Genomic DNA, 57671 nt, shown 5'->3' on the forward strand with positions numbered 1-57671 from the left:
CAAATACTTATGCAGATATAGGGATTGTATTTAGAAAATGAAAGAAAAAGGAGATGTATATTTATACATTATCAGAATCTAACGATGAAAAAAATCCTATAAGATCAATGAAATTTTTTGCTCGTTAATGAACAATTATTACCTTTGCATATAGATAACAGAGTTATTTGAAAGCATGAAAAACTAAGTGTGTATCAACACTTATTTATTTACTTATCCGTTGCCCATTTAATGTGAAATTTTCTTATGTTGCTGAAAGTCAGTTAAATTTCCCCAGACTGCAACAATAGTAATAAAAAACAGTTATTTTTGTGATTGATATCTATATAATAATAAACAGAATGAAGATTATTTATACCGTTATATTGTTTTTCTTTGCTTATGCACTTTCGGCACAAACGCTGGATTATATGGGATGGATAGAGCGTTCAGCAAGCCATATAGAACAAAACAGGCTCGATAGTGCTGCTGTGGCGCTTCAAAAGGCAATGGCGCTTGAACCGGCAAACGAGAAGAATCCGGTCTTATTGCTCACCCTCGGAAAACTGCAACGGCAACTGGGACATTACGACGATGCATATATTTCGTTCACCGCTTGCATGGCGAATGACCCTTCTCCCGCTCTGGCACTACATAACCGGGCTTCCCTCCTATGCGATATGGAGAGATTTGATGAAGCAATGGAAGATTATAACACCCTTATCCGTGACTATCCGGAGGATGTGGAGGCTTATTACCGCAGAGGGATACTTTTCCTCGAAAGGAATGATAGAAGTAAGGCCGAGACTGATTTCAAGGCTTCAGAATTAATAGATCCGGATAATATGTACACGAAACTAAGCAAGGCTTTACTTTACAAATTGGATGATAATTGGGCGGCGGCAGAGCAGGTATATACCGGATTGATACAATCTTCTACATCGGTTGATCCCAGTTTTTATATGAACCGTGCGGAATGTTACGTGAACAGTGACCAGATGTTTAAGGCTTCGGCTGATTTGCGTGCAGTGGAAGGATCACAGAAGGAAAATCCCTATTTCTATATTCTTCGTGGGCGTGTTCGTCTTGCACAATTTGATAAAGTAGCAGCCCGCGCTGATTTCCGGAAAGCCAAAGAGTTAGGGTATGATGCCGATATTACAGATGGCTGGCTGAAAAAGACAGAGAAAAAATAAAATAATCGTATGAAATGGATTAATAGGAATGATAGCCAGGCCAATTACGAAGATCGCAGGGGGAGAGGCCGGGGGAGACGAAACGCTGCCATTGGTGGAGTAGGCGCGATCGTCATTGCACTGATCGCTTTGCTGTTAGGTCAGGATCCTTTTCAGGCTTTAAATATGGTAAACAGCATTGCTCCCGGGGAATCGACAGAGATGGTAGATCCATCCAGGGTGAATGAAAACGAAGAACTGAAGGTTTTTACACTGGGTGTTTTTAACAGTGCCAATGACGTGTGGGCGCAAATCTTCAAGACGCAATTGAATAGAGAATATATACGTCCGACTTTGGTTACATTTACAGATGCTACAGTCTCGGGATGTGGAGGTGCAACGGAAGCAGTAGGCCCTTTCTATTGTCCGGCAGATCAAAAGATGTATATCGATCTTAACTTTTTTCATCAGTTAAGGACCGATTTCAGGGCAGAGGGAGATCTGGCCATAGCTTATGTGACAGCTCATGAGGTGGGGCATCATGTACAGAAGTTGTTAGGGATAATCGATCAGATGAATCAATACCGGGGAAAGATCAGCGAGATAGAATTCAATAAGTTGAATGTGAAATTGGAGTTACAGGCCGATTTTCTGGCAGGGGTATGGGTTTATCATGCACAGCGGATGAACATGATCCGGCTTGAAGCGGGTGATCTGGAGTCAGCGATCAGCGCGACAACGGCGGTAGGCGATGATACTATCCAGAAGCGTTCGAGAGGCTATACTGTTCCCGACTCGTTTACGCACGGCACTTCCGCACAACGTACTTACTGGTTCAGGAAGGGGATGCAGACAGGAGATATCAGTCAGGGAGACACTTTTAACGATCCCAGTTTGCAATAGTTGGATTTTTTTGTTATTTTTGAGACTTACTATAAGTAATATAGTAGATGAGTATTAAACTTTTGAATTAAACCATATTTATTATGAATTATTTGAATACCAGTGAAGAGAAGCAGGGAAGCCGATTTTTTTCAAAAAAACATCCTACGGGTATAATGCTTTTGTATTTTGTATTATTTTCTCTTTTTGCTTCCTGTTCCGACAAACCGGAGATTCAATTGTCTTCTGAGGCTCAACTCCAATCGTTTTTCTTCAGCGCGACAATCAATAAAGATTTAGAAAGTGTAGTTTCGGGCAAGATTTCCGGATCAAATATTACAGCTACGATACCTTACGGTGTATCACCTGGTGGACTGATCGCTACATTTAGCTATTCAGGTGAATCGGTGAAAGTGGGAAATATAGAACAGAAAAGTGGTGAGACAAAAAATAATTTCAGTCATCCCGTAGTCTATAGTGTTTATGCAGAAGATGGGACAAAAAATAATTATACTGTCACCGTACTTATAGGTGAAGCACCTGACCCCAAATTGGAGTTATTCAGTTTCACTCCCGAGTTCAATGAAGGGCTGGAGGCTATTGTCACCGGTAAAATAACTGGATCGGATATCTCTCTTTTTGTTCCTTACAGTATATCTGCCGACGCTTTAGTCGCTACATTCAGTTACGTTGGTAATTCGGTAAAGGTGGGAAATAAGGAACAGACCAGTAATGTTACTCCAAATAATTTCAGTGAACCAGTAGTTTACTCCATTTCCTCTGAAAATGGGAAGAAAATCGATTATACAGTAACTGTTACAAAGAATCAGTTGCGCATACCGAGAGTCTATATCAATACAGACGGAAAAGCTGAAATTAAGGATAAAGTGAATTACGTGACTTCTACGGTCAGGATTGAAGATCTTGATAAATATTATACCGATGACGTGACTTTTGAGGGTAGAGCAGGTGTAAGGGGACGTGGCAACTCTACCTGGGGAATGGAGAAGAAACCATACCGTATAAAGTTAGACAGCAAAGCCTCCTTATTGGGAATGAGCAACGATAAAGATTGGGCAGTGCTTGCCAATCATACGGACAAGACATTATTGAGAAATATCACTGCTTTTGAGATATCAAAGATTGCAGAAATGAGTTGGACTCCTACGTCCTATAGTGTTGATTTTTATCTGAATGATGAATACAAAGGTGTCTATGCATTGACCGAACATGTAAAGGTGTCAAAAGAAAGACTCAATATGGATCTGGTGAAATCGTCCGATAATTCGGGCGAAGCAGTGACCGGTGGTTATTTGCTCGAGTTGGATTTTCATTACGATGAACCCTATAAGTTCAAAACAGAAATAGCAAGGCTCCCCATCATGTTTAAAGATCCGGATGAACCTACTAACGACCAGTATAATTATGTAAAAGATTATTTTGATAAGGCTGATAGGGCTTTATACGGGGATGATTTCAAAGATACTGAAAAAGGATACCGAAAATACATTGATGTAGAGTCGTTTATCAATTACTATATTGTGCAGGAACTTGCCAAGAATGTAGATGGCAATATGAGGGGTAGTTGTTATCTGGCTATTCGCCGTAACGGGAAGATCGAAGCGCCTTTAGTCTGGGATTTTGATATCGCTTTTGGAAATGCTGACCACATCACATGGGAGCAAGGTGCTTCTTCCCGGGAATGGGACGGCTGGTATATTAAAACCTGTGCACCCTGGTTCGACCGTTTCTTTGAAGATCCTTATTTTGTATCGGAATTAAAAAAACGATGGAACGAGTTGAAACCGCAATTGGACGGTGTTCCCGATTTCATAAGAGAACATGCTGCTGCTTTACAGGATTCCCAAGCCAGGAACTTCAGCCCGAAGCCTTCCGGTGCCGGATGGAGTATTACAAAACCAGAATGGAACACAACTTTTATCAGGGGTTCTTATAAAGATGAAGTCAATTATCTTGTGAATTTTGTGGAAAAACGCCTGCAGTGGCTGGATACGAACATAAACGGTCTTTAATTAGACCTCCATGTTTGAGTTTCTGTTTTTTGCCTGAACGACAAACTACAAAACAGTTAAAAACAATTTTATAAAGACAGTGATAACAGTAAAATTGAATATTCCGACTTCTCAACCGAATCAATCATTGACGGAAAGAATAACTATTGGTAATCATATTAAATCAGGAGATGATAATACAAACCACAACAAATGGTTTTCGTCTAGATATGAAGCATATATTTACTCTGCTTTTCCTTTTTACTATCACCACCCCCCTGTTTTGTCAGGACAGAGGATACGAGACTTTTTATGAATATTCTATTGATAACACAAGGTCTGGTCTACTGCAAACGTGCGGACTCAAAGAGTTGCCATTGGAATATGATATGGTGGAACAACCTTATTTTGATTCTCGAAATTATCCCAAAGTCTTTTTGGCATCAAAACAAAACTCAGTTACGATATTGGATGAAAAATTAAATGTAATGCCCATAACAGGAATTATATCATGTAGCTGGAATGGCGGTAGTATTTTTGTAACCAACGAGGAAAATAAAAAAGGAGTTGTTGATTATGAGGGAAAACAAATAATCCCTTTGAAAGAGATCAAGGATAAATTTGACCTGGATAAACTCTCAAATGAAGATACTATTTTTGACTTCATACAAAAAGGAGAACTAAAAAAGAAAATAATTTATAATAGAATCTGGCAATGAAAAAAATAGTGATATTATTTTTTATTGGGTGGGTCACTTTAGTTTACGGTCAAAAAAACAAGGAATCGACTTTTGATATTGAAGACTTCAGTAAAAAAATGGAAGTTGCAGAATGGCTATATAAATATGATATGGTTGCTTGGTGGACTACAGACAGTGTGATGACCCAAGACAAAAAAGAAATAGAACGACTCGGACGCGAATGGTTTTGCTTTGAACAAGATAATAGCTGGCATGCTGTGTATGGAAAATATGAAGATAATCAGTTTGACCTGATTTTTCATTTTAAAGTTGATGACAAAGGGTTAATAACCAGAACAAACGAAGTAGTAGATACAACTTTGCTTCACAGATATTCAAGAGCACTACAGACAGCAAATAAGCAATTAATATCATTGCAAGATACTGTCAACGTGATATTTAATCAGTACATAAAAGAAAACGACGATAAAACATTTTCTGTCTGGATTTTTCCTGCCTTTCAATTGAACAACGTGGCTGTTTATGGAGGAGAGTTTATTTATACAATTGACCAGACAGGAAATCAGATACTTAAAGATAATGGTTATTTTCAGGGACAGTTTCGAGGTTTCACAGTTGATACACCAAGAGAAATATGGTTAGGCTATGGAGAGATAGAGAAACCAACTTTGGGTGCCATATTTTTTGCTTGGTATTACAAATCTTATTTTACGAAAATTGGAATTGACAACTCAAGAAGCACAAGTATATTATTTAAATCGGACAACAACTGGAATTGGGTACACATAGAGAAAGAACCTGAAAAGAAATGACAGGGCAAATCAAAATAAGATGAAATTCATAGCTGCGAAATTGTTATTTTTATTGCAGCGATTATTGAGTTAACTTATTGCAAATATGAAAAATGATGAATAAAAAGTTTCTATTTCAAATATTACTGTCAATTATTCTGATCGCCTGTGACCAGGAGAATGAATTTGAATATGCACTGATTCAGACTGGGGATGTTACAAGTATTGATAATACCGGCGCTACATTTCATGCGAAAATTTCAGATTTTGGTAAAACTGATATTTTAGAATATGGTTTTGTCTGGAATGATTCATCTAATCCGGATATTCATAATTCTGAGAAGTATGTGATCAAAGGTTCACCCTCGAATGAAATTATCAGCCAAAGAATTCATACAACACTGAAAGAAAACATAATCTACTCTGTGAGAGCATTTGTCAGGAATAGTAAATATATTACTTATGGGAAAGAAGTTCAGTTTACCAGTCTGGGGAGTTTGTCTCCGGATATAATTGATTTTTATCCCAAGACGGCTAATATTAATGACACTTTGTATATACTTGGCAGGAATTTTAGTTATAACAATAAAAGTAATGATGTCTTTTTTGGTCAGTTTCCATCCGAAATCATTCAATCGAGCCAGGACACTTTGATTGTCAGAATACCTGAAGGGCTAAACAAAGAAGTCTCGGACCTATCTGTTTCAATTCATCATAACAAATCAACAGCCACAGACTCATTCCGGCTCGTTATTCCGGTAGTGAACAGTATCAGTCCCGGTAAAAGTCCATTTGGTTCAACTATCCAAATATCAGGAGCAAATTTTCTCTCCAATAAAGAAAGTCTTAAGGTGAGATTTAATTTGATCGTTGCCGAAATTGTATCGGTTGTGGATGATCTGATAAATGTTAAAGTTCCGTTAAAACTTGATACCGAGAAAAGCAAGATAATCGTCGAGATGAACAACCTGACCGTAGCAAGCCCTGATGATTTTTCATTAGAACTGCCAAGAATAAAAAACTCAGGACCCCAGGTAACGATGTTTGGTGCTGAATTTAAATTGACCGGAGAGCTATTTACTACGAATGCAGAAAACTTGAGAATTTTTGTTGACAAATATCAGGCTGAAATTACAACATTGACAGAGAACGAGATTTCTTTTATCGTACCGGATAGTATTGATCAGAGAACCAATGATGTATCGATTAATATAAACGGTATGGAGATTTTATCGGAGAATTTGCTCACCATAGGCGATTTAAAAATAGATGACTTTTCGCCTAAAAAAATGATTACTGGAAATACATTTGTCATTACAGGTAATGGTTTTAGTCCTGTCAAGAATTACAATAAAGTGATGATTGGAAATGCTCAAGGTGAGGTAATTGACGCTACCATTCATTCCCTTACGATTAAATTACCTCTTCAGGATCAGGTAATATATAGAGATAGAGATTTAACGCTTTCGGTGGAGGTATTGGAAGATACCCGGAATTTCAATGATTCCATTATAATAAACGATCAGTGGTTTAGGCGTAAAGATTTCCCCGGAAATGAAACAATTCGAGCTAATTGCTTTGTCGATGACAATAATGCTTACGTAGGCCTGAATGACACGGAGGAATTATGGAGGTTTAATCCGGAAATGAATGAATGGACAAAAATGAGAGATTTCCCCGGTCCGATAAGATCAGATGGAGCCGGTTTCTATCTCGATGGAAATATCTATTTTGGTACGGGACTTAAAATTTGGGATAATTTTGATGATTTCTGGCAATATAATATTGCATCCGATTCATGGACCCGGAAAAATCATTTTTCCGGCCCGAAAATGACGGCTGCTACAGGATTCAGTATTAATAACAAGGGATATATAACATCAGGCTATTATTATCAACCGGGAATTTATAATCATCCTTACGAAGATTGTTGGGAATATACTCCGGAATCTGATTCCTGGCGGAAAATTGAAAGCTACGGAGATCTGGAATGGGGTGGTGTGGATGGCGTCGGCAACGGTGCAGTTGTTGTAATTGACGGATCTGCATATTACGGTATTGGCTGGAGTTTTATTTCTACCCCGGAAGGTTATCAGGAAAAAGTCTTCAAGTTTACTCCTGACTCAGAAACTAAATGGAAAAGAATAGCTAGTTTTCCGGAGAAGCGAAATTACCATAAGGCGATAGCTTTTGCATTGAATGGAAAGCCTTACTTTAAAACAGTGGATTCTGATTTTTATCAATATAACGAAGCTACAGATAGCTGGAGCAAAGTCGAGACAAAAATCCTGTCAGATGTAACGGAAGGTATTGGTTTTGCTATTTTGGGTAAAGCCTATGTTGGTTTAGGTAATTCGAAAACAATCTGGGAATACGATCCTGTCAGATAATATTGATTATGAGAAAAATAACGATTGTGATAATTGGCTTCTTACTGAGTCCGGTAGTACATGCTCAACTAATAGATAATAAACTAAATATCTATTCAAGTTATTCATTTGGGAACTTTATGGGTTCCAAAACTATCAATGAAGACAATTATATTGCTCCGTCGCTATATCCAAACTTCAATAGCGTTTCAGGCTTTTCGCTTAAGGTGGTCATGAATTCAAAAGATTATTTGAGCTTTGGAATGAATTATGATTATCAGTTTGCGGATCAATGGAATTTATCCGACTATTCTGATTTTAAAGACGCTGAAATTCATTTACATTCAGTCACCCCTTTGGTTAGAATTCATAATAAGTTTAACGACAAAGGGATTCTGAACAGACTGCAGTTTTTTCTTGAATGCGGGCCAACAATTGGAATTTCGAGTTTAAATTTTTCGCAACCCTTATTTGAAATCCAACCTAATGAAAATAATATATCACCTCCGATGTCAGATCATAATTTTTTTGGTGGTTTAAAAGGAACGATAGGGATGGACTGTTCATTTACACAACGCTTGGGGCTCTTTTTTAGCTATTCTTATGACATGGATTGGGTATCATCAAAGTTACACAGCGACAATTTGATGAAGTGTTCTACGGTGAATGTGGGTTTGGTTCTCAAATTTAACAAGAATAAATATTTCTACTATTAATGTATTGAATATGAGAAAAATATCATTTCTGGTCGGATTACTATCCTTCCTCGTTTTACATACTAATGCTCAACAAAGTAAACTTTTCTCTAATTTTTCAACGGATGAAAATATTATCTATGATATTTGTTTCACTCACAATGGTGGAGCAATTGGAATTGCAGATGGTAAATCTGTTAAGGTCTATTCAATGGAGACAATAAAATTGATCAGGAATTTTAAAAATGAGCATAGAAAACAAATTCTTTCAATCGACATTTCTGCTGATAGTACTCTATTGGTAAGCGGAGGCAAAGATAGTACAATCGTGATCTGGGATTTTAAAGAAGGGCGGTTATTAAAATCAATGAAGGCTGAGGGTATTGTAACTTCGGTTTCGGTTTCTCCCGACAGTCGTTACCTGGCTTATGGTGGATCTGATCATAAAGTCTCTCTCTTTGATATAACAAATGAAAAATTAGTGGCCGTATTCGCAGAACATTCCGATGACATCACTTCTATTGCATTTTCTCCCGGAGGTGACTACATCGCTGCTTCGAGTGGGGATAATTTGATTACTGTTTATGGGAATGGGGCTTTGGTTTCAGAATTATCCGGTCATAAAGATTTTGTAAGGGATATTTCATTCGATTCCGATGGTACAAAGCTTATCTCTTGCGGTGATGACGGTAATGTTATTATCTGGGATATTTCTGATATTGAAAATCCAAAAGTATTGGAAGAATCGAAACGAGGATCTGACTGGTTATTGAGTGTTGATTTTCATCCGGATAATGAGACTTATGCGTTTGCAGGTTTTAGTGGAAATATTGAAATTATTAGTCAAAATGTACATTATAAAACAAGTATGAAAGTTCCGGTAAATAAGGTACTGTTTACACTCGATGAACGTCATTTTTTAACAATAGTGGCCGCCACAAGAGGTAAAGGTGTTTTGTTGATGAGTACCAACAGGATGTTGCAGAGTAAAAAAGACCCCAAAGTAAATTAAATGTATTATCCTCAAATAGTGGGATCTTTTGACTGAAAAATAGCTATTTGTGGTGATTGTGGATGTCGATGAAATTTTGTTACTTTGTAAAAGTGTGAAAAGCGGCTGATTCGTAACAGCTCTTCTTGTATCACATATCAATATTCACAGCGTAAAATAGAAGGATACTTCTGCAAAAATTAATTCATTATGGAAGAGAAAGTAATCAATACAACTTTTGAAAGTTTGGACCGGAATAAGCTCCAACGGATGCTTCAGATCAAACAACAGTATGAAAGAGGCGACTTGTCGGTTGATGAAGCAAAGAATCGCATGAAAAGTGAAGTGGGGAGAATTTCACCCGAAGAGTTTGCCGCCGCCGAACAGTTGCTCAAAGACGAAGATCCCGACGAATGCCGGAATGAAAATGTCCGTACCATGTTGGAAATATTCGAAGGGTTGATCCAGCCTGACGATCCGGGCTTGCCGTATGGTCACCCCATTGATGCTTATCTGCGGGAAAATAAAAAAATGAAGGAGTTGTTGTCGAGAGGAGATGAACTTTCCCTGAAGCCTTTTATTTTGAATCCATGGTTGGAGTTGATGGAACAGATCATTCAATATAAGGTGCATTTCAGCCGCAAGCAGAACCAGCTCTATTCGGCATTGGAGAGACAGGGATTCGACCGTCCTTCCACCACGATGTGGGTGTATGACGATGAGATACGCGACGAGATGAATACAGCACTGGAGATTTTACGGAACGGCGATGTGAATGCAGAGTTCTTTTTCGATGCTTACAAGCAGATGACCGTCGATTTGAGAGACCTGATGGAGAAGGAAGAGATGATCCTTTATCCCACTTCATTGAAATTGATCCCGGAAGGTGAATTTGAAGAGATGAAATCCGGCGATAGGGAGATCGGATTCTTCCTGATCGATATGCCTGATTACGATCGTTACGCTACATCCGCGAAAGAAGGAGAACCTGCGGTGACAGGACAACAAACCGGTTTGATGGACGATCTGGCCGCCTTGCTTGCGAAGTATGGAACGAATGTGGAGACAGGTTCAAAAGATAAAGTACTCGATGTGGCAGAAGGCAAACTTACATTGGATCAGATCAATCTCCTTTTCCGCCATATGCCTGTAGACCTCTCTTATGTGGACGAAAATGATCTGGTGAAGTTTTATACTGATACAGAGCATCGTATTTTTCCACGTAGTAAAGGGGTGATCGGGAGAGAGGTACGCAATTGCCATCCGCCTAAAAGCCTGTATGCCGTGGAAGAGATCATTCGTAAATTCCGTAGTGGTGAGCAAAGTAAGGCTGAGTTTTGGATCAATAAACCGGGACTTTTTATCTATATCGTTTATATAGCTGTAAGGGATAAAGATGGTATCTTCAGGGGTGTGCTGGAAATGATGCAGGATTGTACCCATATCCGCCAACTCGAAGGGGAACGGAGGCTGCTCACCTGGGAAGAGGAGCAGCATCAGCAGGATGGGGGAGAAGAGGTCGACCAAAACACTCGAAACACCCAATATACTCAAAATCCCGAAAACGAAAATGAAGAGGTAAGTGATAATGATCTAAACGATGGTGATGCTCTAATTGTCATTACAGCGGAGACTAAATTAAAGGTATTGATCCAGCGTTATCCTCAGTTAAAGGACGATTTACCAACAATAAATTCCAGATTCTCCATGTTGAAGAGTCCAATGGCAAGGGTTATATTACCTATCGCCACCATTAAGATGATGAGCGAGCAATCAGGCATGCCTTTGCAGGACTTGATTGATAAACTGAAAGTACTTATTGCGACTTATTAAATCTGGTGCTCTATCATTAAAAAGAGTGGAAATCGGAAACAACGTAGTATGTGAATTTTTACTTTATTTCCTCTTTCAGAGAAATATCAGACAGCTCAAGCGAGAGCGAAAGCTGAGTATAAGTTTCGTAGGATATATTCAATGACTCAGTATTGTATTCCGGATTGTCAAGCGAAAGATTGAATTTGCCACAATTGAAAAAGGGAGAGGAACTTGCACTTATATCTTGCCAAAAGACAGAACCTTCAATGTGTTGGTTCGTTTTTTCTTTGATTGTGATTTGAAAATAGTTGCAACTGTAATATTCGCACTTTTCTAATTTCTCGAATGGAAAGGTTTTTGAGATGGTACTGTCTGCTCCGTCTCCCGAAGGGAAGGATAGGGTAGTAGTTGCATTTAGAGCGATAATATGACGGTTGTTTCGTTTTTTCAGGAGTTTTTGCACCGTATCCATCCTGGCGCCGTAGAGAAGCAATAGCTGTCCTGCTTCAAACCAATCAAAATCATACGACAGCAACAGAGGATTCAAGGTATATCTATCGCCAAGTACATTGGGATTAGCATCTCTTTTGAGCAGGTCCCAGATCAGATCGATATCCCTATGGTCACAAGTGGCTATTGCAAGCATCAATGGCGGAAAATCATTCAACCCTTTATTGGGATCCGCTCCATATTCGAGTAATAGTTTTGCTTTTAGAATAGATTCTCTGGAAGGAGGATTGGACTCTTCTTCGTTTTCACCTTCACTGAATAAGAGGCAAAGGGAGAGGGGATGCCATAACATGCCCCGTTCTACTCCTTGCTTATTGGGATCGGCGCCAAGCTCAAGTAGCCATTGCAACAATTCTATCGGTTTGTCGTCGTAACACGCATTCAAGAGTGGAATACTTTCATCTCCGGCAAACATATTTGGATCGGCTTTGTATTTCACTAAGAATGACAACAATTTTTTTGCATCTCTCAGATTTTCAAAAACCTTGGTGATGGTGACATAATATATAGGTGTCGGCTGCCAGTTACGGAATGCTCCGACAGAAGTCAGTACGTTGAATGAATTGCCCTCGGCAATATAACGTTCCATCAAATCATATTCTTCGAAAGCGGCAAGCGCGGCAGGGATATTCTCCATCTCCTCAATGCCGACTATCTCCTTGATGGTTTTATCGGGATTTTCTTTTATTCTTTTGATCAGAAAAAAGTAAGGTACCAGCGTTTCATCGAATTGCTCTTCATTATCTCCCGTGAATTGCGGGAAAATTTCGCAAGCTCGCATTGCCTCCAAAGCAATTTCTTTCTGGTTCTCAATCAATTCCTTTACCCTTCCTCTTGATGCGAGGACTGCATTATGCGCTTCTAAAACGGCACTTTCGTAATTTTTCATTTTTATTTGATTTTATAGCTTATACCCATGCATCATATCTTCCGTCGTCATCAGGACGTATCTCCTCCTGATAGAGGAGCTCTGCTTTTGGATGACCCTGCTCTGCTGCTTTGGCAAGCCAGTCGAGCCCGGTATCGTAGTCCTGTTCCACAACACCGTAATCATACATCAGTAACATGGCCAGTTGATACTGTGCTTCCGCGTTTCCGGCATCAGCCATCAACGTGTAGTATTCCAGTATATCTTTCGTGAAAACAGGATCCTCTTTCATTCTACTATACACCAATGAAGAAATTATTTCATCTTCTTCTGCCTGCAAGTATTTTACTGAAATCTCTTTTTCAAGGAATTCGTTGAAATTGTTGTATTCATTCCATACTTCAAAACTGGTAATATCTCTCGTTTCATATCTCCCGGTGCCGGGATTAAAGGTGAAGATATCATCATCTACACGGCCAAAATAGAGCAGTTGATCGTTGAAATGCTCCCGTTTATCTTCCGAAAATGATATGATGTCGATCAACTGAAAATCAGTCTCGGTGTCGGTCACAATATCTGTCCCGTAGAGTTCCACACCATTGAAGGCGAATCCGTTGCAATGTTTTAAAAAATTGGCATAGTCGTCTGGAATGGGGGGGAGGTCGAGTTTTTCCAATTCTTTGTTTGTCCACTCGATATCTTCAGGGGTGACGGGCCGGACGATCATTGCATCATCCAACAACATGATTTTACTATAAAAAGTGTTCATCATTTTTATTCTAAAAATATTACTCTTACACAGGACATTCCTGCTTTTAATTCTGTTTCCGATTGAAATTCAAAAGTTCCATCTTGCTGCAATTCTATGGTGGACTGATAAATTTCGGTCCCGTAGATAATGATGGCATCGATGAGGTAACTGTTCCTCATTTGCGAAAATAGTGAGTGGAACGAAATACACGTGTGTCAATACAACAAAAAACATGTCAATTTAGCAAAAATAATAATTCGAGGAAAAAAATGATTGTTTTTTGGGGAAGAATGATACAATATCAATGACTGTTTCTATAATCAGAAGGATTGCATTTTTTTATTTTATAGAACGAACGGTTGAAAGTAGAAAGTGAGTTGAAACCACACTCTTCGGCTATTTGCTCGAGCGTTTGTTTCTTTTTGATCATAAGTAATTTGCATGCCATCTCCACACGAAAAGTGTTTACATAATCATAAAAGGTGGTATCCAGATGTTTATTCAGATAATCGGACAAATATGTCCTGTTTGTGCTGATGGCTGATGCTACGTCGGTTATATGTAATTTCGGATTCAGATAGAGCCTCTCTCTTTCCATCACTTCTTTCAGAGATTCTGCAAAAGGGTAGGGACAACCGTCTTCTTCAATCGCTGTGCTTTCACTCTCTTTTTTACGAAAACGGTAGAGTATATCAGGAATTTCTATCACGGCGTGTTGTAGAGTATAGAAGTAGATGAAACTCCATATTGAAATGGTTATCAGATAATAAAACGCATCTCCCCACCAACTTTCCTGTCTCTGGATAAAAATCCACAGGATAAGGTAGACAAATAAAATAACGATAATGGTGCGTACCCATGAAATGCTTAATCCTTCGGTATAGGAGAAGTTTTTCTTTACATAATTGTTATATTGGGCGGAAACCATAAATACGACAAACAGGGCAATAGCCCCGAGTAAGAGGCTATAAGCCACTATACCGTAAAATAGAATGTCTGAATGGATGAATATCAATAAAACAGTCAAAATTAAAGATGGAATGATTAAAGTAGCCCCACGGCGTACCGTTACCCATCCGGGTGACATTAATTCGAACAAAAACAGCATGGTAAAAGGTATAATCCACATATCAATACTCAGAAATATATATGTGAGATAACGGGTGTACCATACCCCTTCGATAAGATATGCTATATCCTTCAACTCTATGAATGCATAGAAGATCGCTTCATAAAACAAAAACCAAAGGAGTCGACTCTTGTTTTGCTGCCAATATAAATGGGCAGCGACAAAAATAAAGAACATGAATACCATCCCATGGGTAAAATGGGCTATGTTTTCAGAAAAAGTTTCCACGATAAACTTTTTTTTACAAAGATATTAAATTTTACTTATCTTGTCGTTTTTAGCATTATTTGTTGATTAAGGATCTTTTCAAATCCTGACAATACGCGGTTTGGCGGGAAGAGTATAGCGGCTTTTTTACATGCACTAAAAATGAATTCCTTTCCAGAATATTTTTTTATCATTACCTCGAAAAAAAAGATATAAACTGTTGTATATCTGTATCCTTCGCACTATCTTTACGTCGGATTGAAAAGATTATTTTGCGTAATCGGATAGACTCATTCCACTTCCTGATGGCAATCACTTTATACCTTCATATTGCAACCAATTATGAAAAAAGAGAACTCTGCATACTCTCTTCTATTTTCATCATTAGTAATGGTGTTCTTTTGTGCGTCCTTTCAATTCTCTTATGCCCAGAAACGATATTTGTTCCATACCTATAACGTGAAGGACGGTTTGATAAACAACACCGTCTATGCGATAAACCAGGACAACAAAGGGTATTTATGGATCGCTACCAATGGAGGTATTTCCCGTTTCGACGGGTCCCAATTCGACAATACGGTTATTTCCGAAGTAAACTCGGAGAAGAAAGCCTCTTATTATGTTGACAGAAGCCCTTCAGGCAAGCTGGCTTTTGCTACCATCATGCTGGGTGTGATGGCGGAGCAGGACGACGGAACGTATAAGCAATACCTGCTACGCGAAAAACAGTTGGGGAAAAACGTAGTGTCAAATCTGAAATGGCTTTCAGATGGCAAGATTATTACTTCCGAGAGCCGTAGTATAAACATTATAGAGGGGGATTCCGTCCGGCAGTTTTATGACCACGGAAAAAACGGAGCGGTTTTCAGTACTCTTGAATATGACCTGTCCGGTAATATCTGGTTTGGCGGCATTGAAGGCGTAGGCCTCTTTTTTGCAGGCGACACTTCAAAAACGCCTTGTTTCCTGCCCGAATTAAAAGATATCCATGTAATCAAGATCTTATTTTCGGATGAAAATAAATTGCTGGTCGGTACATTCTCCGACGGTTATTACGAGGTTGACATACAATCGGCAAAAAAAGGAGCATTGGATTATACTGTCAACCAGCCGTTTCCCGAACTGAAAGTAAACCAAATCAACCATATTTACCGTGACAGGCAAAATAGTATCTGGGTCTCTTGTGTGGTAGACGGCGTATATCAAATCTCTAACGGCAGAATCATCAGGCATATCACAAAGGAAAGTGGCTTGTCCACCTCGGGTGCCATGTGCGTGTTTCAGGACAATGAAAACAACTACTGGTTCGGTACTTCGGACGGGATATGCCGGTTGTATTCCTTCTCCGATTTTTCTTATACCCATAACGGCGTGCAGCTTACCGGCATTGGTTTGTTTAAGCAAGATCCTTTCAAGAGGCTCTGGCTGGAGGATGGTTCCATACTCTATTTTATTGAAAAAGATTCGGTCAGCAGCATCCCTGTCAGCCGGACGCCTTTTGGCCAAAACGATATCAACGCTATAACTTTTAATGGTGGAAGAGCTTATTTTTTTACTTATGGAGGACTGTTTTCGATGCCTGTACAAGAAAAAATAGGATGGAAAGAGTTGAAAATGGAAATTGATTTTATCAAAAACAAGATAGAACAAGTAAGATGTTATCAGTTTGAAGATGACGGCAGTTTATTGCTGGCATGCAACAGGGGATTATTTGCATACCGTTCGGACCGGTTCCGGCAAACTGAAATTATATCGGATACAACGCTGAATTTGCGCACTGAAAATATGGTCAAAGACAAATACGGTTACTGGTGGCTGGGAGACCGCAGATTCGGTTTGCATCGCTTCAAACCGGAAACAGATCAAGACGGAAATATGGCGCTCCGCCATATACAATCGTATGAATCGCTGAAACCCGATTCGGCTTTTGCCACTGCATGGATATGGGATGTGATGCTCGATCATAAACACAATTTGTGGATATCTTCCTTATACACCGGCGTATATAAATTGCAGATCGATGAAACGGGCGTAAAAAACGCCACGCTTTATTCCACGGCAAACGGTTTGTCGGGCAACGATGTCTATTCAATCGTAGAGGGAAAAGACCATAGTATTTGGTTTGCCACCCAAAACGGAGCCGACCGGCTTGTAATCGATGAAAACGGAAAGGAGAAAATTGTCCATTATAACGACAGGAACGGATTCGGCCGCTTCGTATACAAGATCCTTCCCGATGACAGCGTGACCTATATCAGTTATGAGGAAGGTTTCTTTGCAGTTGATAACCGTTTGGACAAGTATTACACCGATAAACCGCTTTCGGTGATTATATCCGCTGTTTCAGTCATGGGAAAACCTGACCTGGCGGCGATGGCGGCTGGTGGCAAAACTTACCGTTTGCCCAATAACCAGAATTTTATCGCTTTCGAGTTCGCTTCCGTAAAACTAAAGGATAATGAAGGGATTGATTATCAGTATAAATTGGAAGGAATAGACCGGGAATGGTCGCAATACCTGCCGCGCCGTTATGCAAGCTATAATTCGCTACCCCCCGGTAACTATACGTTTAAGGTACGGGCGAAAATGGCGCATGACGACAGGGACGGGGATATTACCGAATTCCGGTTTCGGGTAGTTCAGCCTTTTTACCGTGCATGGTGGTTTATAGCCTTGCTTGTTGCCATCGTCGCGCTTATCATCTATTCTATTTATATCGACAGGATAAAAAACATCATCAAACTGCATAAGATGCGGGTAAAGATAGCGTCGGATTTGCACGACGATATCGGTTCCACGCTCAGCAGCATTTCCATTATGAGCGATTTGCTGCAATTGCAGTTGGACAACAGTCAGCATGCCGGGAACCTGCTCAAAAAGATAGGTGCAAATGCGCATAATATGTTGGAGTCGATGGATGATATTGTCTGGTCGGTAAATCCGGCGAACGATAAGTTCCAGGACCTTGATCTACGCGTCCGTGAATATACCATCCCTTTGTTCGAATCAAAAAATATCCGGTTTCAAATCATTACTCCTCCCGACCTGAAAACCCTCCCGCTTTCGATGGACGTACGGCGGAATATTTTCCTGATAGCCAAAGAAGCGGTCAATAATCTCGTGAAATATTCCGGGTGCGGCATGGCAACCATCGGATTTTCTTTCAGCCACTTGGTTCTTACAATGAAAATCGAAGATGATGGGAAAGGTTTTGATGTGGAACAATGTGAAAGCAACAACCGGAACGGCTTGAAGAATATGAAACTCCGTGCCGGACAAATAGGTGCGAAACTGTCCGTAAATTCCGAAATAGATAAAGGAACATGTATTGCGTTGTCTGTAAAAATCATATAAATATATGATTGACAAAGCAATATGGATGCATTATTATTGTGAACTGTAAAAGGACTCCTCTGAATAATAAAGTTTCATCAAGAACATATGTATGGACATCAGGGTTGCTGTATATGAAGATAATGAAGCGTTCCGCGAAAGCCTTATGCATCTGATAAGGGGTTCGGGATTATTAACCTTTGCCGGGGCATATCCCGACTGTAAAAATATACTTGAAAACTGTGCGGCCGATAAGCCTGATATCATTCTGATGGATATTGACCTGCCCGGGATTTCCGGTATTGACGCCACCCGGTTGGTGAAAGACCAATATCCGGAAATAAATGTAATGATGCTGACCATTTTCAATGACCGCGATAAGGTGTTCGACGCGTTGTGCGCAGGAGCAACCGGCTATTTACTCAAAAAATCCACTGCCATACAAATCATCGAAGCCATTATCGAACTGGCAAACGGCGGTTCGCCCATGTCGGGTGAAATAGCCCGCAAAGTGCTGGAATTTTTCACGCATCCCGCGATGGACAAAAACAATGCTTATACCCTCTCGGTACGGGAAGTGGATATTTTGAAACGATTGGTGGCCGGCGACAGTTATAAAATGATTGCCGATACCTGTTGCATATCCATTGGAACCGTCCGGTGCCATATCAACAGCATTTACCGCAAACTTGCCGTTAATTCCAAGTCGGAAGCGGTGATAAAAGCCATCAAAGAACGTTTGGTATAAAAATCACACTTTCTTCCCGGTTCTCCTGTCCTTTTCGTCTTCCTTTCAATCCCCGTCCTCCTGTTTTCCCGTCCCTACATTCTCTCACCTTCCCACTTTCCCACTTTCCACCTTCCACCCGCCCGTTTTTTCGAGTATTTCTTTTCTACTTTCCATTTCTTTTCCCTTTCTCCCTAGTCCCCATTCCCTCTTAAAAATCATATATTTATATGATTGACAAGCGTTTTTGGTAACCCTATATTTGTCCTGAAAATCTCTACCCAATCATATAAATATTTGACACGATGAGAACAAAACAAACTTTTCTGTTTATACTGGCAGCGACCTTGTTGTTTCTTTTCGCTTGCGGACCTGACGATGACGGCATTACCGTTACACAAATCAAGACTTTTGTTTCCGTTGGCGCAAACGACGGTATCATCGTCAATTCGCCGACGCGCGTAGTGAAAGATTATTTCGCCGGTTCCCAGGGATATTCCATTACCATGGGTTGGGACACCAACGGCTCTGCCATGCGTGGATTCCTTAGCTTCGACGTTTCTTCTATTGTGCCCTCTTCCGATAAGACACTTGTCATCGATGAAGCCCGGTTGAGAACCTATGAATCCAACACCAATCTGAATCCGTTTAATGCGAAGGGTATTCGTGTGGTAAACTGTTATCTGGTAGATTACGGTACGCTGGATAAAAACGACTATGATTTAGCACCCATAGCAGATTGTGGTGTAATGGCGCAGGCCGGGAATAACGTACTGGAAGAACATGCCCTGAATGTTACCCAGCCACTCAATGCCTTTGTCAATGATAACCCTGTCGGGAAGCGCTTCCAGTTCCGTTTACAGTTTATTCCGGATGAAAATGTGGCACCTCTTTCAACGCTCAGCAGCGCCATGTGGAATATCTTTTCGGGCGATGAGACAAGTAAAGTTGATTACCGCCCGACACTTGAGATAAAATATCATTATAAGGAGAAATAGTTATGGCTACCGGGAAAAAAATCCTGTATATCGTCCTTCTGGTAATCGCCGTGTCGGCATTGCCTGCGCAGGACCTGGAAAGTTTAAAGAGCGCCAGGCCGGTTTCAATAACGGGAAATATCGGGCTGAATACCTCTTTTTACCATATGTCGGAACCGACGATTCCGGTGAGGCAGACGCCATTCGCTTACGGCGTGAATGCCAACGCCACGCTTTCGGTATATGGTATCAGCATGCCCTTCTCGTTTACTTGGTACAGCAATGAGAAGGCGGGTTTTCGCCAACCGTTCAACCAGTTCGGTATCAGCCCGACATACAAATGGCTGACGGTGCACCTGGGATACCGCAACCTCTCCTTTTCGGAATTTACCCTCAATGGACATACTTTCCTGGGAGCGGGTGTAGAGGCGAGGCCTGGTAAGTTCCGCCTGGGCGCCATGTACGGCAAGTTTAATCAGTATTCCGATTACAATCTCGCCGTGGCCGACTCCATTCCCCGGATGACCCGCAGTGGCTGGGCGTGGAAGGCGGGTTACGGTACCGACAGCCGTTTTGTGGATATCTCCATGCTCCGTATCGGCGATAATCCGAAAAATTTTGTCGATAGCCTCGCCAAGTTGAACTATCCGACACCGGCACAGAATGTTGTCTTCGGATTGACTTCAAAATTCAGCATCACCCCCGAATTATTGTTTCATTTCGATGGCTCCGTAAGTGTTTTTACCGCTAACCGGAAGATAGAAACTCCTGACTCCACGGCTCAGGGGATGTTGCGTTTTGCCGATAACTTTATTACCGTGAACCATACGAGCGGCGCTTATAAGGCCATCAAGACGGGGTTGAGTTACCGGTTCGCCCCAAATATTGCCTCCGGTATCGAGTACCGCCGTATCGATCCCCATTTTCAGTCGATGGGCAGTTACTTCTTCAATAACGACATGGAACTGGTTACTCTCAACCAGACCGTCGCTTTGCTGGAAAATAAAATCAATTTGCGGGGCTCGCTGGGTTTACAACATGACAATCTGGACGGGGCCAAGAAAAACACCTCCCATCGGGTGGTGGGTTCACTCAACGGGGGATATACCCCCAACCAGAGCTGGGCGTTCGACGCATCGTACAGCAACTTCTCCACCAACCAGCGGGCATTCAAGACAGCAGGAAGCGACAGCCTCAAGATATACCAGGTGAACCATAACCTGTCGTTCACGCCCCGTTTTATGAAAATGACAGAAGCATATTCCCACATGGTCATGTTGAACCTCAACCTGATGAAACTGGACGACAAAAATAAGCTTACCGAAGAGCAGACCGACACCGATACGAGAATCGCCATGCTGATGTATAATTTGGGATTGCAGAGACTCAGGTTGAATATTACCACCGGGCTGAACTACACTGAGATGACGAATAAGAATTTCAGGAACAGGCTTACAGGAGTTACAATGAATGTGGCCAAATCGTTTCTCGACGATAAGCTGTCGCTCAATTGGAACAGCGCTATTTTGGCAAACAACATGAACGATACAAAGGGAACGATATTGAATACGGCGTTAAACGCCAATTATCACTTTTTGTCCAGGCATGCCTTGCAAGTGAATATCAATGTGATTAACAACTCGTACGGTGAATCATCCACCATCCCGTCATTTAACGAAATAAGAGGAGATATAGGATATGTTTTCAGCTTCTAAAAACTATAATTACAAACGGTTACTGGTCGTCCTGTGTGCGCTGGCAATCATGGTGAATGCCCATGCACAACAAGTCTCGCAAACCGTTACGGTGCTGCCGCCCTATTCCAATAAATTGTCGGACTATATCGCTTCACCCGGCAAAATCAACAGTATTATTACCGTCCAGTCGGCGGACAATCCAAAATTTGAAATCTATCTGCGGGGAACAATTACAAGCGCTGACGAGTCCATTATTGTCAAAACCCGTACTGATTATAAGCCCTCTGCCCCGATTGTCATAAACGCTATCCAGACACCCTCCGGCGCACTCATTTTCCAGCCTTACGCACTCACATACAGCGATATCCTCCGGATATTTGATGAGCAGCGTCTGGAATACAAGGGTATCTCACGCGCACAGGTGATGCAGGAAGGTCTGCCGGAAGGCATCTACAATATCTGTTTTAATCTGATCGACTATCGTTCGGATGAGTATCTTCTCTCTTCGTGTAGCAATCCTTTCACCGTTATGTCGGTGGAAGCGCCCCTGATCATTCAGCCGCAGAACAATATTGTTTTGCGGGGATATGAAACCCAGAATGTGGTCTTCTCGTGGACACGTCCACCCAATGCCCCGCTAACCACGCAGTATAAATTAAAGATCATCGAGTTGGGTAGCCCGAACGAGAATTATCAGGACAAAATCCGTTCGGAGGGCTATCCTTTCTTCTTCGAGACATCGGTCAATTCCAATGTCTATCTCTATTCGGCCGCCAACCCGCAACTGAGGCCGGGAAAGAGTTATGCCTTCGTGGTACAGGCTGTCGATCCCACAGGTAAGACCCCTTTCAAGAACAAGGGCTACAGTGAGGTGAATCTCTTTAGCTGCATTACGGATGAACAGAAACCGATGAGTGGTAGCCTGCCGCCCGGCAAAGAACCCCAGGCACCCGGGTTCCCGAACCTGTCGAAGATTACGCCTCCCTCTTTCATGCCATCCAAGCTGAAAGGCACACTGAAATATAGTTATCACGACGATGATAAAAAAATAACTTACCCGATGAGCAATGCCAAAATTCGTCTGGTGACAAAATACATTGTAAAATATGCCGATGGGACAATCAATGAAATAATGAGCCGCCAAAAAGAATTCGGTCAATATATTGACGGGAAAGAGATAGCTGTGGCTACCACCGATGACAAAGGCAATTTTTCTTTTGCTTTCCTGAGTGGCAGCAACGGGGAAGCGTTGAAAGACACCGATTGTTCCGAAAAAATAGCCCAATACAATGGGACCGGAAGCGAAGACAAAATTTTACTGGCCGATTGGCCGTTTGATTCTCCAAGGGGAGGCCCCAATCCGGGAAACAGTGCCATAAGCAGCGTTTCGGAAAGCCACGGCAATAACACATGCAAACTCTATCTCGCTTATGCCATTGAGATCCAGGGTGAACATGCACGGTATTATTTGAATCCCGACCAGGATTGGACATACTTTTTCGAAGTGAAAGCCGGTGAAACCAAGGACGTGGGCGAAATCACCTCATGGGTCAAGTCTGTAAACCTGAAAGTCACGGTTAAAAGTTTATCCAATGATGCTTCGACCATAAATAGCGACCTCACCTTGCCCGATATGGATGTATATGTATACCGGAAAATCAATTTCGATTATCCGCCTGTTTTCCCCGAATACGATGTTACCCCTGAAAAAACGGATAACTTCCCGGCTCCCAAAGTACAGGGAATGCATGATATGTTTTGCGTAGGCAAGGGTTTGACCAATAAAGACGGCATAGCCGAGATAAAGTCGTTGGTGCTCAGCGATCACCCCGCGTACCAATATTATATCTACATCAGGAATGATAAGGGAAATTATAATTACGAATCCGATGCAGCCCGGCTTGTCGATTTGAAGGCATTGATTGACAATATGCCAGGTGATTTGGTTAACTCCCATCCGTATGGGGAATTATTAAAGGTGAAATCGGCATCTTCATTTTTCTTAGGTGAAGCCCCGGGTTCCAATCACAGGCCAGTCAAAATGATTGTCTCCATGCCGGCTAAATTTCCCACGCTGCGCATTATCCTGACGGAAGAAGCCGGCAACAAGAAAATCGACAACCCACAGACACAAGTGACACTGAAAGAGGAATACAAGGCGGGGAACTATATATTTAAACCCGACCAGACGGGTGTTTTTGATGTAGGTCAATTACTTATCACTGATGAAACAAGATACACAACTTTTTGTTTCAAAGATGCGGGAATCTACGAATTGAAATACCTGCCCGTAGAAATGAAATGGAAACAAGGAGAAGAGAGGGAAATCGTGGGGCCTAAACGCACTGTAACCGTCAAGTCGCTCGGCTTTGCCGACACCACTTTTACGGTAAAAGGGAAGCCGCTGTACTACGGTGAAAAGTACGAGATGGCCGTTTTGATGCGGTATGGTGCGCGCTTTGAAGGTGCTGTATATGAAGGCGGAACGAATAAACCGCTGTCAGGCGCATCTATAAACGTTTTAGGTGAAACGGCAAAATCCACCACTACCGGCAACGACGGGAAATTCCGGATGGAACTGCGGAAATTAAATACCCCACGTAAAATCGTAATTTCAAAGGATGGGTATATGCCGGATACCGTTACCACGACTATCGATAAAGAGGAAAATATCCGTAACTTCGAACTGTTCAAAAAGGCCCGCCGCCTACGGGTGGAAGTGTGGTCGAATGGCCATCGGAAAGAGGGCATAGTCGTAACCCTGCCCGATGTGTTGGTAGGTTCGAAAGTGCAGCCGAAGTTGATACAATCACCGCAACCCGGATCGAAGCAGGTTCCCATTACATCCGGGGTGTTGGTACATAAAATGGCGGCTGTTTCTGCCCGGTCAACTCCTTTCGAGTGGAAAAAATACAAAACCGGTCTTATCAATTCAATCATCATCGATGCGACGAAAAATAAGGAGCCTTATAGCCTTGTTACCACCGACGATGGATATGTTGATTTTGAGTTTGTCAGTGGAAGTGAAGAGCACAACGATTTCAAGGTGGTGATTTCCAACCATCCCGAATCGCAGGAAAACTATCCCGCGACAATAAGGACCGTGACAATCCCTTATTCGGGTGAGTTGATGGGGACATTGTTGCAGGTAGACCTTCCCGAAGGAGGGTGCCTGTCGGGAAAGGTGTATCTGGGTGAGACCAACAATGAACCATTGGAAGGCATTGATGTTACCGCGACCATACAGGAAGGAGATTATACCATAAAGGCGAAAACCGATGCCTACGGCAACTATACGCTTCGGAACCTCCCTGTTGACAAGCCGTTTAAATTACAGTTTAGCACTAATAAGACCGGCACCAATTATGTAGGTCATCATGACAATCACTATCTGCTTACAAAAAAAGGCGCTGATTGCCATATCGAGGATTTTCACATGAAAACCGTGGAAGGGGTGGATGTAAGCACATTGATGGGGTTTCCGCTTGCTGTTTCAGGATGGAAAGAACAACCCGATGGCAGTTACCTGCTGACGGGTACTATTACGCTTCCGTCAAATACGCATTTCAAAGAACAAACCATTGATATTGCAGCTGTCAGTGTCAGGAAGAGTACGGTGCAGAATAACGCCGGTAATTTCCTACTCATACCGTCAACCCTGCCTTTTGTGACGGATAAGAACAATATAACCGTTGAGATGGATGATTATAAGGTTATCCTTGCCGATGGCGCTTCCGGGTTGAAGTTCGACCTTCGCGACAATCATCCGGCACAGGGAGAAATGCAAGCTACCGTGCAGATATACGGTAATGATACTGGTTTGAGTGCTAATTTTGGCGGTTACGGTTATTCGTTGCCCGATTTGTATCTCACGCGGGACCCCGGCAGTACAAATATGCGGATGACTGTTTTCAAAAGCGAGGGAACTATCAGCGCGCCTAATGGCAACAACTTCTATCTCTCCGACGGCGTCAACCAAAGCCTGACATACAGTATCGACGGATTTCCCAACAAAGCGGTAGCGCAACCGGATAAATCGTTCTTCAACAAATCCGGCGGTTTAACGCTTCAGACACGGTTGAAAGCCGCGATTGCCACCCTGAATCCTTCCAACTTTGAGATAGACGCCGGGGCCATCCGCGTATCAAAGAATGGTATAACGACTTCTAATCCTCAACCGTTTGATGTGAAAATGGGACAGTGGACACTCCGATGCCAACAGTGGGCGATTACCAACGAGGGCGTGAAAGTCTCCGACGCCACCCTTTCAACCGGTGTGGATGTGCGGATTGAAAACCTCAGATTTACTTCCTCGTCGCTCGAAACCAGCGAGGCGACCGTCCATCTCGATAAGCTGAAACTCCTCGGCATAAAAGATGTCAATATCGCTACCAATAACAAGGGGTTGACCTATAAATACCTGCACGGCGGCGTTTCGGGCTGGTCGCTCTATGCTACGCCCACGGCAGGGCAAACCACGGTGGCTACTTTGCAGGGATTGCCGGGTGTACATCCCGCCGATAGGGTGGAGTTTATTTCGGTGGATCTCAACAGCGAAGGCGAAAGTTATTTCGTGTTGAACAGCCGCAAATTCCGCCTGTTCGATATCGTTGACTTTACCCCTTTTCCGTCCACTTACATGTACGTAACCACGTCGTCGTTAAAACTGATGGGCACGTACGACTTCGGTATTCCCGAATATGAAAGGCCGGGTGGTGCGATGGGGTTTTATAAGGAAGGCAACAACCTTGCGTTTAAAATGATGGATATGGAGGCATTCGCTTTTACCCGCCATAATGTGCGGTACGACCTCACGCGCGATTATATCCTCTCTGACAAGTTGTTCATAGCCAAAGGAACGGTACATGAGCCGGGCAATCTGCCGTCGCTGAATGTGACCATGCGCCATACACCCCAGTCGACAAGGATAGACCTCGATCCGGGCCAGAAATTGCCGATGGGAGAGGGGGGAAAAGAACTGGCGAATCTCGTGGGTGGTATTCAGGTCGTCAATAAAGCATGGGACACCTTCCGCTTCGAGGGCGATATGAAGGGAATGGGCAGTATGACCACGGGACAAAAAATGAACTTCGAGGTAAAAGGGGCGGTGCAGGCAACCGGACAGGAAATCCGGGTAAACGGCATCCCCTCTTTCCCCGGCCTTTCCATTACGTACGATATGTCCAATGCCCGGTTTATCGGAAGCGCCGATTTGAGTATGAATTTGTCGGGATTGCTATTGCAGGGAAATGTGACCACGCTGATGGATAGCCGGGGCTGGTTGTTCAATGCGAGTGGCATAATAGAGATTCCGGGTATTGGTGGCGCCAATTTATACGGCCTCTTTGGGAATTATATGGATATGCCACCGGAAGTATCCTCAAAAATAGGCGATGCCATCTGTCTGCCGGCCGGTTTCAAAACCAACCTGAACGGATTCTTCCTGTCGGCAGGACTGACCAAACAGATTTTACCGAAAATCAGCTATAATCTGGGAATTGTATCCGTATATGCCGGTGTGGATGTGAGTGTCAATGCCCGTGCCTATATGTTGTTTGGGCAAGGTACGACGTTCGGCATGGGTGTCTTGGCGGAAGGACATGCCTATTTGGGTGGTTCGTCTGCCGTCACATGCACCTCGGTAAATGCTGATGCGAAACTGCAGTGCGGCATAAGCGGCGATTACAACACCCAAACGCGCCAATTCAATATAGACGGATGCGCCAGTGTGGGCTTGGTATTAAGCGCAAGCCAGTGTGTACCGCTATTGGTCGGCTGCGGGTCTTGTGTATCCGTTTCGCTTCCTACTTTCACGATAGGAACTGCCTTGCATCTGGACAATCATAGCGGATTTTCGATGGAATTGATTACCCATAGCTGCGATGAACAATGTGAGTAATGTGCCAATATGCCAATGTGCTAATCCCGATAAATCGTGACAAGTAGTGCTAATGAGACACAATTCATTTTCATTTTCAATTCTCCATTTTCAATTTTCAATTTAATTATATGAGAATTTTAATAGAATCGACTGGTCGCATTCCATTTATATGGATAACAGTCTTTATTATCAGTCTATTTCTTTCGCCCTTTTCATCTCTTTCCGGGCAGAATGAAATTGAGATAGCTGTACCCGCTCCGAAAGGGATCATTATTTTCGCGGGAATGGATCTTGCCGGTGGTGAAAAGGTCGCTTCATACAGTGTGGAACGCTCCTTGGATAAGAAGAGATGGGAGAAAATTGCCGAATGGGCTTCTCCACAGGATTGGGATGCCTTTTATGCCAATGTCAACCGATGGAAAGATGATTTCGGTTTCCAGGGATTTCCGGAGACCGACGATCTGAAGGTGCTATGGCAAAAGTGTGAAACGGCGGGCGTCATCGACAGTATGGGGTATTGGGCGGCGTCCACGCTTATCCGCCTGGCGGCCGGCATTGCCTGGTACGACCAGACAGCCATGGAGAATACCTCCACATGGTATAGGACCCGTGCGCTTGGCAAGGGTGGAACAGTCGTTTCGGAATACCATTCTATGGCTGTCCAATATCCTTACATCCCTGTATTTGATGAGGTATCCCTTGCAGAAAAGAATGTGGACAAAACGCTTTTCTATCTGAAATGGCAGTCCAAAGGAGATTTTCCTGCACCTTATTTTTCGGTTCGGTATTACGAGAACGATGAGTTGAAGAAGGCTGGAGGTTCATTTGCCGCTTATCAGGTGGGTGATATGAAATATTATCTCTATCAAGACTCTACCCGTTACTTGAAATCGGAACGGCAATATTTTATGAATCAGGAAGATTTCTATGGAAACAAAGCGGTGGCAAGTGACAGGGTGTTGGTTTCCAGTGCTTCGTTGGAAAAGGGCTTCTTTATCCATACCCGTGCCGAAAGTGATCCCAAAGGCCTGGGTGTGGTTTTACACTGGAAGATAGAAAATGCGACCTTGGCAGAGAATATCAGGATATACAGAAGTGATTTATTCGATGGAAAACCCTACGAGGAACTGGCAAGTATTCCGGTTGCCGATACAAGTTATATCGATCGTAGCGTCGTGCCGGACCGGATGTATTTTTACTATCTTGTGGGTGAAAACCGGCTGCATCACGAATCTTTCCAGAGTAACGTCTTCTTTAATGCGGGATACGACAAATTGAAGCCGGCGCCACCTTCCATCAGTCAGGGAAAAATGGTCCCGGGCGGGGTGGAGATAGCGATTAGGGCCAACGATAACCATCTCTCCGGTTTCAGGGTATATCGTAGCGATGGTAATACGGTGAAACTCTATCCCATCAGCGGATTATTAAAGATGACCGGGGATCTGGTGGTTTACGAGGATACGAGTAAGGTGTTGGCAGGAGACAGGAGTTATTTGTACGCGGCAACGGCGGTGAGCACAAGTTCGGTGGAAAGTGACTTCTCCGACACACTGACCATTCGCCCGTCCATAAAGACCACCCCGCCGTCGCCCAACAGGATATCGGCTTATGAAGAGGACCGCACAGTGAAAATTATCTGGGAAGATGTAAGGACAAGGCATCGCGCCACGAATGGTTACCATATTTACCGGAGAGAACTGCCCGACGGGAAGTTCACGACCTTGCTTTCCGAAGAAGAGACTGTTCCCGATCCGGTATTTACCGACAGCACCGCACGTCCGGAAAAGGGCTATGAGTATGCCGTTCAAACGGTAGACGATTTGGGTGGCACCAGCGAATCGATGGCGTTGTATTCCATCTATGTGAAAAAAATCGTGCTGCCTGTTCCCCCTGACGTGTGGGTGACGCAAAGCGAAGGAAAAGTAACTGTACAATGGAACGAGCCTTCCAGCAACCAGCCATTGAAAGTGAATCTCTACCGTTACCAGCGGGGTGAAAATCCCCAATTGTTGAAATCGTTTTCACTCGCTGAACAACAATTTACAGACACGAAAGTGAAGAAAGGAGAGTTGTATTTTTATTTCACCACCCATTCCGATGATGACAATAATGAAAGTTTCCGCTCGAAAGAAACCGGCATAAGGATGGAATAGATCCTCCATTTTGCCGTAACTTTTGGATCAACCCTAAAAGTTGTGGAGGGATTTTAAAAGGTTTACTTTTTCGCTTTCGGGGAATCGTACTGCTGCCATTCCGGTTTCATTCTGAAACTATTTGGCCTTTTTTATAAAATTATTCAACGAAAATAAAACTTTTTTTGAGATAATAGTGTTTTTATACAGATCGGAAATAGATTTTATCTGTATGGTTAATTATGTTTAACGCGCACAGGAGAAGTCGTTTGCAAACCGGAGAAGGTTTATCTGAAAAAGAAAAATAAAGAGGTGTCCTCTGGAGTATTTCTCTTATGCTTAAAATTCACACAAATGAAAAAGAAGAGAATGTGTATTTCGCTATTATCTTGTGCTGTTTTGAGTATAAGTCTTCCGGCAGTTTCGCAGCAGAATAATACCGCGGGCAGGGGCACCGCGCAGGACTTCAACACCACGAGAAGTAATCGTGACAACCGTCTGGCGGCAAGACCCGGTGGACCTATCGGCGGTATTATTGTCAAAGGTGGCAAAAATCCCGGTGGTCAGATGCTCACAATGACGACGGACGAAAACGGCGAATTTTCATTGGATGTTACTGAACCGGGCAATTATGTGTTCCGGATATCCAATCCACCCACGAATGAAAAAGGAATACAGGAAAATGGAATAAAAAGGACGGACGCTGTCATGCTGCGTGTGATAGGGGGTGGTAAAGGAGTTGTTACTGGAGCGGGTGGAAATGCACGGGTAATACCCGGCGGCAAAGGAATTGTTGTTGGAACGGGAGGGAATGCACGTACCTTACAGAAAGATGAGGATATCCTTATTGAAAATGGCGAGTTTTCATTGGATATACCCGGAGCAGGGAGCTACAAAATCATCATTACTGCACCCAAAAAAGAACATTGGGGTGATCCGCACGAAAACCTCAACGGAAAACATTAGATTAGAAACGTGTAAACTATGCTGTTTTCTATATCATTTTCTATATCAAGAGTATAGTTCTCCGAGTTAGGATCGGTATGTCATCATAGGTATGCCATCATTCACTACGTTGTTTACTTTTCGATAATTACTTTATTTTCCAGTAATCACCTTTATCACTACCGACATGTTCGAGAATTTTCATTTTCTTTAGCTTCTGTACTTCTCGTTCAATTGTCCGGTCTGTAACTTGTAGCGATTTTGAGAGTTCTTTTGCTGAAATTTTATTTTTCTCTTTTCCCTCAGAATCCTCAATTCTTCATCGTTTGCTTCTCCCCGTCTCGGTCCGATGCGGATATACTTTTTACATTCAAAGCGATAATCAGAAAAAGCAAGGAAAGGACTTCGGATATCGTTTCCTGTGGCGCTTATTTCTATTGCAGCCCGTTGAATGGTATCATTACATCGCAAGCCTTATAAATCCCACACATCAGCTACCCGATCTGAAAGTAGGAGAGATGTATGCCACGGTGGCGGATTATACGAAAAACGGAAGCTTTTGGGATTTCATCTGGGGAAATGTCACATTAGGACAAAAAGTCAGCTTATTATGGGCGGTCAATGCAGGGCGTTTTGTCCAGACAGCCGGACTGTTCCTCTTAGGTTCCTATTTCAGCAGAAAACATCTTTTCATCTCTACCGAAAAGAACGCTGCTTTTTGGGTAAGGATACTCATCATTTCGGCCATATCTTTCGCTCCTTTATATACCTTGAAAGAGCTGATCATGAAGAATGATGCGATCATACAACAATCAGTCGGAACGGTGTTCGATATGTGGCAGAAGCTGGCTTTTACGTTGACCCTGATCGCTTCGTTCGTGCTGCTTTATCATTATAGCAGATTCAGATTCAGTAAAGCTTTTAACGACTTACGCTACTATGGTAGGATGAGTCTCACCAATTATGTGTCGCAGTCGATTATCGGAGCTATCATTTACTTTCCCATCGGTTTATACCTTGCTCCCTATTGCGGATATGCCATTAGTTTATTAATCGGGATTGTAGTGTTTTTGTTACAACTGCAATTCTCAAAATGGTGGTTGAGCAAGTATAAACAAGGCCCTTTGGAGCATATCTGGCACAAATGGACCTGGATAGGAAGGGGGAAATGACCGGAATTATAGATAATCGTTTCATACGAACGATGTATGATGAGGTTCATAGGGTATGATCTTAAACGCTAAACTCTTAATAAAGAATTTAGCGTTTAATTTTACTCTTCCAAGTACAGATTATTTTAAGCATCTAAACATCTGATCAATACACTTCTTTTTTTGTTCCATATTGGGATGTACATATAAATTTAGGGTTGTGCTTATATTCGAGTGACCTAATATAACGCTGACAGTTTTATAATCGCAATTACTCTCTATGCATCTGGTTGCGAAGCTATGACGCAATCCATGAAATTTAAGTTCCGGCATATTCAGTTCTTTCATCAGTCTCTTATAGTAATTTCTATAGGTTCTCGGCTCTGTTGGTTTTATGTCGTTGGTCAGAATATAAAAAGAACTGTTCACCACTTTCTTTATTGGTTTTAGCATTTTCTGAAGGTCTCGGCTCATTGGTATATCCCTGATAGAATTCTTCGTTTTTGGACTGTCAAGGATAAGTTCCGTGTGCCTATCACAGTCTTCAATAATGTAGATTCTCTGTATCGTCTTATTGATATGGATAACCCCCGTTTCGGTATCGATATCCTCCCATGTTAAAGCACAAATTTCACCTATACGGATACCAGCACTTAGGCAAATATAAATTCCCAAGTTTTTGAATGTGAAGTGCTCTTGTGCATAATTCATAATCTTCTTTTGATTGGCTTTACTAAGTACTTCAATCCCATTATTTTCTCTTTCAGTTGGGAACTTGATGTCGAATTGATGGTAATCGATGAGTTTATTCTTCATCCCAAACTTTAGAATCATTTTCAAAACAATCAGAATGTCCTTGATTGTCTTTTGACTTAAACCCTCATCCAGTTTTGTGAATACAAAATCCTGAACTTCTGTCTCTACTACTTCATGTTTATTGCCGAAGATTGGCAACAAATGATTATCAATAAGAAGCTGATACGCTGATAAACTCGATTTTTTTACATACTGCTTCTTGTCCTCTTTCCATAAATTGATAATTGCACTAATTTTTGTTTGATTTGTCATAGGAACTAATTTTAATGATAATCATGGAAATATACAAAAGGATTTGAATATGGAAAAGCTGGAAAGTTCCAAATTTGAGATTTCCCGGATTTGAAGGGGAGTGGGAGGAATATAAAGTATCAGAACTGCTACAATTCTTCCCAACTAATTCTATGTCATGGGATCAATTAGAATATGGAACTGGAGATATTTTCAACCTACATTATGGATTAATTCATAAGGGACTACCGACACAGATAGAACTGAATAAATGTACCCTCCCTAATATCAAAGGAGATTTTATTCCTACTCGATATACACTTTGTAAAGAAGGTGATGTTGTTTTCGCTGATGCATCTGAGGACACAAATGATGTTGGTAAAGTGGTGGAGTTTCTGAATTGCGATAAAAAAAATGTTGTGTGTGGTTTGCACACTATTCATGGAAGAGATAAATATGACTTGACAATCGAAGGATTTAAGGGTTATGCTTTTTCTTCAAAATCTTTTCGGTCACAAATAAAAAAATTAGCCCAAGGAACTAAGATATACTCTATTAGCCCAAAAAATTTCCAAGAGTGTCATATTCTAATTCCAGATAAGGAGGAACAAAATAAAATAGGAAAACTATTATATCAAATTGACGAACGAATCTCAACCCAAAACAAAATAATTGGACAATTAGAAACCTTAATTATGGGCATATATCAGAAATTAGCAGATAACAAACATTGGAAAAAACAATATTTACGAGATATACTTACTGAACGAAAAGAAACAAGTAAAAACAATCTGCCTGTCTTTTCTGTTTCGGTTAGCAAAGGTGTTATTAATCAAATAGAATATCTTGGACGTTCTTTTGCCGCAAAAAACACAGCTAATTACAATGTAGTATGTTTTGGAGATGTTGTATATACTAAAAGTCCAACTGGAGAATTTCCGTACGGGATAATAAAACAAAGTTTTATTAGGAAAAATGTTGTAGTCTCTCCATTATATGCTGTTTACGTACCAAAAGATATACATATTGGAAGTATTTTACACTATTATTTTAATAGTCCGATAAACGCAAATAACTACTTGCATAGTTTAATACAAAAAGGAGCGAAAAACACCATAAATATAACCAATCAACGATTTTTGGATAATACGATTTTTTTACCAACAGATAAAAAAGAAATTGAAAAGATCGCCTCGTTATTAAATTCCATTAATAAAAAAATACAAATTGAAAAACTTTTCTTAGAGCAACTTGAAAAGCAAAAGACATACCTATTACAACAAATATTTGTATAGTTATATAAACATTCGATACAATAAGTAATTTCTCTGATTTGCATATTGTTCCAACATCTTCTTTTCAATTTTAATTTTCTCATCTAAAGTAGAGAGAAATGAGGCAATAATTACTTGTTCCCTTATACTTGGTAAAGATATTTTTAATTTCATAAATTCAACTTTTGATATATTATACCTCGTACTCCCTTGTGCAATTCTTATTAATTTATCTCTAAAAAGAGAACATCTAAATAAATAACTTGCAAATAATGGATTCAAAATATCAAAAGAAAAAACCCTGTATGCGAAACAGAAACTATTAAGATACATTTCACTCACTTTATCAAGTAATACAGAAGACATTCCTATTTCATCTGGTGTCTCAGAGGATACCGTGAAAAAAATATCCCCAAACTGTACTTTGTTTTGAAATTCCACTCGTGTAATATTAACGAGACCACAGTTTAGAACATCAATTATCGGAGAATCAAAAATCTGTTTATATTGAATGTAAAGTTTACCCTTCCCAAAATCTTCTTTTGTCTTTCCTGAAAGCCCATTAAATGATTCTCCAATTTCGCCTAATACCTTATCTTCCCAATTAGGAAAGTCGTTTCCTACTGTATCTTTAAAATGAAATGATCGACTGAATATCTTCTCACTTAGTTCTTTAATTAAGGACTTATATTGCTTTATTATTTTGTTTTGGGTTGAGATTCGTTTATCCAATAACGAAATGAAGGTTGCAATCTTATTTTGTTCATCGTTATTTGGAAAATGAAATTTCAAATGTTTGATAATATTCGCAGATAAATTTCCTTGGCCACCTTGGAGATAATTTTGTAAGATTTTGTCAATATATTTTAACCAAACCGCTTGTATAAATAGTTTATTCTGAACTGTACTTACGCACAAAATAGCTTGATTAATAGCTCCACGAATTTTACTTATTGCAATTTCTCCACTAGTCGCCCCGTATAAGGCTATTAGTAAATCTCCTTTGTTAATTAACTTTGCTGAAGAATTCTTTAATCCTTCTTTTGAGATATATAATTCAGTCGAATCGGAATTAATTTCTCCAGAACGTATGAAAGGAATGTTTCCGTTATAATATTTCTTTACTGTAGTTTTAGGTGTCCCTCCGGAAAAAAAAGTGGCAATGCTTTCTAATTTTTTTTCCTCCCACTCCCCTTCAAATCCGGGAAATCTCAAATTTGGAACATTGGCCTCTTTTTTCTTGTCTTGCTTCATTGCGCTCATTCTTTTTCTTACTTCTTTTGCATAGAGGATTCTTAAAACAAAAAATCAAGGAACTAATCCCAATTCTTTCAGGTACACTTCAATTTCTTCATCTAACTTGGCTCGCTTTGCTTCCAATTCCTTGATTTCGGCCATAACGGCATGGATATCAATCGGCTCTTCTTCCTGAAATGTACTTACGTATCGAGAAATATTGAGGTTATAACCATTTTCTTTTATCTCATCCAAAGATACTCGTCTTGAATACCGTTCTTCCTCTTTTCGGAATTGGTAGGTCTCGACTATCTTCTGGATATCATTTGGCTTTCCATCCTCTCCTTCACGTAAGCGGTTTTGGCGTTTCTCTTTTTCAAAATGCTCGCTGGCATTAATGAATAATACATCGTCAAACTTCTTGCATTTCTTCAGTACCAAAATACAAACAGGTATTCCTGTTGAAAAGAATAGGTTAGGGGGTAAGCCGATAACAGTGTCTATGTTATTGTCTTTTAATAGTTTTGTCCTAATACGTTCTTCTGCTCCGCTCCGGAACAAAACTCCGTGGGGGAGTATAATGGCCATCGTCCCTTCACCGGATAAGAAATGAAATCCATGTAGTAAAAAGGCAAAATCGGCAGCTGATTTAGGTGCAATTCCATAACTCTTGAAACGGAAATCTTCTGCCAGTGTGTCGTTTGGTTCCCAACGCAAACTAAAAGGGGGATTTGCCACGATAGCATCGAATTCCATCTTTTTTGCAGGATTCATTTCGTTCAGAATATTCCAGTCATTTAACAATGTATCGCCATGATGGATTTCAAACTCCGTGTCTTTTAGTCCATGCAACAACATATTCATACGGGCAAGGTTGTAGGTTGTGATGTTCTTCTCCTGCCCATATATTTTACCGATACTCCCGCCACTATCCGCTAATTGCCGGCGTACATTCAAAAGGAGTGAACCGGAGCCGCATGCAAAATCCAGCACTCTATCCAACTTCTTTTTTTCTCCTAATGCCGGATTTTGACTATCCAGAATCACGATTTTTGACAAGATAGTAGATAATTGTTGTGGTGTATAGAATTCGCCTGCCTTTTTTCCTGATCCAGCAGCAAACTGGCCCAAAAGATATTCATAGGCATCGCCTAAAATATCGGTATCGGTAGAAAATCTAGCAATTCCTTCAGCTATTTTCTGAATTATGACGCAAAGTTTTTTATTTCGCTCAGTGGTAGTCCTGCCTAATTTTTCAGAGTTCAAGTTTATTTCTGAGAATAAACCCTGGAAAGTGCTTTCGAATGATTCATTTTCGATATACCTGAAACCATCATCAAGAGTTTGTAATAACTCCCCATCATGGGTGCGTGCAAGTTCCACAATATTACTCCACAAGTATTGTGGTTTGATAACATAATGCACTTTTCGGCGCATCTGCTTTTCAAACTCTACTATATCTGCTTCATTATTTTTATACCATACCGTCAATGCGGTACTTCTATTATCTTCTTCCTGCTGAGGATAGTCTTTACCCAGTTCTTTTTTCGCTGCCTCCTCATAATTATCAGATAAGTACCGAAGGAATAAAAAAGACAACATATAGTCCCGAAAATCATCCGGATCCATTGCTCCTCTTAATTGGTCAGCTATATCCCAAAGCGTTTTACCTAATTGTTTTTGATCTTGTATTGTCATGATTGACTGTATTTTGTTATTTATTCAGCGAGAATCTCAGGAAGATAGAATTCATACTTTCCAAGAAATGCTCCCAATATATTTTTAAAAAGCTCTTTATTGTCCGTTCCCATTTCCACAGGTTCGTATATAGAATATTTTCCGTGACTTAGCAAGTTTAATGCACGTGCATATAGTATTTCATCTTCTACTCCATGAATGCATCTGGAAAAATCGTCGTATCCAAAGAACGTGGCTGTTTTTTCAAGAATACTACGCAGCATGTTGAAATGATAGGTGTTAATTCTATCTGAATCTATTGCCTGTTTCAATTCGCTTAATAATGCAACATGGTGAAAAAAGGGGGTATCATCCGTTGCCCGCAGTGTGTGTCCATCTATTCCATTCTTATGCAAGAAGTAACGTTTGCTCCTATTTTTCTTTAATTCATTGCAGACCACATTGAAAAACAGGTTGTGATGAGAAGAAATAATCGTTTTTACCTCACTAACTCCGCTTCTCAACAAATTGGAGAGGTCACTTGCTACGGCAATTGCATTATTATCATCTAATGATGAAATCGGATCATCAATATAGATATACTTGACCCAATCATAGGATGGGGTTCCGTCAATAGTCAATTCGCAAATAGCCAAGAAGATACACCAGATGAAAATATTTTCTTCTCCACGGGATATTTTGATATTACTTTGAATAACATATTCAGGTAATTCCGGATTTGACTGATGGGCTGGATTTTTAATTTGCTTACTAAAGTTGATTTCCCATTTTTCGTAATCAATTTTAAAGTCGAATTCTGCGTAACGTTCCAAATAGGCAAAAATTCTCTCTTCCAACGCCAGTTCTTTGAATCCACTAAAAAATTTCGATTTCTCGTTTATTTTGAGTACGCGTTCTGTGTCATTATCCAGATCATTATCCCAATAGAAAAGATCTTCAGTGAAAGCATTGAAATAAAGCGTGTCCGACTGTCCATTCTTCTTCCCTTTTTCTTTGAATGCCATTGACAGTCGAGTTTTCCCGGTACCATTGTAAGCGTAAAGCAATACAAAATCCGAGTCATTTAAATCATCTCGTAGTCTGGTTACAAGACCATTCAATGTTTTATATCTATATATCTTTGGCTTATTCATCGCTCTCCTTATTTACTCATATGCCGCTAATCCAGAGATTTCGCGCCCCTGCGCTTGTTTTTTCAAGTAGGGGACTAAATCTGCCATCAATGCAAGTTCTTTTATACGGCGCTCTTTCCAGCTTAATTCCAATGGTTCTAACAAGTCTGTTAGTTTTTCTCCATCAAAAATCATCCGGCCGATAATCTTGTCTGTAAAATCTTTTAGCTCTGAAACTGATAGCCCGTATTTTCCAGCAATATCCGCCAATTCTTTCTCACTTTTCTCTGTTTTAAAAGTGTCGTATCCTTCTCGTAGCGAATTTACATCGTGACCTATATTCCAATCTAAACTGTTGATATACTCAGTTAAATCTTCCTGTTCATCCATCAGGTTTGAACTTGAACTAAGTAAACTGATGACTTGATGCTTGGTCATTCTCTGCTTGGAAGGTTTCTTTTGCGTATTCTCGGCGATCAGCTCCATTATATAGTCGTAATCGATCAGAGCGGAGGCAAAAAGTACAAATTCAAAGTCGAGCTGTTGTATTTCTTCCGGTGCTTGATCACCCTCTTTCTGCTGAATTTCTCTATATTTTTTGGCTGTTTCGATATAAGAACTTCTAAAAGAACGAAGAGTATCTTCGGGTAGTATGTTTTCGATCTGCGCTCTTTGTTCTTCATCCAAGTCCGTATATTGGTCGAGCTGAGTTTTCAATTTCTGTATCTCCTTGAAATTCTTTACAAAAGCTATTCGAGCGGCATCGCCTTTCAGATTATATACCTCTTCGGGAGCGCAAACCAAATTGTTTTCTGCCATAAAAACATTTAAGTCGGCAACTGCTTTTTTAAATTTGGCAATTACTACCGGAGCAGGATCAACCAGCCATATTTTCTTCGCATCTTCATCAGATTTTTCACCGGAAAATAATGCAATGGCTTCATTCACCGCAGATTCTTGACGTCGAAAATCTAAAATATTGCCGTAGGGCTTGGTGTCATTCAGTACACGATTAGTCCGTGAAAAGGCCTGTATCAATCCGTGGTACTTCAGATTTTTATCCACATACAAGGTATTCAGGTATTTGGAATCAAATCCGGTGAGTAGCATGTCCACTACAATGACGATATCAATCTTGTTCTTATGAGGATAATCGGAGTTGCTGTATTTATGATCTTTGATACGCTTCTGTACATCCTGATAATACAAGTCGAACTCATTGATGTTGTGATTCGTGCCGTACTGTTTATTGTAATCCTTAATGATTCTTTTCAATGCCGCTTTCTTCTCATCAGGATTCTGCTTGTTGTCCTCTTTTTCTTGTTCTAAATCCTCCTGAATTTGTTGGATGTCTTTGTTCCCCTCTGCAGGTGGCGAGAAAACACAGGTTATATTTAACGGGATAAAATCCTTGTCCGTTTTCAACTTCTGCTTCTGAACTTCTTTAAAAAGATCGTAATACTCTATGGCATTATTGATAGATGCGGTTGCCAGCACAGCATTAAACCGTCTAGTATTGGTCGCTGCATCGTGCTTATCTATTATGGCTTCCACAACAGCCTGTTGAGTAATAGCTTCGCCTGGTTTGGGTTTTATATTTCCTTTTCCTTCAAAGTAATCCACATGAAAACGCAATACATTTCTATCATCTATTGCATTTGTAATAGTATAGGCATGCAGTTCCTTCTCGAATACATCCTTGGTGGTCTTGTACGAAGCGTATTCCCCTTCTCTTGAGTTTTGAGTGGCGTTCTCTTCAAAAATAGGTGTACCGGTAAAGCCAAACAGTTGAGCATTGGGAAAAAACTCTTTGATTGCTTTGTGATTATCCCCAAACTGGGAACGATGACATTCATCAAAAATAAAGACTATCCGCTTTTTGCTCAAAGACTCTAAACGTTCCTTATATTTCTTCTTGTTGTTTCCATCCAAAGCTAATCCTAATTTTTGAATGGTTGTTACAATTACCTTGTCAGCATAATCAGTAGATAGTAAACGTCTTACTAAAGTCTCGGTATTGGTGTTTTCTTCAACACTACCTTCCTGAAATTTATTAAATTCTTCACGGGTCTGCCTGTCCAAGTCCTTACGATCCACGACAAAAAGACATTTTTCGATATCTGGATTATCTTTCAGTAGGGTGGAAGCTTTAAAGGAAGTGAGCGTTTTACCACTCCCCGTGGTATGCCATATATAACCGTTTCCCCGGTTCTGATGAATGCAATTGACAATGGCCTTTACCGCATAAATTTGGTATGGGCGCATTACCAATAATTTTTGCTCGCTTTCTACAAGAACCATATATTTGCTGATCATTTCTCCCAACGTGCATTTTGGTAGGAATTTTTCGGCAAAAGAGTCTAAATGTGTGATCTTCTTATTATCCTCATCTGCAAATTGGTAGACAGGTAAGAATTGCTCATCGGCGTTAAAGCTAAAATGCTGGTTTCTATTGTTGGCAAAATAATAGGTGTTAGTTCTGTTGCTCACTATAAACAATTGCATAAAACAAAGCAGTGAGTTCGTATAACCGTTCCCAGGATCATTTTTATAATCAATGATTTGCTGCATGGCCTTACGTGGTGAAATTTCAAGTGTTTTTAATTCAACTTGAACAACAGGAATACCATTGATGAGAATAATTACATCGTATCTTTGGTTACTATTCCCTGTATTTATTCTTAATTGGTTGATTACCTCATACTCATTCTTACACCAGTCTTTAATGTTGACCAAGGTGTAATTTAATGGCGTACCATCTTCACGCTGAAAATAGTTTCTTTCACGTAACATTTTTGAAGCGGCAAACACATCAGAAGTGATAATATCCGTTTTAAGCCGCTCAAATTCATTTTCAGTCAGCTTTACACGATTAAGAGCCTCAAATTTTTCACGAAAATTCTTTTCAAGAGAATTTTTATCGTGGATATCTCTGCGATATGTATATTTGAGATCCTCTAACTTTTTTATAAACAGTTCTTCTATTTGTGCTTCTTTTGTCATAGATGCAATATTCTATCTAAAGGAGATTGTTTTAATGTTCCAAAGTTAACAAATAATCTCCAATTATAAATCAAAATCAAACTCTTAGCTTCTTCCTTTGTTATTCCTTCTCTCTTTTTTCGCCTATATACCAATTTCTTTCTTCGAGTTGCTTCATCTTTAATTCAATGCCTTCCAAATCATCTTTCAATCTTTTATGAAAGCTATCTTCTCCATCATCACCTGACACCAACCAATCAATTCTTTGGGCATAAACTGCTGCCAGTTTGCATAGTCTATACCCCTCCTTGAACTCTTGAATTGTTTCATCGGAATAGCGTTGCCAGTCTTTAGGCTTTTCCTTAATTTCTCCTTCTGATGAATATCCATAATGAATATCCCCAGAAAAAGAATCGTAGCCTTCTTTGTTTTCACGAATGATTTCTAAAATTTCCTCCGCAATTGTATCTATACGATATTGCTGATAATCAAAGTGTCCTCCAGACATAATTTATTCCTCCTATTATTTTTTTATTATCACACGATTCAAATTCTTGTAAGTGCATATAAATGTGTGATATCCTACTTAAACCTGATCATATCCGCTACTTGTAAGAAGTAGTCGTTTGACCAAATTTCCAATTCTTCGGGATTTACTACAAACCGTTGTACGTCCCGTTTTACAGCATTGATATCGGTGTGGGCAAGCCGTTCCTTTAACTTTTCAATGAATTGCTCCTTATTTAATTCAAGTCCGTCAAACTGCCGGATTCGCTCTTGCAGGTGGTCAAAGTTGAGTTCCGTTCCGTTTCTCACATACCACTCAAAGTCATACCAATCCCGTCCTTTCACCCTCGATTTCCAATTACGGAATACAAGGGCATGCATCTTTCCTGCAAATAAATCAGACAGAACAAAACAGCGTGTCATAAACGAGAAGGGTAGTAGCCGTAACTTTTGTTCGGTATCAAATTTCATAGGTGGATCAATGTCCACTTCTATTTTTATCTTGATGGATTTTTCAGTCTGAAATTTCAGATCGTATGCGGCGGTATTTTCTTTTAGAAATGCCGATTCCACTCGCCCTAACTTCTTTTTTTATCTCATAGCGGGCCAACATCTGGTCAAATATGTTCATTGCTTCAATAGTTTTAGAATGTTCTGAATGTTTACTTTCTTTTTACTGACAGCCAAACATTGTTCAAAAATATCAGGATCCATTGTATAAAACTGATCCATATCAAACCGTATATCTTCTTCCAGATAGGTTTGCATGGCCTTGACAAACCGCAGCCGAAGCTTTGGCGTATAGGTAATCAAATCGCATAACGCTTTTTCCGGAGAAGCGATTAAATAAGCATGATCCTCTTCAACAACTTGACGGATACCAATAGCGTAGTAATTGGCCGGGCAATGTATATATTCAAATCGACCTACCCTGTTTTCATAGTTTTTGGTCAGTCTTAACGTCATTGAAGCCACTGTATGTACTCGTTCAGGTATCAACCTGTAATTGCGAAGTGCTGTTTCCATCGACACATAAGAGGGGCCATAGAGGTGATTGGCGATCAATTCCTCTGATAATGATTTACCCGATATGTCCGGAGAAACGACATACATTCCCTTTTTCAAGCGGATAATAGTTCCCTGTTTTTCAAGTTCAGTGATTTTCTTATTTGGTGACTTATAATTATTCAAATTAGATGATAATACGCTAATTTCAAAAGGGATATTGCCAAACGCAGAAATAAACTTCATATCTATACAAATCTATTTTTTGGCAAAAAATAGTCATTTTTTTTATAGATAATGAGTTTATTTGTTATTTCCTATCAAAAAAGTGACGTTCCTGTAATGAGATATATCCTTAAAAGCCAACTTACCAGGTTATATGCTGGTTATAAGACTTAGCTTTTCGATCAAACCGCTCAATGAAACCACATCTATACCTTTGCTCATAGGCCAACTCTCAGAAGAGGGTGTTACCACAAAAGTATGTTCGGGATGGATATCTTTAATGGCTATATAGTTGCCTTTGGACAAGGTCGGTGAATAAGATGCCTTACATTCTATGGCAATAATTTGGTGATTGATTTGTACCACAAAATCAATTTCAGCACCGCCTGCTGTCCGGTAGAAATAGATTTCTACTTCGGGAAAGGTTCCTCGCAGATTGGCAAGCACGATCGTTTCCCAGACAGCACCAAAAGCGGGATGTCCTGAAAAATCCGTAAAAGTCCGGATACCCAACAAAGCAGACACGATACCCGAGTCGGAAATATACACCTTTGGCGCTTTCACCAGGCGCTTGCCCATATTGGAAATGTAAGGCGCTATCATATCCACCATATAGGTGCTTTTCAGCAAATCGATATAATTTTTTACGGTTTGATTGCTTACACCCAGAGAATTGCCCAGGCTGGAATAATTTACCGTCTGCCCGTTTACGTGTGCCAGCATCTGCCACAAACGCCTCATGGTAGCAGGGGTGAAATTGACCCACTGCAACATATCACGCTCTAGAAATGTGGCGATAAAACTATTAAGCCATGCAAAAGAAATCTTATCGCTTGTAGCCAGTATACTTCGAGGGAAACCGCCTCTTTCAAAGTATTTTTCAATAGAAATGTCTCTTGGCAGTTCAGACCACAAGAATGGTGTCAATTGTTTATATACAATTCGTCCGGCCAGTGATTCGGAACTTTGCATCAGTAAATCACGTGAAGCCGAACCCAGTACCACAAAGCAGCCCGGCTTGTTCCATTCGTCCACCAAACTCCGGATGAGAGGAAATAACTCGGGCTTTCGCTGAATTTCATCAATGCAAATCAGCTTATCTTTCTGGCTTGAAAGAAACCATTCGGCATCCCTCAGTTTCTCCAAATCTGAAGGACGCTCCAAGTCCAGATACAATGTCCCGGACGGGTAATCTTCCATCAAATGCTTTGCCAACGTCGATTTTCCACATTGGCGAGGGCCGATGACTGCTGTTACGGGAAAATGTCGTATGGCTTCAAGTATATCTTCCCCGTTTGCTCTCTGTATAAACATTTTGTGTTATTCTTTTATCCGATACAAAGATATGAAATTTTGATTTATAACCATGCAAATCTCAAATTTAATTTGAAATTTGCATGGTTAGTGTTTTGGTGATTCTTTATTTTCCCTTTCAATTTTTCTCTGATTTCTTTTTGCATTGATAGGTCAGGGTCTACCGTTAGGTTAGACAAAGTTTGTTTTTGTATATTTTAACTATATGCCTATGTAACGTTTTGTTATTTTTTCATCTTTATAAATGAGCGGAATAATTTTTGGATTATTCATCTATAGACCTGCATGTTAAAATTAGAATCGTGGTTATAATGTCAATTTTATAATAAATATTATGAAGAAAGCAATTGGAGCTATAATGCTATTAATGTGTGTTTTAACGGGATGCTCAAAAGGTGATCTGCCTGATCCATTTCTGATCGAAGGTATTACAATGGATAACTATCCGAAGGTGGACTGTTCCACATCTACATCACTTCTTCAAACACTTATTGCTTGCAAGTTATTGGGTGTGAGTTATGATTGGGAGGAAAACCTGATATTTTCAGGATACTACGATTTAATTATTCACTATGAGGACCTGCCCGGCTCCCGTGAGTTTTTGGATAATCTGCGGGTTTCTACCACGCACGGCGCATTCACAAATCTTATCAATGGGGAGGTTGATCTGATCGTTACTTCCCGCAGCATTTCGAGGGATGAAAAAGTTCATGCCGAAGAAAAGGGGGTTACACTCCTCGAAACACCCATTGCCCTCGATGGATTTATCTTTATTACCCACAAGAGCAATCCCGTCAAATCACTCACAAAAGAACAGATACAAGGTATTTACATGGGAGAGATCAACAATTGGAAAGAAGTGGGAGGAGACGACCTTGCCATTACGCCTTATATAAGGGAACCCAATTCTGGCAGTCAGGAAAAAATGGAAACGATCGTCATGAAAGGGTTGGAAATGCCGAAATGGGAATATACCTCATTAATAGGGATGGGAGGGCCGTTCGAAAGGCTGAGAAGCGATGAAAGTGGAATATGTTATTCGCTTTACTACTACAACAGTTTTTTTGTAAAACCTGATCTTGTCAATCAACTGGCGATAGATGGAGTTGCCCCGACGAAAGAAGCCGTCAGAAACCGATCATATCCCTATACGACAGAAGTTTATACTGCGATTCGTTCCGATATCGACAGAAGCTCGAAGGCATACAGGTTATACCAACTCCTCTGCTCTGACAAAGCGAAAAAGATCATAGAGGAGAGTGGTTACGTGGCGAAATAAGCATGTTATCAATCACCGGCTTGTCCTGTAACCGATCACCTTAATAGCTATAAGTGTTGAAAATATTCGGGATTACAACGTCAGCCCGGTTATTACCGACGGGAAGATACCGAGCAGGATATTCAATAGGATGGCGATGGTGGCCACATAACCGATTACCGCGGGATATTCGATTGGCTTGTCGTCTTCCGATGGCTGCATAAACATCATGTTGATCACACGGAAATAGAAGAACACGCTGATGATGGAGTTCAGAACCCCTACGATCACCAGAAGATATTCACCGATGCTCACCATCTGGCTGAAAAGGAACAGCTTTGCCCAGAATCCCGAGAAAATGGGAATGCCTGCCATCGACAACATGGCAAAAGTGAGGACGACCGCCATCAACGGTTTTTTCCTGCCCAATCCTGCGAACATACCGATATCCTGGGCGCCTTTGGCGTGACAGACGGCAATGATGACCGCGAAGGCGGCAACACCTGCCAATGCGTAGGCGGCGGCGTAATACAACAGTATCTGGGGATCTTTATGCAGGTAGAGTAACGACATTAACATGAACCCTGCGTGGGAAATACCCGAAAAGGCGAGTAACCGTTTCATGTTGATCTGCCGCATTGCGGAGAGATTACCTACCGTCATCGTAAGGATGGAGATCACCAGAATAACAATGCGCTGTGATTGTATCAATTCAGGAATCATCGTATCCATCAGCTTGTACAGTGTGGCCATTGCTGTGACCTTTACCAGTGTGCTCATCAGGGTAGTGACTACCGTGGGTGCCCCTTGATATACGTCGGGTGCCCAGAAATGGAACGGTACGGCTGCAACTTTAAACATCATGCCGATCAGGATCATCGTAACGCCTATATTATACCATAGGGGAGCATTACCCGCTTGAAGTACCTCTGCAATTTTATGCATGTCGAACGAGCCGGTGGCGCCATACACCAATGCGATACCAAACAGGATGATGGAAGAGGCGAAAGAACCCATAAGAAAGTATTTTATTCCCGCTTCGTTACTCCACTTGTTTTTTACATTACTGGCACTTAAAAGATAGAGTGAGATGGAGAGTACCTCCAGGCCGATAAAGAACATCGAGAGGTTACTGAACGAAACCATCGCCACAGCGCCGGAAAGCAGGAAAAGGAAGATCGATGAATAGTCGGCCCGCTGTGTCGGCCGCTCTCTGGTACAGAATGGGACCATACTCAGGATAAGTGCCGTAAGCAGCATAAACAGCGCCGCGAAGGCTTTGCCGTACTGGTCGAAAACGAGCATCTCGGGAAGATCCGAAATGTTGAATATTGTATTGTCCGTGTATAGTTCGTAGGAAGTGATACCGAATAAGAGGAGAAGTCCGGCTACCGTGACCGGAACGAACACTTTCCTTAGCTGCAGGACTTCGAGTACCAGGCATAAAAGACCTAACGATACGATTGCTATTAGTAAACCCATTATATTGCGTATATCAAAATGACCTGTTTATACTTAATTAATTAGAGTGGTTACTGCCGGATGTGCATTGACCTGTTGCAGGATCTCCTGTACCGATGGCGAGATAAGATCGAGGATCGGCTGCGGATAGATACCGAAGAACAGCAACAGGAGGATCAGTAGCGCGAAAATAAATCCTTCTCCCGACTTCAGGTCGGCAAAGAATTTGGGGTTTGCCTCTCCTGTCATGGTCTGTTGAAACATCCGCAACATATAGAATGCTCCCAGTATAATCGTTAATCCACCTAACACCGCATACCAGATATTCAACTGGTTCAGGCCATAAAGGATGCTGAACTCACCGATAAAGTTGAAGGTGGTGGGCAATGCAACAGATGCCAAAATCAGCAACATGAAGGCAAGGCTCAGTTTGGGAGCTTGTACCTTGATACCTCCCATTTCACCGATCTTCAATGTTTCATAACGAGCGTAAATGATATCGGCTATATAGAAAAGTCCTACAATGACGAGCCCGTGCGCCAGCATCTGTACGATGGCACCACTTATCCCGTCCGCGGTGAGCGAATAGGCACCGGCAGCGATAAGCCCGACGTGTGCCAGTGAAGAGTAGGCGAGGAACCGTTTTATATTCTTTTGCCTTAACGTGATGATGGAACCGTAGATTACCCCGGCGAGCGACAATCCAATCAGGATGGGCTTGAAGGTTTCGGCAGCGGCTGGCAGCACCGGTAATTGCCAGCGGATGATACTGTATAACCCCATTTTGAGCATGATACCGGCAAGTAGCATCGTTCCGTAAGCCGGCGCCCTGTGGTAGGTGGATGCCTGCCACGAGTGGAACGGGATAAGTGGTATCTTGATGGCATACGCCAGGAAAAATCCGCCGAACACCCAGTATTGTACCTGGGCCGGCAGGTTAAGGTTGTACCATGAGTCTAACGCGAAATTCCCGGATTGGGAATAGAGATAGATAATGGATATCAGCATGAACAGTGAACCGGCGAAAGTGAATATAAAAAAAGTGAAGACCGTTTTTTTCCGTTTGGAAAATTTACTACCTCCCCAGAACAGGATAATGAAATAGATAGGGATAAGCGATAATTCCCAGAAGATGTAATAGAGTAGGCCGTCGCTGCTGGAAAAAGTCCCGAGCATGGCGGTTTCCATGAAAAGGATCAGCGCGAATAATACCCGGGAATCGTGAATATCCCTATTCCATGTTGTCAGGATAATTATCGGTGTCAACACACTTGTCAGCAGGATCATGGCCAGTGCCAGCCCATCGATCTTGAATGCGAAATCGATATCCGGATTTTGGATCCATGGGATGCTCATCCCCATATCGGTGCCGTTCAGATAACCTATCAGCATCCAAATAGTGGATAGCAATGTGGCTATGCTGAAAACCAACGCTATTTGTTTGGCCCGTTGGTCCCCTGATATAAAGGTTATTAATACACCTGCTAATAAAATTGCTAAAACTACTCCTATATTCATTTCCTTAAAATATCTTTCAAATAATTGTTGTGTGCATCCATGGAGTTCGATTTAAAAAAGGTAGAGATAGACGAGTATGATACATACCCCCAAGACAAAAAAGACGAGATATCTTCCGATATTGCCGCTTTGTACCGAACGTACCAGTATGGAGAGCTGTCCGGTGACGCGTCCCGTGCCCGAAAGCAGGGAAGAGAACAGGACTTCAAACACATCGGTCAAAAATGCCGATATCTTGTACATCGGTTTTACTACGATAGTGTCATATATCTCGTCGATGTAAAACTTGTTATATATCATTTTTCCGAATCCGGATTTTACTTCATCACTTCGGGGTACACGGCGGTTGCGGATATATTGCGAATAGGCGATCCCGATGCCGATTAGCGCACCGACGACAGCCAGTCCCATCAGCATATACTCGGTGGCGCCCAGATGATGCGTGTGTCCGGTTGCTTCGGGCAGTACGGGTGCAAGGAAACTGCTTAGCCAGTTGTGTCCAGGAAGGCCGATTATACCGCCGATCACCGAAAGGGTGGCGAGTACGATCAGGGGTACTGTCATTGTCCTCGGAGATTCGTGGATATGATGTTTTTCTTCTGCAGATCCGCGGAACTCACCGAAGAAGGTGAGGTATAAGGCACGGAACATATAAAATGCCGTGAAAATAGAAGCTACTGAGGCGATGGCCCACAATACTTTGTTGTGTTCAAAGGCGGATATCAGGATCTCGTCTTTGGAGAAGAATCCGGCAAATGGCGGTATTCCCGAAATGGCCAACGTGGCGATAAAGAAGGTGGTATAAGTGACGAACATCACCGATTTCACGCCTCCCATCTTGCGCATATCCTGCTGTCCGGACAGGCCGTGGATTACCGAACCGGCTCCGAGGAACAAACAGGCTTTGAAGAACGCATGGGTGACCACATGGAATACGGCTGCCGTATAAGCGCCCACACCCAGTGCAAGGAACATCAGCCCGAGTTGGGATATGGTGGAGTAGGCGAGTACTTTCTTGATGTCGGTCTGCATCAGCCCGATGGTGGCGGCAAACAGTGCCGTGATTGACCCTACGACAGCAACGATCAATTGTACATTGGGTAGTGCCGTATATAAAAATCCCATCCTTGTGACAAGGAAAACACCCCCGGTGACCATCGTCGCCGCATGGATCAGTGCTGAAACGGGAGTGGGACCCGCCATTGCGTCGGGTAACCATGTATAAAGCGGAATTTGGGCGCTTTTTCCGGTCGCACCGAAGAAAAGGCAAATTGCGGAAAGTGTCAGTCCACCGATAATTTCGGGATTGTTGGCCAATACGCCGGCGAAATCCGTTTTCAGTTGGATATAATCGAGCGTACCGAACAGGCGTGCCAGCGTGAATGCACCTATCAGAAATCCGAGATCGCCGATACGGTTCATGATAAACGCTTTCTTCGCCGCATCATTATAACTCTGGTTTTTGTACCAGAACCCGATCAGGAGGTAAGAGCAGAGTCCTACGCCTTCCCAGCCGATAAAGGTGATCAGGAGATTACTTCCCGATACCAATAACTGCATGAAGAAGATGAACAGGTTCATATGGGCGAAGAAGCGGTCTTTATTCTCATCGTCGTGCATGTAACCGATAGAATAGATGTGGATCAATGCCCCGATCCCGGTGACGAACAGTAACCACAATACTGAAAGCTGGTCGAAAAGAAAACCCATGCCGACATTGAATCCCGCCAGTTTTATCCAGTCGAACAACTGTACCGTTATCGCTGTATGGGTTGTCTGTATCTGAATGAAGAAATATACCGAAACGGCAAACGAAACCAGTACGGCAGCCGTAGCCAACCATCCCGATCTCTCCTTGATCCTTTTTCCGAGAAACAGGTTGATCAGGAATCCCGCGAAGGGGCTTAGTAAAAGAAGTAGTGTCAATGATCTTTCCATTCGTTCTTATCCTTTCAGATTTTTAAGCAGGCTTATATCCACAATTCCCGTATTCCTGAAGATGGAAACGATGATTGCCAGTCCCACAGCCACCTCTGCCGCGGCAACAGCCATCGAGAAAAATACGAACACCTGCCCTGATGAATCCTGATGGTATACCGAGAAAATTACCAACAGCAGGTTCACCGCGTTCAGCATAATTTCTATCGACATTAAAAGTACAATCACACTTCTTCTGAACAGCACTCCCAGTATCCCTATCGAGAAAAGCAAAATGACCATACCCATGTATGCTTCGATACCGATTACATTTAAAATATTTTCAGCCATTATTTTGCCAATTTATTTTTTGTCTTTCCTGTGCCGGGAAATGCCCGTCAGGAGTTGAATTTTTTCTTTGATATCATTACTGCGCCGATCATTGCCACCAGCAACATCACCGAGGCAAATTCGAATGGAAGCAGGTATTCAGTGAACAATACGTTCCCGAGCACTTTCACCGACTGGTAGTCGACGCCGGTCGCCTTATAGCTTTCCATTTCAGGGATTGCCTTGATAAGGGCGGCGAACAGCACCAATCCCATCAGGCAGGCGGCCACTACGGCGGTAATGCGGCCGATGGTTATTTTTCTCCTTTCGTGTGTTTCATTTAGGTTCATCAGCATGAGCGTGAAAAGCAGCAGAATCATTACCGATCCGGTGTAGACGATCACGTGTACGATTGCCAGGAATTGTGCATCGAGTAACAGGTAATGGCCCGCGATCGAGAAAAAGCAGATGATCATGTAGATGGCGCTATAAATGGGATTTCTGCTCAGTACCGTCATCAGCGCTGTACCCAATGTCAATGCCGATAAAAAATAAAAAACAATTGCCATAATTTTCTTCCTTACTTATTTAACTACAGCTTCTCCGTATTTCTTTTGCTTGGCGTCCTCTACCGAGATGACCAACCTGTCTTTCCCATAGATAAACGACTCCCGATCCGTCTTCGGATGTACGAATGTGTTGGATTTGGTGAGATAGATCGCCTCTTTCGGGCATGCTTCCTCGCACAGTCCACAGAAGATGCAACGAAGCATGTTGATCTCGTAGGTGCTTGCATATTTCTCTTCACGGTAGAGGTGTTCTTCACCCGGTTTGCGTTCTGCAGCCGTCATGGTGATGGCTTCGGCAGGGCAGGCCAGGGCGCACATGCCGCAGGCAGTACACCGTTCACGCCCTTCCTCGTCGCGCATCAATACGTGGAGTCCCCGGTAAACAGGGCTGAACGGCCTTTTCTGCTCGGGATACTGCACCGTAACCTTGGGGCTGAAAAAGTGCTTGATGGTGATCGAGAGGCCACGGATGATTTCCTTCAGGTAGATGCTTTCCATGAAAGTCATCTTCTTGTTGGACACCTGGGTCTTCCGTCCCGAGAGTGATATATTTTTAATCTTGTCCATTTTGTTATTTTATTACTAAAATCAAAATCCCATTCAATACGATATTGAACAGCGCCAGCGGGAACAACATCTTCCATCCCATACGCATTAGTTGGTCGTAACGGAAACGGGGAATGGTCCACCGGATCCACATGAAAAAGAAGATGAAGAATGATGTTTTAAGCAGGAGTGCCAAAACACCGAGAATATTGGCGATATTGACGCCTGCATGTTCGATCATCCATTCCATGCCGGGGTAGTTATAGCCTCCGAAGAAGAGTACCGACATCAGTACCGACGAGAAGAACATCGCTACATATTCAGCGAACATATAAAATCCTTGTTTCATGGAAGAGTACTCCACATGGTAGCCGTTTACCAATTCCGACTCGCATTCAGCCAGATCGAACGGTGCCCGGTTACATTCCGCAAAAGAACAAACCAGAAAGACGAAAAAGGTGATGGGTTGGTAGAACACGTTCCAGTTCATTCCTGCCTGTTGTGCCGAAATTTCATTTAAACTCAGTGTACCGGTCATCATCACCAGCGAGATGATGGATAATCCCATCGCGATTTCATAGGAAATCATCTGCGCCCCTGCGCGGATACCGCCGAGCAATGCGTATTTGTTGTTGGACGCCCATGCCCCGATCACGATACCGTAGACGCCTGTGGAAAGAACGGCCACAATATACAGAATGGCGATATTGAGGTCGGCTACCTGTGGGATAACGATGCGCTCGCCGATATGGAATTCCTTTGCCCAGGGAATAACGGCTGATCCCAGCAATGCCACGATCATTGAGAGGGCCGGCCCGACAATGAACAACATTTTGTTGGGTGTTTCAGGGATGAAATCTTCTTTGGCGAAGAGTTTTATCCCGTCGAAGATGGGTTGTAGCAATCCGAATTTCCCGGCACGGTTCGGTCCGTAACGGTCCTGCATAAATCCTGCGATCTTGCGTTCCGCAAGTGTTTCATAGAGGGCGAAAAGCATGGTTACCGCGAATACGGTCACAATAATCACCAGTTTTTCTATAAAAAAGTAGATATCCATATCTGTTTCTTCAGTTCTGTTCGTAATTCACGGGCTTGTTATTTCTCACTGTCCTGTTCGTAATTCACCATGCTATCGATCTCCTCGTTTTCGTGAGGAAGCGGCACATGTTTCATACTGATCTTTTTCCGGTCCTTGTCGCGCCCTTCGAGTGTCAGCTTATCGGTATCGATAACCACTTCGGCAGGATTGACGAGCTCGTTCTTATTGATATTCAGTACAGAGTAGTTGCCGAAACGGTGAGGCCCTTCGATGACCCAGTCCTCTTTCCGTTTATGGTCGAAACGACATTCGTTGCAAATGTAATGTTCCACCTCCTTGAACTGGTCTTTGGGTGCCGTTACGCGCTGCACTTCATTGCCGAACATCCAAAGTACCACCTTTCCCGAACAATGGGGGCAATCGCGGTGGGCATCGAACTTTTTAGTGAACCATACACGCGATTGGAAGCGGAAGGTTCGGTCGGTCAATGCGCCTACGGGACATACATCGATCATATTCCCCGAAAACTCGTTGTCGATCGCATTCGTGATATAAGTTGAGATTTCTGCATGATCACCCCTGTAAAGCACACCCTGTACCCGTTCGGGTGTAAGCTGTTCGGCCAGTTTCACGCACCGGTAGCACAGAATACACCGGTTTTTATTGAGCGAAATATAGGGGCCTATATCTTCGTTGGGAAAAGTGACTTTCTGTTCCCTGAAACGCGAAGCGAAGTTATCGTTGGTCATTGCCAGATCCTGCAAGTCACATTCTCCCGCCTGGTCGCATACGGGACAGTCGAGCGGGTGGTTGATCAGCAGGAACTCGGTGACCGCCTTGCGGGCAGCCAATGCCCGAGGTGAGTTGGCGCTCAGTACTTCCATACCGTCCTGTACTGCGGTCACGCAGGATGGTTGCAGTTTAGGCATCGGGCGTGGGTCGCGCTCACTGCCTTTGGTGACTTCCACCAGACAGCAACGGCATTTTCCACCGCAGTCTTCCAGTTTGGAGTAGTAACACATGGTGGGCGGAACACTGGGTCCGCCAATCATCCGGGCCGCCTGTAGTACAGTCGTCCCGGGTTCTACCTCTATGATTTGTTCGTCTATCGTAATCTTCATACTCTAAAATCTTTTTAGCACATCATCACATCATCACATCGACTTTTCGTTTCTGTAAAATTGTTCAATGACTCAAAATAGCATCCCTTTGCAGGAGATGACGGACCTTCTCCATGGGTTCGTCACGGAAATGATGCCTGTTCTTTATTTTTTCCGGGAAACGAATATGATATTCGAACTCTTCCCTGAAATGCCGGATGGCTGCGGCGACCGGCCATGCGGCGGCATCGCCCAGCGGGCAGATAGTATTTCCCTCGATATTGGCCTGTACGTCCCAGAGGGTATCTATATCTTCTTCCACGCCCATACCATGTTCGATGCGGTATAGTATTTTCTCCATCCAGCCTGTTCCTTCGCGGCAGGGTGAGCATTGTCCACAACTTTCGTGATGGTAGAAACGGGCCAGATTCCATGTATTCCTGACAATGCAGGCAGTGTCGTTATAAACGATAAAACCACCCGAACCCAGTGATGAACCGGTCACTGCACCACCATCCGCCCATGATTCATACGTCATCAGACGATCTTTGCCATTGGCTGTCTTGAAAATATATTGGGGCGGCAGTATCTGTACCGATGATCCTCCGGGAATTAAAGCTTTGAGCGGACGGTCGTCCATCATTCCGCCGAGGTATTCGTCGGAGTTGAAGAATTCGTTGACCGTCATTCCCAGTTCGATTTCATATACGCCCGGATTTTTAATATGGCCCGAAGCCGAAATCAGTTTGGTGCCGGTAGAACGTCCTATGCCTATCTTCGCATATTCTTCGCCTCCGTTCAGGGTGATCCACGGGATGGAAGCGATGGACTCTACGTTGTTGACTACCGTCGGTTCGTTCCATAATCCGTTGACGGCAGGGAATGGCGGTTTGATACGCGGATTACCCCGTTTTCCTTCCAGCGACTCGATCTGCGCGGTCTCTTCACCGCAGATGTAAGCACCCGCACCGCAGTGCACATATAAGTCGAGGTTATACCCTGTACCGAGGATATTTTTTCCGAGCCAGCCATGGGCATACGCTTCCTTGATAGCTTTCTCGAGCAGTTTGTAGATATACATGTACTCTCCCCGGATATAGATGTACGACAGTTCGGCTTCCAGCGCATAACTCGAGATGATGGACCCTTCGATCAGCAGGTGAGGGATACGTTCCATCAAATAACGGTCCTTAAAGGTGCCCGGCTCCGACTCATCGGCATTGACCAGCAAATGGCGCGGCTTTCCCGATTTCTTGTCGATAAAACTCCATTTCATCCCCACGGGAAAACCGGCACCGCCACGGCCCCGAAGGCCCGACGTCTTGACGATCTCCACCAACTGGTCGGGAGTAAAATCCTTCAGCGCTTTCTCTACACCGGTATAACCGCCGTTCTCACGGTACACATCGTATTCTCGAATACCGGGAATATCTGTCTTCTCTGTCAGTATCTTTTTTGCCATCGTTTTCCCTTTAAGCGTGAAGTTTAATATTTTGCTGTTTGCAATCTTCTATCAAAACGTCGATCTTTTCGGGAGTCATATGCTCGTGATAGAAATCGCCTAATTGCAGCATCGGTCCGTAACCGCAGGCGCCGAGACATTCCACGCCGACCACACTGAACATACCGTCGGGAGTGATCTCTCCCGGTTTAATGCCCAGTTTGTTGCAGGTATAATCCATCAGGTCTTCACCGCCACGGATGCAGCAGCATGCCGTACGACAAAACTCGAGCATATATTTGGAAACCGGTTTCAGGTTGTACATGGAGTAGAACGTAGCCACTTCATACACTTCGATAGGCGTAATCTGTAAAATTTCTGCCACCTTGTCCATCAAGCCGACGCTCAGCCAATTGTCGTGTGCGTCCTGCACGATATGTAGGACAGGCAGTAAAGCCGATTTTTGCTTTCCTTCCGGATAATGGCTGATAATCTCGTTGATGTGGGACATCAACTCATCCGTAATATTTATTTCCTGTGTATATTCTTTCATTTTTCAATCTCTTGAAACTTACGCATCCAATTCTCCTGCAATGACATTGATACTCGAAAGGGTAGCCACCGCATCCGAGAACATGCTGCCTTTGATCATTTCGGGGAACGCCTGATAATAGATGAAACAAGGGCGACGGAAATGTACGCGGAACGGTGTACGTGAACCGTCGGTGACCATATAGACGCCCAGTTCGCCGTTGGCGGCTTCCACTGCGTGGTATACCTCGGTGACCGGCACCGGATATTCTCCCATCACAATCTTGAAATGGTTGATCAGCGATTCCATTTGGGTATATACTTTCTCCTTCGGCGGAAGGTAATAATCGGGTACTTCGGCATGGAAACTACCTTCGGGCAGGTTTTTGCGTGCCTGTGTCATAATCTTTATGCTTTCGTGCACTTCCTGACAACGGACGCAAAAACGGTCGTATGTATCTCCCGATGTTCCCACGGGAATGATAAAATCAAAATCATCATAAGAACTGTAGGGTTGTGCCACACGGAGGTCGTAATCGACGCCTGTGGCGCGCAGGTTGGGACCGGTAAAGCCATAGTTAATCGCCTTTTCAGCCGATATCTTTCCTACGTTGATGGTCCTGTCCATAAAGATACGGTTACGCAGGTAGGCTTTCTCCAGTTCTGCCCATGCTTTCGGGAACCCTTTGATAAAACGGTCGATCTTCTCCCATGCTACCGGACTGAAATCCCTTTCAAAACCTCCGATACGGCCCATATTGGTAGTCAACCGTGCACCGCTGATCTCTTCAAATATTTCATAAGCCAGCTCGCGGTATTCCATCACATAGATAAACGGGGAATAGGCGCCGAGGTCGACACCGAGGATACCGTTACAGATGGAGTGGTCGATAACACGTGCCATCTCCATGATAATCACCCGCATATATTCTGCACGTTTAGGTACTTTCACTCCCAGTGCTTTTTCGACCGCCATCCACCATGCCATATTGTTAAGCGGTGCCGAACAGTAGTTCAACCGGTCGGTAAGCGGCGTGATCTGGTAAAACGTGCGTTGTTCCGCGATCTTCTCGAAGGCGCGGTGAATATATCCGATGGTGGTATCGGCGTCCAGGATATATTCGCCATCCATCAGCAGGATATTCTGGAAAACACCATGGGTGGAAGGGTGGGTAGGTCCGAAGTTGAGGATGGAAAGTTCTTTTCCTTCTTCAAAACCACGCTCCCGTATATATTTCTCGAACGGATGTTCGGGATCACTGATAAAAACGTCTTTCGATAACATATCTTCGGATAATTCTTCTGTTACTGATTATTCCATGGCCGTCACAAGCTATGGGATGCTATTGGGGTTGACTTCACGACCGAAAAAGCGGTCATCCTTATCGGTTCTGAATTCATCCTCTAGCGGATACTCCTTACGCAAAGGAAATACCTTCATGCCGTCGTGGTTCAATATCCGTTTCAGATTGGGATGCCCCGTGAATTGTATGCCATAAAAATCGTATGTCTCCCGTTCCATCCAGTTTGCCGAAGCAAAGACGGAAGTGACACTGTCGGTTTCCGGATTGTTGCCGGGGAGGAATGTCTTTACCCTTATCCGGATATTATCGACCCAGTTATGCAGCAGATAAACTACGGCAAACTGCTTGTCGGGCATATTATCGGGATAATGTACCCCACAAAGGTCTGTCAGGAAGTTGAAGTTGAGCACTTCGTCAGAATGCAGGAAATCAATCAGCTCTTTACACGTTTGCGACTTGACGGTAAACGTGAAAATATCCTGAATGATCATAAAATCCGACGTTGTGTCGGGAAAGCGTTCCGAGATACGTTGCTGCAG

At 42.3% G+C, this 57671-nt stretch carries 43 protein-coding genes and 1 pseudogene (1 of these 44 running past the window's edge); 19 read left to right on the forward strand and 25 right to left on the reverse strand.

The features are described 5' to 3' along the window. The first annotated feature begins 341 nt into the window (after positions 1-341). From VB073_RS14240 to VB073_RS14280, 9 genes are all read left to right on the forward strand, one after another. Positions 342-1175 (forward strand): tetratricopeptide repeat protein, encoded by an 834-nt coding sequence (locus VB073_RS14240; protein WP_323404861.1) that lies wholly within the window; start codon positions 342-344, stop codon positions 1173-1175. A gap of 9 nt (positions 1176-1184) precedes the next feature. Beyond that, entirely contained in the window at positions 1185-2057 is an 873-nt protein-coding gene (locus VB073_RS14245) for a neutral zinc metallopeptidase (RefSeq protein WP_323404862.1), read from the forward strand. An 83-nt stretch (positions 2058-2140) separates the two neighbouring features. Then, on the forward strand, positions 2141-4069 hold the full coding sequence (locus VB073_RS14250; RefSeq protein WP_323404863.1) for a CotH kinase family protein: 1929 nt from the start codon (positions 2141-2143) through the stop codon (positions 4067-4069). Between the two features lie 170 nt (positions 4070-4239). After that, on the forward strand, positions 4240-4767 hold the full coding sequence (locus VB073_RS14255) for a hypothetical protein (protein WP_323404864.1): 528 nt from the start codon (positions 4240-4242) through the stop codon (positions 4765-4767). Next, on the forward strand, positions 4764-5561 hold the full coding sequence (locus VB073_RS14260) for a hypothetical protein (RefSeq protein WP_323404865.1): 798 nt from the start codon (positions 4764-4766) through the stop codon (positions 5559-5561). Before VB073_RS14255 ends, VB073_RS14260 begins: the two co-directional genes overlap by 4 nt. Before the next feature lie 92 nt (positions 5562-5653). Then, positions 5654-7930 carry an IPT/TIG domain-containing protein gene (locus VB073_RS14265; RefSeq protein ID WP_323404866.1) on the forward strand — a complete coding sequence of 759 codons (2277 nt, stop codon included), beginning with the start codon at positions 5654-5656 and terminating at the stop codon, positions 7928-7930. A gap of 8 nt (positions 7931-7938) precedes the next feature. Further along, positions 7939-8625, forward strand: a complete 687-nt coding sequence (locus VB073_RS14270; RefSeq protein ID WP_323404867.1) for a hypothetical protein — start codon at positions 7939-7941, stop codon at positions 8623-8625. Positions 8626-8635: 10 nt separating this feature from the next. Then, positions 8636-9616: a WD40 repeat domain-containing protein gene (locus VB073_RS14275; protein ID WP_323404868.1), complete on the forward strand. Its 981-nt coding sequence runs from the start codon at positions 8636-8638 to the stop codon at positions 9614-9616. Between the two features lie 189 nt (positions 9617-9805). Continuing rightward, positions 9806-11428: a PAS domain-containing protein gene (locus VB073_RS14280; RefSeq protein ID WP_323404869.1), complete on the forward strand. Its 1623-nt coding sequence runs from the start codon at positions 9806-9808 to the stop codon at positions 11426-11428. 58 nt (positions 11429-11486) lie between these two features. Here the strand turns inward: VB073_RS14280 and VB073_RS14285 are convergent, their stop codons facing one another. The 3 genes from VB073_RS14285 to VB073_RS14295 all read right to left on the reverse strand — a co-directional run bounded on the left by VB073_RS14285 (position 11487) and on the right by VB073_RS14295 (position 14896). Next, positions 11487-12809: a hypothetical protein gene (locus VB073_RS14285; RefSeq protein ID WP_323404870.1), complete on the reverse strand. Its 1323-nt coding sequence runs from the start codon at positions 12807-12809 to the stop codon at positions 11487-11489. A 19-nt stretch (positions 12810-12828) separates the two neighbouring features. Then, on the reverse strand, positions 12829-13560 hold the full coding sequence (locus VB073_RS14290; protein WP_323404871.1) for a YrhA family protein: 732 nt from the start codon (positions 13558-13560) through the stop codon (positions 12829-12831). 280 nt (positions 13561-13840) lie between these two features. Continuing rightward, positions 13841-14896, reverse strand: coding sequence for a helix-turn-helix domain-containing protein (locus VB073_RS14295; protein WP_323404872.1), 1056 nt, complete (start codon positions 14894-14896; stop codon positions 13841-13843). Between the two features lie 321 nt (positions 14897-15217). Here VB073_RS14295 and VB073_RS14300 point away from each other — a divergent pair, with 321 nt between their 5' ends. The 7 genes from VB073_RS14300 (at position 15218) to VB073_RS14330 (ending at position 30588) form a co-directional block, all read left to right on the forward strand. Next, on the forward strand, positions 15218-18229 hold the full coding sequence (locus VB073_RS14300) for a ligand-binding sensor domain-containing protein (protein WP_323404873.1): 3012 nt from the start codon (positions 15218-15220) through the stop codon (positions 18227-18229). A gap of 91 nt (positions 18230-18320) precedes the next feature. Continuing rightward, positions 18321-18956, forward strand: a complete 636-nt coding sequence (locus tag VB073_RS14305; protein ID WP_323404874.1) for a response regulator transcription factor — start codon at positions 18321-18323, stop codon at positions 18954-18956. A gap of 284 nt (positions 18957-19240) precedes the next feature. Further along, entirely contained in the window at positions 19241-19933 is a 693-nt protein-coding gene (locus VB073_RS14310) for a hypothetical protein (protein ID WP_323404875.1), read from the forward strand. A 2-nt stretch (positions 19934-19935) separates the two neighbouring features. Further along, complete coding sequence (locus tag VB073_RS14315; RefSeq protein ID WP_323404876.1) at positions 19936-21627, forward strand: hypothetical protein; 1692 nt, start codon at positions 19936-19938, stop codon at positions 21625-21627. Beyond that, complete coding sequence (locus VB073_RS14320) at positions 21611-27508, forward strand: TANFOR domain-containing protein (protein ID WP_323404877.1); 5898 nt, start codon at positions 21611-21613, stop codon at positions 27506-27508. The genes VB073_RS14315 and VB073_RS14320 overlap by 17 nt, the downstream gene beginning before the upstream one ends. Before the next feature lie 110 nt (positions 27509-27618). Continuing rightward, a complete protein-coding gene (locus VB073_RS14325) occupies positions 27619-29643 on the forward strand; it encodes a hypothetical protein (RefSeq protein ID WP_323404878.1) in 2025 nt (674 codons plus the stop codon). A gap of 333 nt (positions 29644-29976) precedes the next feature. Further along, complete coding sequence (locus tag VB073_RS14330) at positions 29977-30588, forward strand: carboxypeptidase-like regulatory domain-containing protein (RefSeq protein ID WP_323404879.1); 612 nt, start codon at positions 29977-29979, stop codon at positions 30586-30588. A 127-nt stretch (positions 30589-30715) separates the two neighbouring features. On the opposite strand, the gene VB073_RS17510 is transcribed toward VB073_RS14330, so the two are convergent. Then, a complete protein-coding gene (locus VB073_RS17510; RefSeq protein WP_416349553.1) occupies positions 30716-30850 on the reverse strand; it encodes a hypothetical protein in 135 nt (44 codons plus the stop codon). On the opposite strand from VB073_RS17510, the gene VB073_RS14335 reads away from it, so the two are divergent. Further along, positions 30801-31739 carry a DUF418 domain-containing protein gene (locus VB073_RS14335; protein WP_416349554.1) on the forward strand — a complete coding sequence of 313 codons (939 nt, stop codon included), beginning with the start codon at positions 30801-30803 and terminating at the stop codon, positions 31737-31739. The genes VB073_RS17510 and VB073_RS14335 overlap by 50 nt on opposite strands. A 120-nt stretch (positions 31740-31859) precedes the next feature. On the opposite strand, the gene VB073_RS14340 is transcribed toward VB073_RS14335, so the two are convergent. After that, on the reverse strand, positions 31860-32786 hold the full coding sequence (locus tag VB073_RS14340; RefSeq protein WP_323404881.1) for a tyrosine-type recombinase/integrase: 927 nt from the start codon (positions 32784-32786) through the stop codon (positions 31860-31862). Between the two features lie 74 nt (positions 32787-32860). On the opposite strand from VB073_RS14340, the gene VB073_RS14345 reads away from it, so the two are divergent. Beyond that, positions 32861-34060, forward strand: coding sequence for a restriction endonuclease subunit S (locus VB073_RS14345; RefSeq protein WP_323404882.1), 1200 nt, complete (start codon positions 32861-32863; stop codon positions 34058-34060). Here VB073_RS14345 and VB073_RS14350 read toward each other — a convergent pair whose 3' ends face one another. The 8 genes and pseudogenes from VB073_RS14350 to VB073_RS14385 form a co-directional block, all read right to left on the reverse strand. Further along, a complete protein-coding gene (locus tag VB073_RS14350) occupies positions 34061-35293 on the reverse strand; it encodes a restriction endonuclease subunit S (protein ID WP_323404883.1) in 1233 nt (410 codons plus the stop codon). A 54-nt stretch (positions 35294-35347) separates the two neighbouring features. After that, the gene (locus VB073_RS14355) at positions 35348-36973 is read right to left on the reverse strand and encodes a type I restriction-modification system subunit M (RefSeq protein WP_323404884.1); all 1626 of its coding nucleotides are present in this window, start codon (positions 36971-36973) and stop codon (positions 35348-35350) included. A 20-nt stretch (positions 36974-36993) separates the two neighbouring features. Then, positions 36994-38106, reverse strand: a complete 1113-nt coding sequence (locus tag VB073_RS14360; RefSeq protein WP_416349552.1) for an AAA family ATPase — start codon at positions 38104-38106, stop codon at positions 36994-36996. A 12-nt stretch (positions 38107-38118) separates the two neighbouring features. Further along, positions 38119-41088 (reverse strand): type I restriction endonuclease subunit R, encoded by a 2970-nt coding sequence (locus tag VB073_RS14365; protein WP_323404886.1) that lies wholly within the window; start codon positions 41086-41088, stop codon positions 38119-38121. A gap of 100 nt (positions 41089-41188) precedes the next feature. Further along, positions 41189-41575, reverse strand: coding sequence for a hypothetical protein (locus tag VB073_RS14370; RefSeq protein ID WP_323404887.1), 387 nt, complete (start codon positions 41573-41575; stop codon positions 41189-41191). A 74-nt stretch (positions 41576-41649) separates the two neighbouring features. Then, positions 41650-42165: pseudogene (locus tag VB073_RS14375) on the reverse strand (nucleotidyl transferase AbiEii/AbiGii toxin family protein); the annotation flags it as partial. Positions 42166-42201: 36 nt separating this feature from the next. Beyond that, a complete protein-coding gene (locus tag VB073_RS14380) occupies positions 42202-42825 on the reverse strand; it encodes a hypothetical protein (RefSeq protein ID WP_323404888.1) in 624 nt (207 codons plus the stop codon). 129 nt (positions 42826-42954) lie between these two features. Next, positions 42955-44118 carry an ATP-binding protein gene (locus VB073_RS14385; protein ID WP_323404889.1) on the reverse strand — a complete coding sequence of 388 codons (1164 nt, stop codon included), beginning with the start codon at positions 44116-44118 and terminating at the stop codon, positions 42955-42957. A gap of 334 nt (positions 44119-44452) precedes the next feature. On the opposite strand from VB073_RS14385, the gene VB073_RS14390 reads away from it, so the two are divergent. Then, on the forward strand, positions 44453-45397 hold the full coding sequence (locus tag VB073_RS14390; protein ID WP_323404890.1) for a PstS family phosphate ABC transporter substrate-binding protein: 945 nt from the start codon (positions 44453-44455) through the stop codon (positions 45395-45397). Positions 45398-45469: 72 nt separating this feature from the next. Here VB073_RS14390 and VB073_RS14395 read toward each other — a convergent pair whose 3' ends face one another. From VB073_RS14395 to VB073_RS14450, 12 genes are all read right to left on the reverse strand, one after another. Next, complete coding sequence (locus tag VB073_RS14395; protein ID WP_323404891.1) at positions 45470-46858, reverse strand: NADH-quinone oxidoreductase subunit N; 1389 nt, start codon at positions 46856-46858, stop codon at positions 45470-45472. Positions 46859-46891: 33 nt separating this feature from the next. Beyond that, positions 46892-48355, reverse strand: coding sequence for an NADH-quinone oxidoreductase subunit M (locus tag VB073_RS14400; protein ID WP_323404892.1), 1464 nt, complete (start codon positions 48353-48355; stop codon positions 46892-46894). Between the two features lie 51 nt (positions 48356-48406). Next, positions 48407-50293 (reverse strand): NADH-quinone oxidoreductase subunit L, encoded by a 1887-nt coding sequence (gene nuoL, locus VB073_RS14405; protein ID WP_323404893.1) that lies wholly within the window; start codon positions 50291-50293, stop codon positions 48407-48409. A gap of 6 nt (positions 50294-50299) precedes the next feature. Then, positions 50300-50623, reverse strand: coding sequence for an NADH-quinone oxidoreductase subunit NuoK (gene nuoK / locus VB073_RS14410; protein ID WP_323404894.1), 324 nt, complete (start codon positions 50621-50623; stop codon positions 50300-50302). Between the two features lie 47 nt (positions 50624-50670). Then, a complete protein-coding gene (locus VB073_RS14415; RefSeq protein WP_323404895.1) occupies positions 50671-51171 on the reverse strand; it encodes an NADH-quinone oxidoreductase subunit J in 501 nt (166 codons plus the stop codon). A gap of 15 nt (positions 51172-51186) precedes the next feature. Then, the gene (nuoI, locus tag VB073_RS14420; RefSeq protein ID WP_323404896.1) at positions 51187-51738 is read right to left on the reverse strand and encodes an NADH-quinone oxidoreductase subunit NuoI; all 552 of its coding nucleotides are present in this window, start codon (positions 51736-51738) and stop codon (positions 51187-51189) included. Between the two features lie 4 nt (positions 51739-51742). Then, positions 51743-52774 carry an NADH-quinone oxidoreductase subunit NuoH gene (nuoH, locus tag VB073_RS14425; protein WP_323404897.1) on the reverse strand — a complete coding sequence of 344 codons (1032 nt, stop codon included), beginning with the start codon at positions 52772-52774 and terminating at the stop codon, positions 51743-51745. 38 nt (positions 52775-52812) lie between these two features. Beyond that, a complete protein-coding gene (locus VB073_RS14430; RefSeq protein ID WP_323404898.1) occupies positions 52813-53877 on the reverse strand; it encodes a 2Fe-2S iron-sulfur cluster-binding protein in 1065 nt (354 codons plus the stop codon). A 64-nt stretch (positions 53878-53941) separates the two neighbouring features. Continuing rightward, the gene (gene nuoF / locus VB073_RS14435) at positions 53942-55318 is read right to left on the reverse strand and encodes an NADH-quinone oxidoreductase subunit NuoF (protein WP_323404899.1); all 1377 of its coding nucleotides are present in this window, start codon (positions 55316-55318) and stop codon (positions 53942-53944) included. Positions 55319-55328: 10 nt separating this feature from the next. Continuing rightward, entirely contained in the window at positions 55329-55850 is a 522-nt protein-coding gene (locus VB073_RS14440; protein WP_323404900.1) for an NAD(P)H-dependent oxidoreductase subunit E, read from the reverse strand. Between the two features lie 18 nt (positions 55851-55868). Continuing rightward, positions 55869-57113 carry an NADH-quinone oxidoreductase subunit D gene (locus VB073_RS14445; RefSeq protein ID WP_323404901.1) on the reverse strand — a complete coding sequence of 415 codons (1245 nt, stop codon included), beginning with the start codon at positions 57111-57113 and terminating at the stop codon, positions 55869-55871. 48 nt (positions 57114-57161) lie between these two features. After that, positions 57162-57671, reverse strand: the 3' portion of a protein-coding gene (locus tag VB073_RS14450) for an NADH-quinone oxidoreductase subunit C (protein ID WP_323404902.1). It continues 21 nt past the right edge of the window; the window shows 510 of its 531 coding nt (coding positions 22-531); its start codon lies beyond the right edge, outside the window; the stop codon is at positions 57162-57164.

It is taken from the genome of Proteiniphilum sp. (assembly GCF_034927365.1).
Lineage (GTDB): Bacteria > Bacteroidota > Bacteroidia > Bacteroidales > Dysgonomonadaceae > Proteiniphilum.

Bases quoted from the DNA above. Each gene is read 5' to 3' on its own strand.
- VB073_RS14240 (WP_323404861.1), top strand. From the start codon at position 342: ATGAAGATTATTTATACCGTTATATTGTTTTTCTTTGCTTATGCACTT.
- VB073_RS14245 (WP_323404862.1), top strand. From the start codon at position 1,185: ATGAAATGGATTAATAGGAATGATAGCCAGGCCAATTACGAAGATCGC.
- VB073_RS14250 (WP_323404863.1), top strand. From the start codon at position 2,141: ATGAATTATTTGAATACCAGTGAAGAGAAGCAGGGAAGCCGATTTTTT.
- VB073_RS14255 (WP_323404864.1), top strand. From the start codon at position 4,240: ATGATAATACAAACCACAACAAATGGTTTTCGTCTAGATATGAAGCAT.
- VB073_RS14260 (WP_323404865.1), top strand. From the start codon at position 4,764: ATGAAAAAAATAGTGATATTATTTTTTATTGGGTGGGTCACTTTAGTT.
- VB073_RS14265 (WP_323404866.1), top strand. From the start codon at position 5,654: ATGATGAATAAAAAGTTTCTATTTCAAATATTACTGTCAATTATTCTG.
- VB073_RS14270 (WP_323404867.1), top strand. From the start codon at position 7,939: ATGAGAAAAATAACGATTGTGATAATTGGCTTCTTACTGAGTCCGGTA.
- VB073_RS14275 (WP_323404868.1), top strand. From the start codon at position 8,636: ATGAGAAAAATATCATTTCTGGTCGGATTACTATCCTTCCTCGTTTTA.
- VB073_RS14280 (WP_323404869.1), top strand. From the start codon at position 9,806: ATGGAAGAGAAAGTAATCAATACAACTTTTGAAAGTTTGGACCGGAAT.
- VB073_RS14285 (WP_323404870.1), bottom strand. From the start codon at position 12,809: ATGAAAAATTACGAAAGTGCCGTTTTAGAAGCGCATAATGCAGTCCTC.
- VB073_RS14290 (WP_323404871.1), bottom strand. From the start codon at position 13,560: ATGATGAACACTTTTTATAGTAAAATCATGTTGTTGGATGATGCAATG.
- VB073_RS14300 (WP_323404873.1), top strand. From the start codon at position 15,218: ATGAAAAAAGAGAACTCTGCATACTCTCTTCTATTTTCATCATTAGTA.
- VB073_RS14305 (WP_323404874.1), top strand. From the start codon at position 18,321: ATGGACATCAGGGTTGCTGTATATGAAGATAATGAAGCGTTCCGCGAA.
- VB073_RS14310 (WP_323404875.1), top strand. From the start codon at position 19,241: ATGAGAACAAAACAAACTTTTCTGTTTATACTGGCAGCGACCTTGTTG.
- VB073_RS14315 (WP_323404876.1), top strand. From the start codon at position 19,936: ATGGCTACCGGGAAAAAAATCCTGTATATCGTCCTTCTGGTAATCGCC.
- VB073_RS14320 (WP_323404877.1), top strand. From the start codon at position 21,611: ATGTTTTCAGCTTCTAAAAACTATAATTACAAACGGTTACTGGTCGTC.
- VB073_RS14325 (WP_323404878.1), top strand. From the start codon at position 27,619: ATGAGAATTTTAATAGAATCGACTGGTCGCATTCCATTTATATGGATA.
- VB073_RS14330 (WP_323404879.1), top strand. From the start codon at position 29,977: ATGAAAAAGAAGAGAATGTGTATTTCGCTATTATCTTGTGCTGTTTTG.
- VB073_RS14340 (WP_323404881.1), bottom strand. From the start codon at position 32,786: ATGACAAATCAAACAAAAATTAGTGCAATTATCAATTTATGGAAAGAG.
- VB073_RS14350 (WP_323404883.1), bottom strand. From the start codon at position 35,293: ATGAAGCAAGACAAGAAAAAAGAGGCCAATGTTCCAAATTTGAGATTT.
- VB073_RS14355 (WP_323404884.1), bottom strand. From the start codon at position 36,973: ATGACAATACAAGATCAAAAACAATTAGGTAAAACGCTTTGGGATATA.
- VB073_RS14360 (WP_416349552.1), bottom strand. From the start codon at position 38,106: ATGAATAAGCCAAAGATATATAGATATAAAACATTGAATGGTCTTGTA.
- VB073_RS14365 (WP_323404886.1), bottom strand. From the start codon at position 41,088: ATGACAAAAGAAGCACAAATAGAAGAACTGTTTATAAAAAAGTTAGAG.
- VB073_RS14370 (WP_323404887.1), bottom strand. From the start codon at position 41,575: ATGTCTGGAGGACACTTTGATTATCAGCAATATCGTATAGATACAATT.
- VB073_RS14380 (WP_323404888.1), bottom strand. From the start codon at position 42,825: ATGAAGTTTATTTCTGCGTTTGGCAATATCCCTTTTGAAATTAGCGTA.
- VB073_RS14385 (WP_323404889.1), bottom strand. From the start codon at position 44,118: ATGTTTATACAGAGAGCAAACGGGGAAGATATACTTGAAGCCATACGA.
- VB073_RS14390 (WP_323404890.1), top strand. From the start codon at position 44,453: ATGAAGAAAGCAATTGGAGCTATAATGCTATTAATGTGTGTTTTAACG.
- VB073_RS14395 (WP_323404891.1), bottom strand. From the start codon at position 46,858: ATGGGTTTACTAATAGCAATCGTATCGTTAGGTCTTTTATGCCTGGTA.
- VB073_RS14400 (WP_323404892.1), bottom strand. From the start codon at position 48,355: ATGAATATAGGAGTAGTTTTAGCAATTTTATTAGCAGGTGTATTAATA.
- nuoL (WP_323404893.1), bottom strand. From the start codon at position 50,293: ATGGAAAGATCATTGACACTACTTCTTTTACTAAGCCCCTTCGCGGGA.
- nuoK (WP_323404894.1), bottom strand. From the start codon at position 50,623: ATGGCTGAAAATATTTTAAATGTAATCGGTATCGAAGCATACATGGGT.
- VB073_RS14415 (WP_323404895.1), bottom strand. From the start codon at position 51,171: ATGGCAATTGTTTTTTATTTTTTATCGGCATTGACATTGGGTACAGCG.
- nuoI (WP_323404896.1), bottom strand. From the start codon at position 51,738: ATGGACAAGATTAAAAATATATCACTCTCGGGACGGAAGACCCAGGTG.
- nuoH (WP_323404897.1), bottom strand. From the start codon at position 52,774: ATGGATATCTACTTTTTTATAGAAAAACTGGTGATTATTGTGACCGTA.
- VB073_RS14430 (WP_323404898.1), bottom strand. From the start codon at position 53,877: ATGAAGATTACGATAGACGAACAAATCATAGAGGTAGAACCCGGGACG.
- nuoF (WP_323404899.1), bottom strand. From the start codon at position 55,318: ATGGCAAAAAAGATACTGACAGAGAAGACAGATATTCCCGGTATTCGA.
- VB073_RS14440 (WP_323404900.1), bottom strand. From the start codon at position 55,850: ATGAAAGAATATACACAGGAAATAAATATTACGGATGAGTTGATGTCC.
- VB073_RS14445 (WP_323404901.1), bottom strand. From the start codon at position 57,113: ATGTTATCGAAAGACGTTTTTATCAGTGATCCCGAACATCCGTTCGAG.